Source organism: Gordonia zhenghanii (genome assembly GCF_021738965.1).
GTDB lineage: Bacteria > Actinomycetota > Actinomycetes > Mycobacteriales > Mycobacteriaceae > Gordonia > Gordonia zhenghanii.
Map to the genome: position 1 here is coordinate 113,463 of NZ_JAKKOQ010000014.1, position 57,671 is coordinate 171,133.

A 57,671-nucleotide genomic window follows, 5' to 3' on the forward strand; every position below is an offset into this window, starting at 1 on the left:
CGTTGTCGCTGGTGTTGCCCGGCTCGTGCCAGCACGCCTCGCCGCACTTGTAACGGCAGGTGACGCGTGCACGGGCCGATCGGCCCACACCGTCTCCACCAATGGTGAACAACTGCAACGGAATACGCATGAAATCGCCTTCGGTCTAGAAGTCTCGTCCGCCGTTGGGCTGAGCGGATACGCCGACGACGATATGGAGACTTATCCACGGTTCGTCGTCATCGGAGTGAACGCGAGACGAACAGGCGGCTGCGGGCACAAGTCCCTCCCCGACTGCCGTGTTCGTGCCAAGCTGGCCTGAAGTACGTGGAAGAGAGAGGAACTCGTCGTGAACGGACAGTCCACCGCCGCCGGAGCTCGCTTCGCCACGTGCCCGATCGACGTCGACACGTCAAGCGGTCGGCGCGGTGCGTACAGCTACGACGCCTCCAACTACCGCATTCCGCCCGCTGGCATCGGGTTTCCGCGCACCGCAGACGACGTCAGTGCGACGTTGGCGTGGTGCCACGCCGAGAACGTGATCGTGTCGGTGCGCGGCGGCGGTACGTCGATGGCAGGCAACGCAGTCGGCGACGGACTGGTCCTCGACCTGTCACGACACATGAACGAGATCGTCGACATCGACGCCGACACGCGCACCGCAACGGTGCAGCCCGGCGTCGTCCTCGCGCAGTTGGCCGACGCGGTCGAGCGGCACACCGACGGTGCGATGACCTTCGCCCCCGACCCGTCGTCGAAGTCACGGGCGACGGTCGGCGGATCGGTCGCCAACGACGCGTGCGGCAACCATTCGGTCCGCTACGGCCGGACCACCGACCACGTCGTCGCCCTCGACCTCGTGCTCGCGGACGGCACCCGCGTCACCGCCACCCGATCCGGTGTGCATCCGACCGATCCGTCGGATGCGCCAGCCGTCGCGAGGGCGGCACAGCTGGCGGCCGACCTCGCCGATCTGACGCGCGACCACTTGGCAGGCATCCGCACCGAGCTCGGTCGCATCCCCCGCCAGGTCTCCGGATACCACCTGTCGCATCTGTTGCCGGAGAACGGCTTCGACGTCGCACGGGCGCTCGTCGGCAGTGAGGGGACCTGCGCGGTGGTCGTCGCCGCGACCGTGGGGATCGTCGACGTGCCGCCGTCGGCGCTACTGCTTATCCTCGGATACGACGACGTGGTCGACGCTGCCCGCGACGTCCCCGACATCCTGCAGTGGTCGCCGTCGGCGGTCGAAGGCATCGACGAGCTGATCGTCGACACGATGCGCGCCCGGCGCGGCCCCGGTTCGGTCGCCGCTCTGCCGCCCGGCCACGCCTGGCTGTACGTCGAACTCGACGGCGACAGCGCCGACCAGGTGTCCGCGGCCGCCGGCCGCCTTCTCACCGCGCTGCGCGGCAACGGGCGGGTGCTCGACGGCGTCGTCGTCACCGATCCGGTGGTCCGCAAGGGACTGTGGCGCGTCCGTGAGGACGGTGCGGGACTGTCGTCTCGGCTGCCGTTGTCCGACGGCGGCTCCGTCACGTCGTGGCCCGGCTGGGAGGACTCCGCGGTGGCCCCGGAGAACCTCGCCGACTACCTCGCCGACTTCACTGAACTCCTCGTCGAGCACGATCTGATCGGCGTCATGTACGGGCACTTCGGTGCGGGCTGCATGCACATTCGCATCACGTTCGACCAGGTCACCGCGGAAGGACGCGACGTGATGACCCGGTTCCTCGACGCCGCGGCCCGGCTCGTCGTCCGACACGGCGGAACCCTGTCGGGCGAGCACGGCGACGGCCGCGCCCGCTCGGGTCTGCTGCCCATCATGTACTCGCCGGCGATGATGTCGGCGTTCTCCCGCTTCAAGACGGTGTTCGATCCGGCGGGGCTCCTCAATCCCGGGATCCTGGTGTCCCCCGTCGAACCGGTCGCCGACCTCGCGTTGGCCGGGGTGCCGGTGCTACCGTGGCGGACGAGCTTCGAGTTCGGGTCGCCCGACGCACAACCGGGTCAGGGGTTCGTCGACGCGGTGCAGTCGTGCATCGGAGTCGGACGGTGCCGGTCGCACAGCGGCGGCGTCATGTGCCCGAGCTACCGAGCCACCGGCGACGAGAAGGATTCTACGCGTGGCCGCGCGCGCGTGCTGCAGGAGATGATCCGAGGCGCGGCGACCGTCGACGACGGATGGCGGTCCGACGACGTGCGCGAAGTCCTCGACCTCTGCCTCTCGTGCAAGGCCTGCTCGACGGACTGTCCGACGGGCGTCGACATGGCCACCTACAAGTCGGAGTTCTTCGACCACTACTACCGGGGACGACGCCGTCCGACCGCGCACTATTCGCTCGGTTGGCTGCCGCGCTGGCTGGCCATCACCTCGCGGACCGCGCCGTTGGTGAACGCGGCGTTGAAGTCCCCGCTCCGCACGGCGGCGTTGAAGCTCGGCGGGCTGACCACCGAGCGCGACCTGCCGACGTTCGTGTCGGGCCGCAGGCTGAAGAAAATGCTCGCGCGTCCGACGCCGACCGCCGACGCCGATGTGGTGTTGATGATCGACTCGTTCACCAAGGGATTCCGCCCCGAAGTGGCCACTGCGGCGCGACGCGTCGTCGAAGACGCCGGGCACTGCGCGCACACGCGGACCGACGTGTGCTGCGGCCTCACCTGGATCTCGACCGGACAGCTCGATCAGGCGAAGAAGCGGCTCCGGCGGGCCGCCGAGGCGCTCGACGACGGTACCGACCGGCCGATCGTCGTCACCGAACCGAGCTGTGCGGCCACGATGCGCAAGGATCTGCCCGAACTCGTGCCGACCGACGCGGCCGCACGGGTGTCGAAACGGATCCGAAGTTTTGCCGAACAGGTCGCAGTGCAGGCCGCCGCAGGCTGGCAGCCGACCCGCGAGGTCCCCGACCAGGTCGTCGTGCAGACGCACTGTCACGAGTACTCCGTGTTCGGCGCCGCGACGCAGCAACGTGCCCTCGGAGCCGTCGGCGTCTCACAGATCCATGAGGCCACCGGATGTTGCGGTGTCGCCGGGAATTTCGGGTTCGAGACCGATCACTACGAGACGAGCATGGCGGTGGCCGAGCAAGCACTGGCGCCTGCGCTTCGCGAGCACGACGGCGCCACGGTCCTGACCGACGGCTTCAGCTGCCAGATGCAGGTCCGTCAGCTGACGGGCGACGGGTCGGCGCACCTGGCTCAGATGCTCGACCCGTCACCCGAGTCCGACGGATGACTTCTACGTGCCCAGGAGGTCCTACTTGGCCAGGAATTCGCCGAGCTGCTTGACCATGAGTTCGGCTCCGATGGGGCCGAGGCCGAGGAACCAGACGCCGTCGTCGACGCGGTACGACCGGCCTTCGCGGACGCCGGACAGCTGCTTCCACGCGGGACCGGAGATTACCTCGGACTCTCCGGTGACGGCGGGTTCGCCGTAGCTGGAGTAGAAGATGTAATCGCCGTCCGCCTTGCCGATGTTCTCGCGCGAGATCTCGACGGCGAGCTCGTTGACGTCTTGGATCTTCGGACGTGCCAGGCCTGCGTCCTTGAGGACGACGCCCGCGAACGACTTGTTCGCGTAGAGCCGCAGCTTGGTAGGCATGAAGCGGACGAGCGAGATCGTGGTCGCAGGATCGACCTTCTCCTTGAGCGCCTTCGCGTTGTCGGAGTACCGGTTCAGGACGTCGACGGCTTCCGTCTCCTTGCCGAGGGCGTCTGCGGCGAGGAGGAAGTTCTCCTTCCACGGAAAACCGGGGCGGATCGACAGGACGGTCGGAGCCACCTGGCTGAGCTGGTCGTACAGCTTGTCCACGCGCAGCTGGCTGCCGAGGATCAGGTCGGGTTTGAGCGTCGCGATCTTCTCGATGTTGAGATCCTTGATGGTGCCGACCGTCTCGACGTCCTTCACCTTGTCGGCCAGGTACGACGGCGTCGGATCGGCGCCGTCGGTGGTGACCATGCCGACCGGGGTGACACCGAGCGCGAGGACCTCGTCGAGCTCGCCCGTGTCGAGGACGACGACCCGTGCGGGCGCTTTCTCGAGCTCCGTGGTGCCCGCGGCGTGCTTGATCGTGCGTGGGAACACGCCAGGTTGCGCGTCGGTGCCGAGCTTCGCGGTGTCGGTGTCCGCAGTGCCGAACCGCTCGCCGTCGAGCGCGACGTCGGTGTTTCCGGTGCCGGAATCGGTGTCGTCAGACGAGCAGGCGGGCACGGCCACAGCCAGCCCCGCAATCATCAGGATCGCCAGCAGACGGCGGAGACGTCCGGGATCAGCCATGGGGGAGCTACTTTCTCGGGGCTAACTACTTTGGGAAGCCTCACATTAGCAAGGCTCCGATGACCCGAGAATCCGGTCGTCGTACCGCCGTCTGGAACCGGCGACCGTCGCCTACAGAGTCGCCGTGTCGATGACGAATCGGTAGCGGACGTCGCTGGCGAGGACGCGCTCGTAGGCCTCGTTGATCTTGTCGGCAGAGATGAGTTCGGTCGCCGGCGCGATGCCGTGCTCGGCGCAGAAGTCGAGCATCTCCTGGGTCTCCTTGATGCCGCCGATGCTCGAGCCCGCGAACGACCGCCGGTTCGCGAACAGCGAGAACACGCGCATCGCGACGGGCTCGGGCGGCGCACCGACGTTCACCCACACGCCGTCGAGCCGCAGCGTCTTGACGTAGGCGTCGAAGTCGAGTTCGGCGCTGACCGTGTTGATGACGAGGTCGAACGAGTTGCGCAGCGACTTCAGCGTCTGCGGGTCGCTGGTCGCGTAGTAGTCCTTCGCACCGAACGCGAGACCGTCGTCCTTCTTGGACAGGGTCTGCGACAGCACGGTCACCTCCGCGCCCATCGCGGACGCGATCTTGACGGCCATGTGGCCGAGACCGCCCATGCCGACGACGGCGACGCGCTTGCCGGGCCCCGCATTCCAATGTGCGAGAGGCGAATACGTGGTGATGCCCGCGCAGAGCAGCGGTGCGGCCGCCTCGTACGGGATCGATTCGGGGACGCGCAGGACGAAGTCCTTGTCGACCACGACGTGCGTCGAGTAGCCGCCCTGGGTGATGGTGCCGTCGCGATCGACGGCGGCGTACGTGCCGATGTTCCCCTTCAGGCAGTACTGCTCCATGCCCGCCTTGCAGTTCTCGCATTCGCGGCACGAGTTGACCATGCAGCCGACACCGACTCGGTCGCCGACGGCGAATTCGGTCACGTCGGAGCCGATCTCGGCGACTTCGCCGACGATCTCGTGGCCGACGACCTGCGGGTAGGTGACGGAGGACCACTCTTCACGGACGGTGTGGATGTCCGAGTGGCAGATGCCCGAGTAGCGGATGGCGATCAGGACGTCGGTCGCTCCGACGTCGCGGCGTTCGATGGTGGTCGGGACGAGCGGTTCGGTGGCGGACGTTGCGGCGTAAGCCTTTACGGTCAGCAAATTCTCTCCTGAATCGAACTGATGAGCGTGGAATCTCTGGCGACGTCGGCGTCGAACCCGGTCGGAACCGAGGGATGATCGGCGGAGCGCGCACGAGACCGGAGTCTCGCGACGGTGGCGACGTCCTCCACCGATCGTACTCATGCGTGAGGGCGCATGCTCTGACGCGAACGTCACAGCGCCTGCGGTGGGACAATCGCGGTATGCGCAACGCTGCACTCCCCGTCGTCGACATGTCGCTGCTCGACGGCGACGCCGACGACCTCGCCGAGTTCCGGACGCGACTCCTGGACGCCACGCACCGCGTCGGGTTCTTCTATCTCGTCGGACACGGTGTCGCCGACGACGAGATCGACCGGATGTTCGCGGTGAGCCGGGACTTCTTCGCCCTCGACGACGCAGACAAACGGGACGTCGAGATGACGAAGAGTCCCCATTTCCGCGGCTACACGCGATTCGGCGGCGAGTACACGCAAGGCCAGATCGACTGGCGCGAACAGATCGACGTCGCGGCCGAGTATCCGCCGCTCGATGGCGACGACGACTTCCTGCTCCTCGACGGACCCAACCTCTGGCCTGCGGCACTTCCCGAACTGAAGACCGCCGTCGTCGACTGGCAGGAGCAGTGCGCGTCTATCGGCCTGCGCCTGATGCGCGCGTGGGCGAGCGCTCTCGGAGCACCACACGACGTGTTCGACTCGGGCTTCGCCGATCGCCCGTCCACCCTCCTGAAACTCATCAAGTACCCCGGACGCGACTCGGCCGACAACCAGGGCGTCGGCGCGCACAAGGATCCCGGGGTGCTCACCCTGCTGATGATCGAACCCGGCAAGGACGGGTTGCAGGTCCTGGGCGACACCTGGATCGACGTGCCGCCGCTGCCGGGCGCGTTCGTCGTCAACACCGGCGAGCTCATGGAGTGGGCCACCGACGGATACCTGACGGCGACGATGCACCGCGTGGTTTCGCCGCCGGTCGGGCAGACCCGACTGTCGATCCCGTTCTTCTTCAACCCGGCGCTGTCGTCGTCGATGGCGCATCTGGACCTGCCGGAGGATCTGAGGTCCGCGGCCCGCGGCGTCACCGACGACCCCGACAATCCCATCTCGGCGACCTTCGGCGAGAACATGTTGAAGGCCAGGCTGCGGGCTCACCCGGACGTGGCGCGGATCCACCATCCGCACCTCGTGTGACCTGACGAGCACCTGCCGCGATCACCGGCGGACGTAGGCGTTACATTTCTATGGACGTGTCAAACGTGATGGGCCGGACGAGGAAGAGAAGTGTCGAGTTGACCATGCAGACCGCCGGAAAAGTGTTCGTCGTGACGGGTGCGGGCAACGGGATCGGGCGAGAAGTCGCCTTAGAACTGGTGGCTCAGGGAGCGATCGTCGCCGCGGTCGACATCAACGAGGACGGCCTGCGCCAGACGGCGGACGTGGCAGGCACCCGACGAATCTCGACTCACGTCCTGGACATCTCCGACGACGACGCGGTGGCCGCCTTCCCGCAGACTGTCATCGACGCCCACGGGGCCGTCGACGGTCTGTTCAACATCGCGGGCATCGCGCAGGACTGCGAGAGCACCTCCGACATCACGTCCGGACGCATCGATGCGCTGATGGGCGTCAATTTCCACGGCACCGTCGCCATGACCCGCGCATTCCTTCCGCATCTCGCCGCCCGCCCCGAGGGCGGACGGATCATGCTGACCTCGAGCATGTCGGCGCTGGTTCCCGTCCCGGGCGCAGCCGTCTACGGCGCGTCGAAGGCAGCCGTCGCCTACTTCGGCTACGGGTTGGCGCAGGACCTGCGGCGTCAGTCGCCGTCGGTGAAGGCGACAACCGTGATACCGGGAACGATCTGGACCGATATCGTCCGCAACACCGCGCAGACCATGGGAGTGCCCGTCGCCGCCGCGAAGACGTTCGCCATGCCGGCCCGCAAGGCGGCCAAGAAGATGATCGCCGCGACGATGAAGGGCCGGACGTCCCTCGTCATCGGCAAGGACGCGCACTTCTATCGCGGCCTGACCCGAATCAGCTCACGGCTCGCCGAGCGCGTCTCGTACGTGCAGGTCGGAACGTTCGTCTACCGACAGAATTCTGCTTCCGGCGCGTCTGGGGCCGACTCGACGCCCTGACCCGCCAGTCCCGTCACGCCAGTCCCGTCACGCCGGTGGCGGGACCCAGCCTCCGAGTCGTCGTTCGACTTCTTGAGCAGCGGCGATCGTGACGTGGTCGTTCCCGGGTGTGCCGACGATCTGGGTGCCGAGCGGCAGTCCGCGACGGTCGAGGCCGAGCGGGACCTGGGTGACGGGGAGCCCGAGCAAGTTGAACACCGCTGCCCCGCCGAACAGCCAGGGACGTGCGAGAGTCCCGTTGTGGCGTGGAGCGACCCTCGGGAACGGCGGGTGGAGCAGCACGCCGTCGCCGATCGCCTCGTCGATCTCCGCGGCCAACGCATCGGCCGCGGCGGCGATCTTCCGCTGAGCGACGTCCGGCACCACGCCTGCGATGCGGTCGCCGATGATCGCCAGCTTCAGCTGGGGGCTGTGTGCGCGGACCCACGCCGGTCGACGACCCTCATAGGGCGACTCCGCGAACAGGTTGAACAACTCGCCGACAGGATGGCCTGCGTGCCTCCGCAATTCGAGCAGATAGAACTGCGCTGCCCGACGCAGCGCGGGAAGCTGCACGTGGCGTACCTCGCCGCCTGCGTCGGCGAGAACCTGCGCTGCGCGGTCGCGTGCGGCGACCAGATCCGCCGAGATCGGACGCAGATAGGTGGACTGCTCGGGGATGATGACCGGCCTGCCGTCGAAGGCCACGCTCGTCGGATCGGGAAGGTCGGCGGCATCGGCCATGATGCGCAGCAGCGGCATCAGGTCTTCGGCTCTGCGGGCGAGGGGGCCGATGGTCTCCATGGGATCGGTGTCGGTGTCGGAGTACTCCGTGAGCGACGGGAGCTGCTCGGTGCTTGGCACCAGTCCCGGCGTCGGCTTGTGTCCGAAAACGCCGCAGAAGAAGGCCGGGATCCGGATGGATCCACCCGTGTCGGCGCCTACCCCGAAGGGTGCGCCGCCCGCACCGACCGCCGAGCCCTCGCCGCCCGACGATCCGCCTGCCACGCGCGAGCGGTCGTACGGATTTCCGGTTCGGCCGTAGACCGCGTTGTAACTCTCGATTCCCAGGCAGAGCTCGGCAGTGTTCGTCACGGCGATCACGATCGCCCCGGCGGCGCGCAGCCTCGCGACCGCGACCGCGTCGGCGCTCGACCGGATTCCGCGACGACTCGCCAACCCGCCGGTGTACGGCATGTCGGCGACGGGGATCGACTCCTTGACGGTGAACGGCACGCCGAGCAGCGGCGGCAACGAATCCGTCGCGGACGCAGCGGCGACGACCCGGTCTGCGTCGTCGGCCTCGACGAGCGCCTGCTCGAAGCGATCCTCGGCGACCGCCCCCAGATCGGTACGACGGCGCAACGTCGCGATGTGCTCCTGCACCGCTCGGCGCGAGGTGAGTCGACTCGACCGAATCGCTGCAGCGAGCTCCAGGGCCGACGCCGTCGTGACGGTCTCACTATCAGTCCAGGTCGAGTCGTCATCGTCATCGGAGGTGCGGGGCGATTGCATCGCTAGACCCTAACAGCGCCGCTCACAACGAACGCGCGGAGAACCCGTCACGAGTCGGCTCCGCTTCGGATCGGCGCGAGCGCATCGCGACGCTGGGTGATCCACGAGCGCAGCGTGTTCACCTCCGTCGCGAGCTTCGCGGCCGTCGTCTCCTCACTGACCGGGACCGTTGATGCGAGGTGATCCAACGTGTCCGTGGCGGTCGAGTCCCCGTATGTCTTGTCGTACATCCTCCAGTAGGCATCGTCATAGGTCGACGTGAACTTCTTGGACGCCAGGAAGCGGGTCTTCAGTTCATTACCGCCTCGCATACCGCCGGGCTTCTCATCGCCGCCTGGCCTGTCGCCTGCGGGTTTGTCGCCGCCGGGCGCGCCTGCCGCTGCGCGCGCATCCGCCGGGTCTCCCCCGGCATTGCGCCCGCCGGGGCCACCCATGCCACCGCCCATCGAGATCGTGTCGTGCGGTCCCGCGCTCGCATCGCCCTGCATGGCGAGGTTCAGGTCCCAGGAGATCACCGACAGCTTCGTGGATCGCAGGTCGTACCAGAGGTAGTAGTTCTGCCCCGGCCCCGACATGTCGTCCATGTTCGACAGCAGGTTCTGGGTGGCCAGGTACTCGGCGAACGAGTCGACGTCCACCCAGTCGGCCAGGTGCTCGTCGAACTCGGCGTCGTCGGCCGACTTCATCCACTTCAGGAACTTGATGATGGGTTCGAGGTTCCCGTTGCCGTCCGAGTTGATCTGCTTGAACTGGTCCGAATAGGAGGACTGGTCGTCGTCGACGTACTCGAACCGCGACGATGCGTCCGCCTTGAACAGGTACCCGTCCGAGTCGAACAGCGAGTCGGCGTAACCGGCGTCCGGGTGCTCCAACAGCAGGCGGGTGGTGGTTTGGCTGTCGTTCACCGAGTACACGGTGTACGCGTAACGCTGGGTCGGCTGTCCCGTCTCCTCGGTCAGCGAGAGCGCCATCGCCTCGTTCAGCACCGGCGATCCAGGACGTACCGACAACTGCGTCATGCCCTGATACGCCCGACCCTCAGCGTTCTTGTCGAAGCTGATCAGCAGCGGGAGCGACGCGGGATCGTCAGCAGACAGAGTGGTGAATCCACCTGGGCCGCCGGGTATCTGCATGCCTCGCTGTCCTTCTGCTTGTTGTCCTTCTGCTTGTTGTTCCTGCCCCGGCGCGCCCGGCAGCTGAGCTTGGTTCTGTCCCATCCCGGCCGGCGGCTCGGCGCCCGGTGGCATCCCCATCCCGCCGGGGCCCTTCCGGCCTCCGCTGCGAAGGCTCATCAGCGTCGAGTTGCCCTTCAGCCGTACGCCCACGTCGTCGACGACAGTTCCGTCGATGGTCACGTCGGCGGAGACCCACTTCTTCTCACCGTTCTTCGCGTACTCGTCCATCATGTCGGCGTACTCCGCGTCGGCGATCTTGAGCGAGAACTCGTGATCGACGGAGTCGTCGAACAGGTCGACGGTGCCCACGATGTCGTCAGTCACGTCCGAGCTCGTCACCCGCTCGTCGCCGCTGATCAGCGGCCGGACCGTCATGGTCCCCATCGTCACGATCACGACGACGGCGAAGACCACGAGCGCCGCGGGCCACTTCCAGTGCCGGCGGATCCGAGTGGGGATCCGATGGCGGAGTCGGCGGCGCGGGGTCGACACGTCGCGCGACGCCATCACAGATCTGTCTGGTCGTAACCGGTGAGAACTGTGACGCGTTGCCCGGAGTTGACCTCGTTCAGCGCCGACACCAGATCCCCCGATTTGCGGCCCTTCTTGAGTTGGGCCGTGAAGTACATTTCGTTGAGCGCGCCTGCTCGTACCGATTCGGTGGACACGAGCTCGTGCTCGGAACAGAACTCGATCAGCACGTCCTCGATGCGCGCGGCGTACGCCTGCTCCGGAGGGACCTGAACCTTGACGACCTGCCGCTGGACGTCGAGTTTGTACCAGTTCATCTTGCTCATCACGATGAGCACCAGGCAGATGGTCACCGTCGCCGCGATCGCCAGCACGTAGAAGCGTGTGCCGGTCGTCATGCCGACCGCCATCACCAGGAAGATGAATCCGACGTCGCGGGTCTCCTTGATCGCGTTCCGGAATCGGACCACCGACAGGGCGCCGACGAGCGCGAACGCTCGAGCGATGTTCGAGCCGACCACGAGCATGATGAGGGCGATCACCATTCCGACCAGGACGAGCGTCTGCACGTACGACTGGCTGTACGACACGTTCTTGTGGGTGAAGCGGTAGACCCACCCGATCGTCGCCGAGAGGACGAACGACAGGGCGAGCGCCACGACGATGTCGAGGGTGCTGAACGTGCCGCTCAGATCTTGGAAGTCAAAGTTCACGAATTACCTCTGTGAGTTGTTGATTGTTCTGCGCTGACCGCTAGGAAGCGGGAACGCTGGTGGCGTCCTCGAGGAGCTCTGAAGACACGACGGCGGACTCGCCGTCAGAGGCGATGAGTTCGGGAGGTCCGAGGATTGACCGTGGCGCCAGCCCGAACCCCTCTACGGACTGGCAGTACTTGGACACGCGGACCACCGACATGTTCAGTCGGGCAGTCAGATCGGTCGTCCAGTAGGGCACTCGCTCGTTGGCCTTCAGTTCGACGATCGCCAGGTGCGGCGGAATGATGAACCGGTTCTCCCCGCCCGACGCGAACGCGAAGTCTCGGTCCCTGCCGTGGACCTTGTGATCGATCGTCACTCGCAGACCGACGTCAGCATCCCGACCGATGAACGCTTCCCGCAGATAGCCGGTCGTCACGATCGGACGTAGGTCGAGGTCGCCGATGAGCATCGTGACCTCCTCGGCGAACGCTCGCTGCCGCGGGCTCCAGTCGAGGTCTTCCCCGTCGTGCAGCCACCGACATGCGTCTCCGTACGACAGCGCGATCCGCCTCTTCTGCGTGACCCGATTGACGCGCTGTTTGATCTCCACCTGAACCGGTGTGTCGGCAGTGCACTCGGACGGCGCACCGTACAGACGCATTCGGAGTTTTCGACGGAACTTGAGGCCTTCGATCTTCTCCCAGTAGAAGCGCAGCGATTGCGTGTCGTAGTACAGCGAGGTCACCGGGTAGCCGCCGATCGGCGAGTACGGGTCGATGTCCATCTGTGTGGCGAGAGCCTCGCGCAACGCGGGCACATCCCATTCGTCGATCAAGTACTTGATCTCGTACCTGTTGAACGAGTGGAGTCTGCTGGCCGTAGCGAGGTATCCCGCCGACGCGTGTTCGTCTGCGCCGCCGCTCCCCGTTTCCTCGGGGTCCTTATGCGCGGTTCGCCGGAATCGGAAACGTGACATTGAGTCGCTGTCCTAAACTTGAGCTTACGAATTGCTGAACGGCCCTATGCAATCCGGTGAACCTGCCCGTTGGCGGGGACGAACCTACCAATCTCCTGTGAGTATCGGCCCGGACTTCCGCGTCGAGAAGGTCCCGGATGCCGAGCGTCAGGCGCACTCAGCGGCTGTCCATCAGTGACACACTGGCGATATGGGCACAAACGCTGAACTGAGCACCGTCCTGACCGGCCTCTCCGACATCCGGGAGTGGCAGGAAGACTTCTACCGGAATCTGCACCGCAACCCGGAGCTGTCGCATCAAGAGCACGACACCGCCGAAGCGATCGTGAAACGACTCGGCAACACCTCATTCGACGTGCACGACGGCGTCGGGGGCACCGGTGTCGTCGGCGTGCTGCGCAACGGTGAGGGCCCGACCGTCCTGCTCCGCGCCGACATGGACGCACTGCCCGTCCGCGAGGCCACCGACCTCCCGTACGCGAGCACCGAGTCGGTGATCGGCGACGGCGGCGAGGTCCCGGTGATGCACGCCTGCGGGCACGACGTCCACGTCGCGTGCCTCCTCGGCGCCGCACAACTCCTGTCCGACGGAGTCAGCGGCTGGAGCGGCACCGTCGTCCTGGTGTTCCAAACCGCCGAGGAGACCGGCGACGGTGCGCGCACCATGCTCGACGACCGGCTCGCCGAACTCGTCGGCGACGTCGACGTCGCCTTCGCTCAGCACGTGCTCCCGGCGCCTGCCGGCCACGTCGGGACCAGAGTAGGTCCCGTGTTGTCCGCCGCGGACAGCATGCGGATCACCGTGTACGGCCGCGGCGGGCACGGGTCGATGCCCCAGGCGACGATCGACCCCGTCGTCCTCGCGGCGATGATCGTCATCCGATTGCAGACCGTCGTCTCCCGCGAGATCTCGCCCGCCGAACCCGCCGTCCTGACCGTCGGACGCCTCACGGCGGGAAGCAAGAGCAACATCATTCCCGACGAGGCGGTAATCGAACTGAATGTCCGCACCTATAGTTCCGCCGTCCGCGACACCGTCCTCGACGCGATCACACGGATCGTCGTAGCCGAGTGCCAGGCGTCGGGCTGCCCGAAGGACCCCGACTTCGAGCTGTTCGACCGGTTCCCCGCGACCGTCAATGACGCGGACGTCACGTCGAAGGTCACCGAGGCGTTCGACGCCTACTTCGGCGACAGTGCACGTCCGCTGCCCCTGCAGACTGCGAGCGAGGACTTCAGCGACATCCCGAACGCTCTCGGTGTGCCGTACACCTACTGGGGAATCGGCGGCATCGATCCCGACGTGTACCGAGCGGCCGAGGAGGCGGGACGAGTGTCCGACGACATCCCGGTCAATCACTCGGCGACGTTCGCTCCCGTCGTCCAGCCGACCCTCGACACCGGTACCCAGGCCCTCGTCGTGGCGGCGCTGGCCTGGCTCTGACCCGTTATGTGGTTCAAGAGCCAGGAGCAACCCGACAGCGGAGGAATGAAGGTCGGCGACCTGACGGGCCCACACCTGTCCATGCAGTTCGGAGTCGGCGCGGCTGACCTCGGCGCCATGGTGCAAGCGCCGAACGGCGACATCGTCGCGGTCTTCGGCGACACCTATCGAGACGCTCGTGCCGGATCGCCCGACTGGCGGTCCCCGGTTATCCTCATCGGTGCGCGCGATGAGAACGGACGCATTCAGTGGGATCGTGCGGGCGGGCCGGACCCTGCATATGCTCGCCAACTCTGGCCGTACATCCACGACTCTCCGCCCTGGCGGCACGGCGGCTTCTCCACCGTGATCCCGAGCGACATCCTGCGCGTCGGCGACGATCTCTTCCTGCACGTCATGGTGATCCAGGGTTTCCCCGCCGTGAAATGGACGGAGATCTGGCGGTCGTCAGACAGCGGCGTCACCTGGGGCCACATGGGTCCGGGCGCGACGTTCGCCACCGACCTGCACGGCGGTCTCGCGCAGTCGTGGACCTGGGATTACAACCCTGACGACGGTTGGGTCTACGTGATCTCCACAGCGTTCCAGTCGGGCTCGGGGATGATCCTGCGTGCCGTCCCGCCCGCCGGTATCGGCGACCGCAACGCGTACGTCGGCTGGGGGCTGCGCGACGGTCAGTGGGGCTGGGGCGCCGAGCCCACGGTCATCACACCCGAAGGCGAGTCGTGGCGCGAGACGACGTTCCGTCGACTCGCCGACGGCGCCCGCGTCGGGTGGGTCCTCGGCGGCTACTGCATCTCCGACCGCGGACTCTCCTACCGCGTGCTCGACAGCCCGCTGGACGACCTGCACCAGCGCACCAAGACCACGCCGATCGCCACGATCATGGACTGGTCGAGCGAAGACCACCCGGCGGGCCGAGTGGCGCAGGCATACGGCGGCTACGTCGTTCCCGGCTCACGCCTCGACGTCCCCGACGGCGTCGGACTGTCGGTATCGCAGTGGAACACCAAGACCCACTGGCCCTACCGCGTCATGCAGTTCGCGACGACGCTCAGCTCACCAAGCCGCACAGCGACCGCGGATTCTGTTCTCGCCCAACGTCTCCCACAGTGGATCATTGCGCTGGACGCAGCGGCCGACGGCACCGTGGCTCCACACGAGGTCGCGGAGGCGCGTGCCGCACTCGACCGGTTGCGGCGGGCCCTCGAGGGGTGAGCCGAGGCGTAGATCAGTCCGATGCCTGGAGCGAGCGTTCAGTGGCTGTCAAGGCCGACGCCGACGAAATCTCCGCCTGCTGCGATAGCGAGGTCCGCGCCGAGAGCGGCGGACGGGGTGTGCGCGCCGATTATCCCCTTGCCTGCCGCTAGCTGCAGAGCGGTCTGCGCGGATACGGCGGCGGTGAAGTCCATTGCGTCGTCGGCCCGCAGCCAGCCTTCACGGGCAGCGCCGTCGGACCAAGCGATCACGGCGTGACCCCAGGTGTGAGGGCGAGGGCGAGGCGCCGCTTTCCCTGTCATCTTCGACATCCGTTCGACAACGAAGTTCCGCACGACCGGGATCCGCAAGATCGCTGACAGCAGTGGCAGAGCCGCGCGAACGGCAAGCGAGGCGGGAACGAGGCCGGAGGTCGCCGCCACCGAAGGGGCTCCACTCACCCGGTGCGCGGCGATGAGCTCACCGGAGGGGACTTCGACCGATGCCAGGCGCTCGCCGTCGGGCAAGGTCAGTTGATGCACGTCTCCGCCGAGACGAGTCTTCACCAACCGGCCGTCGTCGAAGCGGCGGCCACCCATCGCGAGGACATCCACGATGCCGGTGACGAGCGAAGCGCCGAACAGCCCTTCGTCGACGGCGGTCGAGGCGACAGCGTCCACACGGACCCGGCTCGGCACGGGACGGTCCTCGCACAGGCGAGCCACGATCGCCTCGGTGCCGACGACGCCGAACCCCGCGCCGGTCACCAGGGTGCTGCCGGCGGAGACCGCCTCGTCGTGCAGGGAAAACAGGCGTTGAAAGGCGATCGGGTCATTGGCCTGGTCGACATAGTGGCCGCCCGGCATGCACGCGCGTGCGAGCAGTACGGAGCTCTCGGCGTAGTTCCCGATTGTGTTGACGACCACGGCAGGCCGTTGCTGGGTGATCTCGACTGCCATGGCTTCGGGACCGGATGCAACGACGGTCTTCGAGTCGGTCGTCAACCCGAGGTCGGCTGCGGCTTTGCGAAGGCGATCGGCGTTGCGCCCCACCAATACTGGAACGTCTCCGGCTGCCACAATCTGTCGAGCGACCGCCTGGCCGACCCGACCGGTGGCGCCCAGAATCCAGATTTCGTTTTGTGTCATGGCTCGTCAACTCCTTGCGATGTCTCACTGTGTCATCACTAAGATAGCACGGTGATGTCTCTATGAGACATCCCTTGGGTAGACTGCTGGCATGGCACGTTGGGACGCTGGAGCTCCGGAACGCCTCCGCACGGCGGCACTGGACCTGTTCGCGGAGCACGGCTACGACGCCGTGACGGTGACGCAGATCGCCGAGCGGGCGGGCCTGACCCGTCGAACTTTCCACCGGTACTTCTCGGACAAGCGGGAGATACTCTTCGCTGGCTCCGAGCGGCTTCCGCCCGCCGTGGCCGAGGCGGTTCTCACCGCTGCTCGCGGACTTCCACCGTTGCAGGCCGCGCTGTCGGCCCTGCGTGAGGTCGGTGCGGAGGTCAGCGAGACTGTCACCGATTCCGGACAGCGCAGAGCGCTCATCGAGTCCAGCTCGGAACTCGCCGAACGCGAACGCAGCAAGTTGGCCGAGGTCACCACCGCGCTGCAGAGTGCCCTAGAACAGCGCGGCGCCGCACCGGCCGAGGCACACTTCGCCGCACGCGTCGCCTCGCTGGTCTCCGAGGAGGCGTTTGGACGTTGGACCCGCGGAGAGGACCCCTTCTACAAGTGTTTCGATGGTGCCGAGGCGGCACTTCACGCGGTTCTGACCACTGCGAACAACTAAACCTTCACACGCAGATCCGTGGTGTCGGGATCCGGCATACCGCAACGTCTCTGGCGATCGCTGCCAGCGCGACCGTGACAGGCTACGAATCACCTTTTCCGCGTGCGACGAACGTGCTCGAGATCTGCGCACAAAACAAGACAGCGCCCACTCGTCAGGGATTCCAGTCCTGCATCCGCACTGACGCGGCCGATGCCGCTGCAGACGGGATCAGGCGCATTCCTATGTCACGGACGGTTGCGGCGGTACCGGATGCTTGCATGACGCGACCTAGAAGTCTGGCCTGCCGCGCGACGGTCTGGCTGCGGGGACGTCGCGCAGCGTCGTAGCGGTGGAGTGCTGCGTCGATCCGGATGCCGCGCGGGTCGGCGATGATCGGACGTAGGCATCGGGCCAGTACCGCCGCATCCTCGAGTCCCTGGTTGGCGCCCTGTCCGAGGTCCGGTGTCATCGCATGTGCGGCGTCGCCGATGAGGACTCTGCGGCCGTCGACGTAGCTGCCCAGGCGGCCGTGCAGGTACTCGATCGGTAAGTACGAGATCGCGTCGTCGTCGGTGGCGTCAAGGAGTTCCGAGATCGGATCGTGCCAGGTGCCGAACTCCATGCGCAATACCTCCAGTCCCGGCCGCGTCGACTCAGGCCCGGTCAGGCAGGCGAACCAGTAGACACGGCCGTCGCGAAGCGGCGCGATACCGAATCGCCGACCCGCGCCGACTGTCTCCCCGCCGTCGTGGATCGGAACCGGTCGCGACGTGATGCCGCGCCAGGCGCCGTATCCCGCGTAGCGCGGGGAGACCGGGTCAGACCATCCCGCCCGCACTCGGCTGCGCAGGCCATCGGCACCGATCACGATGTCGAACCCTCCGAAACGAACGCCGTCAGTCAGGTCCACGCCGGTATCGTCGGCCGACTCGACGCGCATGCCAGTGCAGACCGTCACACCCGAGCACGCCGCCCGTAGCGCCGTGTGGAGTTCGGTTCGGTCGACGATCCGGAGGTGCGCAGTGACTTCGTCGGTGAACACGGTCAGCCACCGTCCGTCATGGCGTCGTGTTCCATTCGTACCGCGCGGCGGATGCGGCGAGGTGATCGCGGCGATGTGCTGATCGAGTCCGAGCGCATCCAATGCGCGGAAGCCGTTGCCGAACAACGACAATCCCGATCCAGCTGCAGTGAACCCGCTGGCCTGTTCCAGGACGGTGACGTCCGCGCCGCCCCGATGCAGAGAACTCGCGAGGGCGAGCCCACTTATGCCGCCACCGACGACAAGCACTGTAAGCGAGTTGCTTCTCCGCATGGAGAAGACGCTAGCACGGTATCTTCACCACGTGGAGAAGACGACGCGCGAACGGTTACTAGACGCCGGGCTCATCCTGCTCGGACGCCAGGGGTTCCGAACATGGTCGACCCGCGCTGCCGAGGACCTTGCCGGTATGCCACACGGCAGCGCTCGTCATCACTTCATCAATCAACGCGGCATGATCGGCGCGATGGTTCAACACCTCGTCGAGCTCGACCTTCCGCGCGAGGGTGAAACGCCGACCGACCAGATCCGGCGGTGGCTCAGCACAGACGCCGAGTGCACCCGCGCTCGTTACGAACTGGTCGCCGCGTCGATGCACGACGACGACCTCGCGGCTGACCTCGTCCTCGGACGAGACCGTTTCGTCGAATCCCTCGTCGGACTGGGCATGGATTCCACGGACGCACGCGAGGTCGTGTCAGCGCTCGACGGTCACGTGCTCGACGCCGTCCTGCGCCGCCGCGACGCCGCAACTGCCGCCGCCGATGTCGACCGCATTATCGGCCGATTCTTCAAGCACTGATCACCCGAGGTGATTGCAGGCCAGGCGCGCCGGGGCGACGCTCCTCACCCGGGTGAGACTGTCCGTGTGACCCCGCATGTTCGCTTAACTGCTGGGGCGGGTCAGTCACTCGCATACGAATGCGGTGAGCCCGCCAGCGCATGTCAGGAGGCGAAGAATCCGTGCTGGTGGGCGGTCTCGATCAGGTCGAGTTTCGATTCGTGCGAAACTCGGTCTCGGCCATGAACGATCGACCGGATTCGATCAACGCGTTGCGGGTGGCGGTGGCGATTGTCGCGACCTCGTACGAGTCCGGTTCGGGTGATTCGGGCCAGCGTGCGCGAGCGATCACGCCTGCGTTGCCGAACACCGATCGGGGAAGCATCGGCTGCACGTGGTGTTCGATGAGCGAGTTTTCACCTGCCCCGTTACATCCGACGATGAGGTCGAGACGTGCGCTCACGCACGGCCCATCACGCTGGTAGTCCCGTCGGGAAAGTACTCGACGATGTTGCCGTCGTCATCGAGCGCGACCGACGACAGTCTGCGGGCAGCACGCTGGGCACCGAAATCGACAGTCGGCAGGCTCTCTGCAATACCGGCCTCGACTTCTGCGCTGAAGACGATAGATTCCTGCTCGGTGAGGTCCTCGGATGCCAGTTCTCCGGAAAGTGCCTGTTCCACCCGGCGACCGCCATTGCTGGTCTGCTCGGAGACTGACTGACCGATTCTCACCCAGTGCTCGAGCTGTTTGCGTGCCGATCGGTTACGGCGCCGACCAGCATCGGCAGCTGCGTCGACGAGCGTTGCGGAGAAGCGAGTCACCTTGTCGTTGGTCGTCATCATCAAACTCCTGTAGCAATCTGCTACAGGCAGACTAGCGCGTTCGGGCGCCGCAGGATCGACGGAGCGCGGGCGGGGCACCGCAGCCTCGCCTACCCCACCGCAACGTCGCGTACTCAATAGCCCTCTCAACGCGTCTTAGCAGCCTGCGCTGAGGCTGCTAAGACACATTGAACGTGCGGCAGGAGAACTGACGCTGCGAGCCGCGAGGAAAGGCTGCGGCAGCACAACAGAAGAGGCCCTCGCGGCGAACCGCTGAGGACTCCGTCAAGTGAATCCAGAGTTGCTGCGCCGGAGAATTCGCATCATATGCATGTCCACTCACCGGCTCGAGATCAATCACGCGCGCATGGATCTTCATCAGCGCTTCCGAATCCGTCACCCCTCACACGGCTAGGCATACCGGTAATCATCGACCGGGAAGCTGTCCATCTCACGCAGCGTCGACAGGGTGGACTGGGGCCGGAGCAGGGTTGCCTCTCCATGCTGGTTGAAGTAGTAGCTCCGCGACCTAGAGCAGTCGCCCGCGTAAAACACTGAGTCGTCGAGCCGAGTGGTAACTCTGTTGAGGAAGTCCTCGTTGGCCTGCTCGGTGACTTCGAATCGTTCGGCCCCGCGGATGCGCATCTCGCCGAACAGGCGTGCCATGTGCCGCATTTGGCCTTCTATCGTCGTGAAGTACGAGAGCCCGCTGTAGGAGTACGGGCTGTTGAGACTCAGGAAGTTCGGGAATTTGGGGATTGTGATCCCTTCGTACGCCTGGAATCGTCCCGTCCGCCACCACTTGCCAAGATCTCGCCCGTCGCGCCCGGTGATCTGAAATGCCGGGAAGTTCACGTCCCACAGGTTGAACCCCGTCGCGAGCACCAATGTGTCGATCTTGACTTCGGTCCCGTCCGCCGCAACGATTCCGTCAGGTTCCACCCGCACGATCGATGACGTCTGCAGATCGACATCGGAGTTATTAAACACTCGGAAGTACTGATTGCTGAAAGTGGGCCGCTTGCACCCGAAGTCGTAGGGCGGGGTGAGTTTCTTCCGCGTCGTCCGGTCGCGGACCTGTGCGCGTAGGTGCGCCTTGGATAGAAGAGCCGCAAGCTGGTTCCCTGGCCGAGCCTGTCGGTAATGGAGAACACCGAACACCATGAGCATCTCGAGGAGCGACGTGTTGATCGCCCGGGCGATCTTCTGCGTGAACGGGATTGAGGCGAAAAGTCTCTGGACGACGCCCGGGATCGCGAAATCGACCTTCGGAACCACCCATATCGGGGTCCGTTGAAAGACGGTCAGATGCCGTGCCAGTTTGGCGATCTCCGGGATCACCTGCACTGCGGTCGCTCCCGTGCCGATAACGGCGACCCGTTGTCCGGCGAAGTCGTGGCCGTCGGGCCACGAGGTGGTGTGGATGATCTGGCCGGCGAACGTGTCGATCCCCGGGAAGTCGGGCGTGTACGGCTGGGATAAGAAGCCCGTCGCAGTCAGCAGGTAGCGGGTGGTCAAGCAGCTGCCATCGCCGGTGTGAACGGTCCAGAACCCGGCGTCCTCGCGCCACTCGGCCCGCTCCACCACCACATTGAATCGCATGTGACGTACCAGGTCGTACTTGCCCGCGACATGCTGCGCGTAGGCCTTGAGCTCACCACCGGGCGCGAAGAGCCTCGACCATCGGGGGTTTGGTTCAAAAGAGTAGGAGTACGTGACCGACGCGATGTCGACTGCCAAACCCGGATAGTGATTGACGTGCCATGTCCCGCCGAGGTCGTCCTCGCGCTCGAGAATCACGATGTCATGGATCCCCTGTCGTTTGAGTTCGATCGCAGCGCCCATGCCGCCGAATCCAGCACCGACGACGATCGCCTCGTGGTCGGGTATCGCATCACTCATGGAAAGCCTCCGGTTTTGTTCGTCGTTGTTTGAAGAAGCGTGGTGATAGTGAAGTCGCCTGGCCGCCACATGACGCGCGGCCGAGTCCGACTAGCGGCAGGGCCCGCGCTGCGAAGTCGAACAATCGCGCAGACTGCTATCGGCGTCGAGTAACTCGTCCCGTTCGAGGCCCCGTCGCGTCGACCCGAGAAGGGCTGCTCGCGATTCGGGCACTGCCAGATAGTCCGCCTGACGCCAGAGCGTCATCGATCCCGGAGCTATCGCAGCGGTCACCGCACCGAGGCGCCCGACCGCCGTCGACACCCGGGGCCGTCCGTATCGGATCGCCCTCTCGACGAGAACCGCGGCGTACTCCGGACTGATCGCAGAGGTCTCCCGATACGCACCGGTGGGCTCGATCATCGGGGTTCGTGTCAGCGGCATCTTCACCGAAGTCACGGTCACACCGCAGGCGGCCACCTCCCCCGCGAGGACCTCGCCGAACGCGTCCATCGCAGCTTTGCTGGCGGTGTAAGCGCTGAATCGTGGCCCGAACACCTCGGTCGCAATGCTCGAGACGTTGACGATCCGCCCTCCGCCCCGCTCTACCATCTGCGGCAGTACCGCGAGCGTGCATGCAACCGCGCCGTGATAGTTCACATCCATGGTGCGTCGGTAGTCGTGGAGACGGTCCGCCGAGTTGATCGCCGACCGCCGGATCGATCGGCCGGCATTGTTCACCAGCACGTCGACCGGCCCGATACTGGCGAAGACCTCGTCCATCACAGCCCGCACGTCGTCGTCGTCGGTGATATCCCACATGCGTGCGTGTACTTCGCCGCATGTGGACAGTTCGATCCGCGCGCGTTCGAGGTCGTCAGCGCCGCGCGCCACGATTATTACCGTGGCCCCGTTTCGAAGCAGACGGTGGGCGGTGGCGTAACCGATCCCGGAGCTTCCGCCGGTGATGAGGACCGTCAGCCCCGCGAGGTCCGTCCCGTTGAGCCGCATGACGCTGACCGCATTCCTGGCGGCGAAGCGCGCCAGCCCCCTGCGGACGTCCCACAAACGGCCAGCCGACACCGCCAGTCCCCTACTCATGGTCTCCCCTTTCGTGGAGTTCATACTAATACTGATACGTCAGTCCTATTAAATCAATAGTAGCCGCCGCCAACGACGATGCCGGACGGCCTGCGCGTCAGCCGCGCAGCGAGTCCACTCCGTTCGGCGAACCGTTGAGGAGTAGATCGACCACGATTTCGGACGTCGTTTCGACGTCATCGAGTTCCCGCCCACTGATGACGACTGGTCCAACCACGGACATGATGTACGAGACCCACACCTGGCCCGCATACTCTATGTCCAACTCCGGATCGGCGACTCCGTCCTCGACCGCGGCAGACATGATTGTCGAAGCGAGCACGCCGGCGCGCCGGAAGTGATCAGTGGCTTCCCGGAGCAACTTGCGGTCGACCCCTGGTGCGTCGATGAGCATGAACGAGAGGGTCATCGGACGATCGTGCGCCACCCTAATGAGTTTCGCCGTCACGATGTTCATCGTCTCCCGCAGGCTCTCGCCTGTGCACGGACGCACCATCGATGCGCCACCATCGTCGAGAACCTTCGTGAATCGCGCGTACTCACGGTCCAGCAGTACCGACAACAGGTGACGCCGACTGTCGAAATAGTTGTAGAGCGTCCCATGGCTGACGCCGACGCGGCTGGTGATCTCGCGAACACCGGTCTCGGCGTATCCGTTCTCGATGAATTCTTCCAACGCCGCATCGAGCAGTTCATCAGCGCGGTTCGATTCACCCGTCACCGCTGGTCTCCTTCGAACAGTCATCCGCCCTGTCCGTGCGTTTCATTATCCCGTGACGCTCTATGCGTACAGCAGCGTTCACATACCGCGCGCGCCTTTCCGGGGTATCGAATTCGCCTCCGGTCAAGACGAGGACGAGCCCGGGAACTCCGAGTGCCGGAAGGGTGCGGGATACCACAACCATCTGTTCGTCGTCCACGGCGAGCCAATCGCGCTCATTGACGTCCTCGATGATGTTCATGATCATCGAGTCGACTGTGCTGTACAGCCCGGTGATCCGGTATCGGAGCTCTTTGTCGACTGCCCCGACCTGAGCGCTCAGAATCTGCAGCAGCCGCGGATCCTCATCGACGAGCCGGTACAACCGATCGCCCAGATCCCGGAACGTGCTCCCGGCGACGTCGGAGTCCGGGCTGCTAATGGACTCCCGAACCTCGTCGATCGCAACGGCAGCCATCAGGCGCTCGATGCACAGGTCCACGACCAGGTCGAGAAGCTCACGTTTGCCGTCGACGTAGCGGTACAACGTACCTTGTCCGACACCCGCGTGCTGGGCGATCATGCTCACCGACGCCTCGTCGTAGCCCTTGTCGGCGAAGACCTCGTACGCGGCTTCGGTCAGCTGCGCGCGGCGCCGATCGCCGAGGCCGACCGATTTCGGCCGACCTCGACGAGAGCGCTTTTCAGTGGCGGGTACTCCGGTGCCTGCGTTGGACATCGGCGATCAGTCTATCCCCCAAATAGATCGAATAGGCTCCAAGGGCGACGGCGCCGACCGGCCGGGTTCGGCGCTCGATTATCGCGAGACCGATAGCGGCCTCCGAAGCCCCGTTGATGGCGACCCATTTTTCGGTGTCATTCGGAAACAGCGATTTTGAGATGGCGACGAACAGTCGCGGGGTGGCGAAATGCGCGGCCCCCGAGAGAGCGATTGCCATTCCCGAAAGGCGAACCAGTTTGTCCGTCAGGCCGAGATAGCGGATCTTCCACTTCGGCCGCTCGGTGTTTCGTGTGATCATGATTTCCTCCTCGTGTGAATTCGGTGTCGGCGCGAGGAATCCCCGCGCGCCGACGTCTGCGCTGAGTGAGTGCACCGGGTGTGGAACCCGGGTTCGTCTCAATCTGCTGAGCTCGCACCATCAGCCGACTCCCCTGCTCCTGGTTCGCCTGATTGCCTTCCGATACGGCCGTCGTACGCGGCGCGGGCGTGCCTGTCGTACGGTTCGAGAGTGCGATCGGCCCCAACGATCCGCCGACCCAGTAGCCATATAGGTTCGGGCACCAGGTGGTAGAGGCGTAGTGCCACAACGGTTCCGAGTGGCGCGCCGACGACAGCCGGTCGCTTCCGGAGTGTCCCCACCGCGCGCCGCGCGACCGTGGCCGGCGTGATGATTCCGAGCCGCTCCCACCAAGAGAATCGGATGCCGTCAACGAGTTCCGTCCGTACAGCGGACGGCATGACCACGCTCAGCGTGACTCCCGTGCCGACGAGCTCTTCCCGTGCGCTGCGGCCGAATCCCGTCGCCGCGTGTTTAGCCGCCACGTACGTTGCCAGGCCTGGCGAATGGATCGCCCCCGCTGCAGAGGTGATGTTGATGAAGTGGCCTCGGCCTCGGGCGGTCATCCGCGGAGCGAGGATTCGGAACGAATCGTAGTGAGCCCAGAAGTTGACCCGCATCGTCGCCTCGGCGATGTCGCGGGATTCGTCGGCCAGTGGCCCCATCGGCATGATTCCTGCGTTGTTGACCATGATGTCGACCGGACCGATTTCGGATTCGACGATGTCGATCAGGGCGGCGAACGCACGCGGGTCTCCGACGTCGAGCCCGTATCCGACCGCCTCTGAGCCCAGGCTTCGCGCCGCAGTCACCGCGGCGTCCTCCTCGAGGTCGGCGATGACGACTCGTGCACCTGCCTCGGCCAGTAGTCGTGCGATGGAGTATCCAATGCCGCGGGCTCCACCGGTGACGAGCGCGTTGGCGTTCGAGGTTGGAAATTCGGCGAACTTCATCGCGGAGCCACCTCCACGAGGGTTTCCGACGACTGCAAGTCGTACACCGGTGAGACCGTCGCACGGACGACGTCGGCCATCATCGCCCACCTCCGCGCGGGAGGAACGTCATCCCGACGAACTGCTCGGACTGCTCCCACAAGATCTCAGCGAGTTGTTGATCTTTGGACAGACGTGAGGAGCGTGCAGCACCGACCGGTCCTCTGGCCTGAAGAATGCCCCTGGCCGGACCCCAGAACACCGTCGGATCGGCCGCTTCCGTGGCCGCGAAGAGCGTCGATTCGGCAGCGTTCTCCGGCGGATGCCCGACGATGGCGGCACCATGAGCGCCCAATCGATCGAAGACCGTCTCTGTCCGTGTGAACAGTTCCGTGCCGGAGACGCCAGGGTGAACGGCATAGGAATCGACGGTGCTGCCACTGGCCTCCAGACGTCGGTGCAATTCGCGCGCGAACATCAGGTTCGACAACTTCGACTGCGCGTATGCGAGGTTGCGCTGGTACGTCCGCCGTTCGTAGTTGAGGTCGTCGATTCGCAGTCGCAGCGTGTGCGCATGAGCGATGCTCGACAGCGTGACGACCCGATCCTGAACGCGGTCGATCAGCAGCCCGGTGAGCAGAAAGTGCCCGAGATGATTGACACCGAACTGCATCTCGAATCCGTCACTCGTGCGCCGCAGCGGGGTGTTCATCAGCCCGGCGTTGTTGATCAGCACGTCGAACTGCCCCTGTTCGTCCGCGAACCGGCGTACCGATGACAGATCGGCGAGATCGAGCGACGCCACTTCGACGTGCCCGCCGGTCATCCTCCGCGCGACCTCGCCGGCCTTCTCCTGGTTCCGGCACGCCAGGACGACGGTGGCACCGTGCTCGCTGAGCACCCGGGCGGTGACGGACCCGAGTCCCCCGTTGCCTCCGGTGATGATGAACCGCTTACCGGACTGATCAGTCATGTTCTCCGGGGACCACCGCATCAGCGTCTCCTTATCTGTCGTCTCGTCATCGCAGATGTTGCGATCATTTGATTCCGGGCACGCCACCGGCGTTCCCGGCCTGGATCTTGGGGTCGGGTGCAAAACTGGTCACCAGCCACTTGCCGTCCCGGTGAACGACGATCACTCGGAGGATGACTGCGCTGGTCGACGGCTCCGGCTGCTGGATGGTGGTCACGGTCTGGGTGGCGACGACGACGAAGTTCCAGGGTGCTCCCTCGGCAGGCAGAGACTCCCGGTCGCCGGCGAACATCGAGTAGGCGATGTCTCCCTCGGACTGCATCTTGAGTTGGCTGATCAATTCCAGGGTGAGTCCGCCGGCTTCGCCCTCACCGAGACCGAACGTCTTGCCGAACTCTTCCGTGGTGCCTTCGGCGAGGGACGTGACATACTCCTTCGCGTTCTGCGATGAGATCATGAGGGTCTTCTCTGCGTACCTCTCTGCCGACGCACGCGCCTGGCTCAAGCGCTCCTGGTTCTCCTGGGTCGAGGTCCGGAGGCCGTCCAGATCTCCTGTAGCGGCGACCGTGCTCCAGGTGAGGCCGCACACGGCTATGAGCAGCACCGCTGCGAGCGCCGCCACGGCAATGGTGAACCGGCGCCACCGGCCGGCTCGCCGACGTTCAATTTCCAGATCACGCCGCAGCCTGTCTTTCTTGGACGGCTTCACACGCGACGGTCCGGTATCGCTTCGACCGTCGTCGCGGACGACGACAGGATCACCTTGTGCCCCATCGCCTTTCGCGGCATCGATCGCCGTGTCGTCGGCCGGTGCGACCCGGCCGTCAGTCATGTCTTCGGGTGCCTCACCGTCGTGGCTCCCTGCATGTTCGTCTGGGACCATCACATAGCCCTCCTCTTCATCATCGAACGGTCACCTGCACCCGCAATGGACCTCCTGGCGGGAACGCCTGCCCCCACAGATCGGTGAAAGCGTTGGCATTCACCCGAATTCCCCGCAACTGTCCGGTCACCGGCAGCAGTGCTGCGGCGATGTGCCCGAACTCGGGCACGATCGTCCCCAGTCGTTCGAGCAGACCGGTCATGAACGGCCCCACTTCGGCCGTCCACACGTCAGTCCGCTCCGACATCTCACCGAATCTGCCGAGCTGCACCAGCAGGGACCCGAGGGCGGGGTTCAATCGCTTCAAGGTCTCATCGACGGGGCGCAGCAAGTCCGGTCCTCGCATGTCCATGAAGCGCTCGTCGAGTTCTTGAGCAAGCCGGAATAGTCCGCGAATGACGGGCGTCTTGTCGTGAATCGTCGATTGCATCAAGTCCACGGTCGTCGCTGCGTCCGCGAGCGCGGCATCATCAGAGGTCACCGTCACCAGGAGGTCGGCCATCTCGCGCACCATCCCGGGGTCGATCAGCTCGCCGAGACGGTCGATCTTCGCCAGCACCGAGCCGACCGCAGGCATGGTCTCGACCTGGTCGGGACCTATGCGTGATCCGTCCCGTAGATACGGTCCGCCGGATCGTTCCGGCCGGAAGTCGAGGTACTGCTCGCCCGCCGCGGACAAGTTCTGCACTATGACGGGCGAGCTCACCGGAATGCGGACCTCGTCGTCGATGGTGAGCGTCACGTCGACACCGTTCCGGTGGGTCTGAATCGACCGCAGGGACCCGACTTCGAATCCGAATCTGGTCACGGCCGCGGTATCCGTCAGTCCCCCGGTCTCGTCCATGGTGATGACGACTTGGTAAGTGCCTTTGCGTGGATCCAGGCCGAGCACGCTGAGCGCGACGTACGTCCCCGCGACGAGCAGTACCGCGATCAGTGCAATACACCCGCGCAGGCCCTGAGCAGTTCTCATCTCACACCATGCCGATCGCACGCAGGAAGTCGACGACTCTGGTCGCCTGTACGTTCCGATGATCGATACGCCGCACGTCGACCTCGCCGCCGTCTCGGACGAACGGGGCGACCTTCCGCACGAGTAGGTCGCGTACCTCCAGCGCATTCTGTCCGAGGGTTCGATCGGATCTCGCGATCTCCATCAGCCACGGATCGACGGTGGCCAGCATGGTCTTGAGGTCGGAATACGTCGTCGTGTTCAAGAGGTTGCTGCCGGGTCTCGTGACGAGCCGCAGATTCGAAATGAGATCGACGAGCGAGAGGAACAGTTCCTGCATCTTTCCGAACCGTTCCGGACCGATGGTCAGCACACGCTCGACCGTCTTCCGGTGTTCGCTGACCGTCCCGATCAGACCTCCGGCGCTGGTCAAAGCGTGATCGATCTGCTGCGTCGAATCTCCGATGTCGATCAACTGCTCGGTGGCCGTCTTGGCGAGTCTCGAGAGCTCCTCAGGCTGATCCGGCAGCGCCTCGTTCAGCTGTGCGATCGCGTCTTGCGATCGTCCGAGAAGCCCGCCGTTGAGGAGTTGGGACACGCGCAGCATCACGGTCTCGACATTGTCCGGGGGCGCTGTCCTGTCCACGGTGATCGTCTCGCCTGCCGACAGGTACGGCCCGGCGGCCCCGGGTGGCGTCGACAGGGCGATGTACATGTCGCCCAGGAGAGTCTCCTGTTCGAGCGCAGCGAACGCGGATTCGGGAATCTCGACGCCGCGATCGATGGCTACCGTTGCTATCGCGACGTCCTTCTCCAAACGGACTGCGCTGAGGTCGCCGACCCGCACACCGTCCAACAGGACGCTGGCACCGGACGGAACGTTGAGCACGCTCTCGAATTCGATGTCGAGGCTGTACGACGAGGCGCTGTCGGTGACGCCGGGCAATGATCCACACCCGGACAGTCCGGCAACCATCGCGATCACGAGGGCGCTGATTCCCAACCTGCGTAGCGCGATCATCGTGCGCCTCCCAAGATCAACTGCACCAGACCGGTTTCTGCCGCGACCGCTCGCGTACACGTCCGCTCGTTCAGTGCCGCGCACAAGGCGGCTTCATCGGATCGGGTGATCGGGAGGGTCGGTGGCGTCCACTGCACGCGGAGGGCACCGGTCTCCGGGTCGAAGATGCGGTCTGTGACGGTAGCCAGTCCCGGCAGCTGGGCGACAGCTTGAGCGATGTGAGTCGCGAAAGGCGCCAGCACCCGTATCCACGGGGTGAACAGGTCGATCAGGCCGAGTACCCGGTCGCCGAACCGGGCGATGTTCCGCCCGACGACCGGTACCCACCTGATGGCGGAGGCGAGCGTCGCAGAGAACTCCTCGGAGAACGCGGTGAACGCCAGTCCCGCGACGTTGATCGTTTCGAGAGTCTCCGCGATGTCCGGCCATTTGCTGGCTGCCTCTCTCAGGAGGATGTCGCTGTTGTCCAGGATCCGCCGGATCATCGCGTCCGCCTGGTTGGGATTGCCTTGGGCGGTGAGGACGTCGCGCATCAGCTGCACAATGTCGTCTCCGCGTCCGCCGAAGTTCTTCGCGAACGTCTCGGTGACCTGGGCGAGGTCATTGGTGCCACCCAGGGCGGGTTGTCGGCTGTCACTGCCCATGACCTCGGTCAGCAGATCGTCGACCGCTTTGAAACCGGCACTCGTCCCGCGCGGCGTAGTGGTCCGCTCGACAGGGATGCACTCGTCGCCGGTGAACTTCGGGCCGCCGGTGTATGGCCGGTCGAACTCCACTCGTCGGTCAGCGACGATCGAACTGTCGATCAGGACTGCTCCGGCATCTGCAGGCAGAACCAGGGTCTGCTCGACAGACGTCGTGACCCGCACGCCGCCCTTGCGTGGCTCAATCGAAGCGACCGTGCCCACCGGCAGTCCCATCAGCTCGACGGCATTGCCTTCGTATAGGCCGGCCGAGTCGGCGAAGTCGATACACACATCTCTGGTGAGCAGGTTCTCGCTGACCCGGGGCCAGACGAAGTACGCGGCCGTACCGGCGACGACTGCTGTCACGAGCAGGAGTGCGATGGCTACCAGCATATGGCGGCGGCGAGTCTGCGATGTCTGTCCGGTCTCAGGTGTGCTCATCGGTCAGCACTCCTTTCCCGGAGACGGAACGCACAGGTCGACGCCGGTGACCGGACGCTTCCCCTGGTCGAGGGTGACACCGCCGGATCCGAGCAGAGTGCGGGCAGTCGACAGCGCGGATTCGACGTCGCCCACCGCCTTGTCGACGGTCTGCGCTTTCGGCTCCAGCCGTTCGAGGAGGTCGGCCAGGTCATTGACCGGACCCTCTATCCGCTGCGCGTATGCCGTGACCGGTCGCTCGAGTAAGACGATGAGGCGCTTGAGGAGGTTGAAGACGCGGCGGACCTGGACGTGACGTACTCCGAGTTCTGATCCGATATCGCTGAGGCTGGCGATCAGCGTGAAGAGGATCTTCCTGTCGGCGGCCGTTGCTGCAACGTACTCGTCGCTCATCTGCAGGGTGGTCTGCATCTGGTCCGCTCGGGTGGCGAGCTGGGATGCCAGGTTCGCCGTGGCGTCGAGAACGTCGCGCCCCAGCCATGGTTCGGCTGTCATCCCTTCATGTACTCGATCGATCACCGTACGGAGTCTCGATCCGTCCAGCGCCTGCATCTTCGGTGTCGCCTGCTCCAGGATCGACGACAGATCGTAGGTTCCGGTCACTTTGACCGCCGGGATGATCCCGTCACCGAGCGGTTCGCCGCCTTTGGGTTTGACTTGCAGGAATCGGCCCCCGACCGGTGTCAGGAGCCTGACGGCGATGGCCGTATCGGATCCGATGTGCTCGCCCTCGCGCACCGTGAAACGCACATGGACGCGGTCACCGTCGATGTCGAGCGACTCCACGCTGCCAACTCGGATGCCGGCGATCCGCACCTGGTCGCCGGCTCGGACACCGGACGCGTTGACGAACTCGGCGCTCAACCGCTGGTACCCCGGGGACACCACGTACAGCACACCGAGCACTGCCGAGATGACTGCTAGGACCGCCACCGCCGACAGCCCGATCCCGATCTGCTGCCGGCGTGCGATACGCGCTCCCCTGGGCGGGCCCGCCCCCAGGAGGTCGACGAATTTGTCTGCGATCGCGGAGCGCTTCATCGGCATACCACCACGTCGCGCCCGCCTACCAGGACTTGGGTGATCATCGGAAGGTCCAGGCGCCCGTTCGTGCATGAGTACGTGGCGGCCGCATTTCTGTCGGCTCCGCGATTCATGCTGTCCAGGAGACCCGGGACGGCCTCGAGTAACTGGAGAAGCTGCGGCGTGAACGGCACCACGCGGTGCATGAAAGCGTCGAGTGGACCGTAATTGGAGTCGTAGCTGCCCTGCATGGTCTCGAGCAGGTCGACGAGCGGAACGAGCACCTTGTCGCCGTACGCCAATGACTCCTTAACCGTCTGGATCCGCGTCGTGAACTTCATGATCGTGGCGTTCAGGTTTTCCACGAGCGTCGCGACTTGTCCCGAACGCCCTTCGATCTGGGCGGCGAGCTCGCTGACGTTGTCCACGAGTCCCACCAGCACGGCATCTCGACGCTTCACCAAGCCTGCGATCTTGCCCACGGCTTCGGCAGCCGGCCCGAGCCCACGGCGGTCGCCCTGCAACAGGAGCGCCACGTTCTCGGCGAAGTCGTTCAGGATCTTCGGGTCGACATCTCCGATCAGGGGCGCGACGCTGTTGAAGAGCGCCGTCACATCGAAGGAAGGAATGGTCCGCGAAGTCGGAATGTCTGCCGATCGCTCCTGCCTAGGGGCTGGGCCCGGCTTGCCGACCACTTCGAGATAGTGCTGACCTACCAAGTTCTGGTATCGGACGGCGATGACCGTATCGCTCTCGAGTCGGTGATCGTCGGCCACCGTGAACCCCACGCGCGCCAGGGGACCGACCAACTCCACGGATTCGACCTTGCCCACCGCGACACCGGAGATGCGGACTGCGTCACCGGTGTACAAGCCGGAGACGTCGGTGAACAGTGCAGAGTAGGCGATCATGTCGCCGGGCACCGGCGAGCGCATAATCCGCACCACTACGAACGATCCGGCACAGATCACGAGAACGAATGCGGTGATCAGGATCAGCGACTGTCGCGGCGTCTTCATCGGCTCCGTCCCTCGCGTTCTTTCGACAGCAGCGGCGTCGCGATCTGCGGAGCTTTGGTCAGGAGCACGTCGACCAGGAGCCGAACGCCTCCGTCGTCACCCCTCTGGAAGGCGTCTCCGGTCCTGCGGACGAGTCCGGTCAGTTTCGAATACGCGTGCGGGATGGTGCCGACCGATGCGACGACGGGTACCGAGAAGTCGAGCGCCACATCGATGAGCGACCGCAGGTACGGCGCGTTCTCGCCGAGGATTCTCCCGAACGGCGCCACGAATCGGTCGCTCACGCCGTCCAGACCTGCGCGCGCGGTATCGAGGCCGCCCGGGTCATCGAGGTACTCGGAAGTTTCGAGGACGTTGTCGATCAGGTCGATCGCCGGAACGACGACCGGCGTCACCGCCTCCAGGACTGTGTTCAGGTCGGCGAGGACTCGGCCGACCGGCATCTTCTGATCGTCTGCGAGCCCCGACAACAGCGGCAGTGCTTCCCGTACGAGCGCGATTCCGGGCTCGCTGTATCGCAGCACCGTGTCGAACGCCTTGAGGACTTCGGGGTCACTGAGGGTGGACGTCAGTGACCCCGCCCGCCCCAGCACGTTCGTGAGTGTTCCCAGTCCGGAGCTTCCACCGGGAACGTCGATCATCTGACCGTCGTGAAGCGGGCGCGGGTCTATACCGGTCGGGACCAGTCCGATACTGGCACCCGCGAAGATATTCGAGGCCGTATAGCTCGGTATCAGGTCTGTGGTCAATCCAGTGGATTGACCGGGTTCGGTGCTCAGTTCGATGCGTTGGCGTCCATGGTCGGTGACGACGATGGACTCGACTTCCCCGATCCGGTACCCGTGGAACTTGACGTCCGAGCCGGCCGCCACACCGTCACCGACGCGGTCGGTGATCAGCACGAAGTGGAACCGGTCGGCGAAGTCGCCATCGGACCACTTCCACAACGCGACACCCGTCACGGCAAGCGCTGCGACGACCATCAGCCCCATGACACGCAGTACCCCGGGTTTCGGTTCCCGTCCAGAGGGGTCGTTCCACAGTGGCACCACATCACCCCGAGATCTGCACGCCGGAGTCGAAACCCCACAGCACGAGGGTGAGGATCATGTCCAGACTCACCACGATCACCAGGCTTGCCCGGATCGCCCGTCCGGCGGCTGTTCCGACTCCTTCCGGCCCGCCCATCGCGTAATAACCCTGATAGCTGTGGATCAGCACGATCGCCACCACGAAGACGATGACTTTGACGATCGAGTACAGGACGTCGGTCGACGACACGAAGGCCGTGAAGTAATGCTGGTAGGTGCCGACTGATTGCTGATGGATCACTGCGACCAGTACTTCGCACGCAAGATAGGACGTCATCAACGTCATCAGGTAGAGGGGCACGATCGACAGCACGCTCGCCACCACGCGCGTGCCCACCACGAACGGCACCGGTCGGATCGCCGAAGCCTCCATCGCATCGACCTCCTCGGAGATCCTCATCGCGCCCACTTCCGCGGTGATGCGGCAGCCGACCTGCGCCGCGAAACCCACTGCCGCGATCAGCGGACCGAGCTCGCGAGTGACCGCGTAGCCCGATACGAACCCCGTCAGCGGCCCCATGTTCACCATGTCGAGGAGTGCGAATCCCTGAATACCGACGGTTCCCCCGACCGCGATACCGAGGACTGCGAGCACCCCAAGCATTCCACCGCCGACGACGACCGACCCGTTTCCGAAAGCGATGGAACCGATGTGCATCAGCACCTGCTTGCGGTAACGGAGCACTGCGATCGGCAACGACCTGACGACCGCCAGGACGAAATAGAACTGATGACCGATCATCGCGCTCCCCGTGAGCGGGCGTTTTGTTGCCGCTCGCGCAACGCGAATGATCGGGCCGACAGTCGGTGGGTAATACGTCGATGCCATCAGAGCACCCTCGGCGGAAAGAACATCGTCGTCACCTGGGTGATCGCCAGATTGAGAGCGAAGGCTGCGACGACGCCGATGACGACGCTGGCATTCACTGAATCGGCGACCGCCTTCGCCCCGTGCTTGGTTTCCATTCCCCGCTGACACGCCACAACCGCGACGACCGCCGCGAACACCATGGACTTGCCGAGAGCGATTGCGATGTCGGTGAAACTCGCGAACGATGCGAACGACATGAGATAGGAGCCCGGGGCGACGCCCTGGACGGTCACTGCCACGACGAAACCCGTAGCCAAGCCCATGATGATGGTGAGCGCGCAGATGAGCGGTCCCACGACGAGCATCGCCGCGACCCGGGGGGCCACGAGGCGGCGGATGGGATCGATTCCCATCGTTCGCAGCGCATCGATCTCCTCACGCAGGATCCGCGCACCCAGATCAGCGGCCACCGCGGCTCCGGCAGCACCCCCGAGAAGGAGCGCGGCCACCATCGGCGCACCTTGTTGTATGACGCCGAGCCCGCCAGCAGCACCGGAGATCGACGTCGCACCTACTTGCTGCGTTAAACTGCCGACCTGCACGGACACGATGACGCCGAAAGGTATCGACACCAGGATCGTCGGCGTCGCTGTCACCGTGATCATGAACCACGTGAGGGATACGAAGTCGCGAACCGGGAACCTCCGCCGGACGATGTCCCTGCCTCCCAGCACGACGGTTGCGACGCTCAACTGGACAGCTCGACCGAACGTCGCAAGCGAACCCATGACCGTCTTCTGGACGTAGGCGTCACCCCGATCGAAAAGCCTGGTCGCAATGCTCATGCAGAGCGTCTTCTCTCATCAGCCACCAGGTGACGCACGATATGGTCGGCCATCCGGTTCAGCGCGACCCGTGCCTCTGGAATGAGATCGGCACCCGCTTGGAAGACGTGTACCTGCCCTGGGTACAGCTCTAGAGCTACGTCGCCCCTGGCGGCCGCGCTGAGCGCGACCAGCGCGTCGGAGTCCGGTCGCAGGATCTCGTCCGATCCGACCTGGATCAGCAGAGGAGGTAACTGGGCGAGTTCGGTCGAACTCGCGGTCGCGATCTCGCGCAACGAACGCAGGTACTCCACATCAGGTTCGGCCACTGAGATTTCGCGCCACATGGTGGTCAGCGCCGTTGGGGGAATCAGCGGGTCGCAGTTCGATTCGGGAGCGCGGAGTTTTCCCGTTGGGTCCAGGTCGATGATCGGGGACATGCAGCCGATGCAAGCAACCCTGCCGGTGCCTCCGCGTTCCGCGGCCCGGGCGACCATGAGTGCCAGGTAGCCTCCGGCTGAGTCCCCCACGATGGCGATCTTGTCCACCGACACACCGGAATCGATGATTCGCTGCAGGGCTTCGAGGCAGTCGCTTATCGATGTGCTCATGGAGTGGTGCGGCAGTTGACGATAGGCGACGGCGAACGCCGAGACACCTGTTGTACGGACGATTCTCGACACCAGCCGACGGTGGCTGCGTATCCCGCCGACCAGGAACGCCCCGCCGTGCAGGTACAGGATCGCGCCATCACGTGGCGACCCTCCGCGATCGGTGCGTTCCATCGCACAGTGGGTGAGCGCTATCCGGCTGCGGCGCACTCCCCGGACCGCGGGAAGCAGCGCGGTCGCAACCTCGAGCGCCCAGTACGGCCAAGGGAATCTGGGGAACTTCGCCCACAACGCGAGCACCGGCCGGGCCGTCGCCCTGATCAAGACCCGTGCGACGCGCGAGGTCACACTGCGCCCCGGATAGGTCCACACCACGGACTCGGCCATCACTTCCCCTTCACCTGGGATCTGGTCGTACGTAACATTAGTTAGACTGACACGCCATTCCCACTAAGTCCAGAGAATCGGCCGAACTCCTTCGTGTCCTTCAGTCCGAACGCAAGCGCCACGCGGCGATCGACTCACCCAAAGGGGTCGCCGGCGCCCGCATCCCCAGAATCTCGCGGCTGATCTCCGACCATGGCGCTGTGGCCTCCAGCCGACCCAGCAGCGCACACGTGGCCAATTCGTTGCGGCGGCCGAACCCGTGACCTTCCACCATCCGCTGGCGCCCCATGCGCCCGACGTATCGACCGCTGGGAGACACGGCTGCTGTGGCGGCTCGTCGTGCGGTAGCTCGGGTGATCGTCTGAGGGCCTGGATGCAGGTGCCAGCCGACGGATGCCAGTGCGTACTCGGCGAACTGCTCGGCATCGAGGCTGTCCGGGTCGACGATGAAGCCAGCGTCGCGCACCAATTGGTACGCGTGGCCGGTGTCGCCGCGGAGCAGCGCGGAGAACACATCCTGCTCGAACTTCAGCTCCCTGGCGTCGAGCGAGACGCACAGACCGAAATCGAGAAAGGCGACTGTTTTATCGGGGAGGATCAGCACGTTCCCCGGATGCGGATCCGCAGAGAAGTCCCCGGTCCCATACATCTCACCGCAATAGAATCGGTAGATGGTCTCACCGATCAGATCCCGGTCGGGTGCGTCCAACTCGCTGGCACCCTTGACGTCCATGCCATCGACGAACTCGCTGACGAGAACCTCGTCGGTACAGAACTCTTCGACCACGCCCGGTATCCGGAACGCCGGGTGCCCTTCGAAGCGCTCCGCGAAGCGCTGCTGATTCGCACACTCGGCGGCGAAGTCGAGTTCGGTTCGAATCTGGCGGACGACCTCGTCGACTATCTCGTCGGGGTTCGCTGCTCGGATATGCGACCCGATCACTCGAGTCAAGAGACTGAGGTTCTTCAGGTCCGCGGCTACCATCCGGTCGATGTCCGGATACTTCACCTTGACCGCAACCTCGCGGCCGTCGCTCAGCCGCGCCCGATACACCTGCCCGATCGACGCGGCCGCGATCGGGCCTTCGAGATGCGCGATCTGTGAGAATCGCGCACCCAAAGACTTTTCCAGGACTCGCTTCATGGCGCGGTCGTTCCACGGCGGTGCCACGGAGAACAACGGTTCCAGCCTCCGCGAGAATTCATCTCGCGTATCTCGGGTCGCCAGGCCCACATCGATCATCGCGATTACCTGACCCAGTTTGTGGGCCGCACCTCGCATCCCGCCGAGCACCGCCACCAGATCGTCGGCAAGCCTGAGCGCCGCTTGATCGCGGGCGGACGCCACTTCCTCCGAAGACTTGAACCGTGCAGTCGCCGACGTGGCCGCCACTCTCACTGCATGCTTGGCTGCGACGCCCCCCAACGAGGTTCCCCGCCGAAGCCGGCTGCGGCTCGACTCGTCATCCGCACTGACATCCTTGTCTGTCACCGTCTCCCCTGCCCCACGATTACGTGACAGCTGTGGTGTCAGGCCGCGAGGTCCACGGCCAGGTTCATGATCGTCTCGTATTCGATGGGGGTCAATCGGCCCTGCCTTCGACGTCGGTGATAGGTCTGCTCGATCCAGGTGATGACCGCAATCCGCGGCTCTTCTCAGGTTTCGCCAGCGCTTCCGATCCAATGCGTTCTTCTGGAGCAGCGCGAAGAACGATTCCATCGCGGCATTATCGCCGGCGGCGCCGACCTGATCCATCGAGCCGACGAGGTGGTGATGGTTTAGTGCGTGCACAATTTCCGTGACCTGAACCGAGATCCTCTGTCCGAATGAACGATGCTGCCCGTGGCATCGCGACGCTGCGATATCGCGTTGTCCAGGGCGTTCACGGTGAGGCCCGATTTCACTCTGTCGTGATCGAGTAGCCCACGGTCCAGCCAGAGAGCACGTCCATGACGGCGCAGAGCTAGCGCTTGCCCTCCTCGGTCCAGTGCTGGATCCAGGCACCGTCGTGAGGGTGAGACGCCAGACCGGTTACCTGCTGTCGATGGTGCCGAGAGGAGCGTCGAGGAGTCGGTCCACTGCTGATTCGCCAAGGCTGTCTCCGCTGATGAGCAACCGGTAGTTAAGGGTGCGCCGTAAATGAGGTCGATGACCACGTCGACGTCAGCCTGGTTCCCGCCCGGGGTCTCAAGTTGGTACTCGGCGATCAGGCGACGGGCGGTTGTGCGCCTGGTGTCGATAAAGCGCTCGCGCAACGCTTGTCCCAGTTCGTGGTCGAGTTGACTCGCGGCGACTAAGGCGACGAAGGGTCTGCGTGCTTCGGGTGCATTCATAAGCCGGGCGACGCGGTGCACTGACACCCAACTCTGGAAGATCTCGTCAACGGTGCCGCGCTCGAACGACTTCGGGTGTCACTCGACTGGGAATCGAACCGCCGATGACCTGGCATCGCAGCCTCGCCTCCCCCACCGCAACGTCGCGTACCCAGTAGCCTTCTCGATGCGTCTTAGCAGCCTGCGCTGAGGCTGCTAAGACACATTGAACGTGCGGCAGGAGAGCTGACGCTGCGAGCCGAGAGGTAAGGCTGCGGCAGCACAACAGAAGAGGCCCTCGCGGCGAACCGCTGAGGACCTCTTCCGATCTATCTTTCTTCTATCTCTTGTGGAGCCTAGGAGATTCGAACTCCTGACATCCGCCTTGCAAAGGCGGCGCTCTACCAACTGAGCTAAGGCCCCGGGTTCCCGACGAGTCGGGAGGGTGGTCGTGGTGGGCCTAGGAGGACTTGAACCTCCGACCTCTTCGTTATCAGCGAAGCGCTCTAACCGCCTGAGCTATAGGCCCGTGAACCGAGATGGAACGTTACCCGACCAGATGCAAACAAACAAAACGGGTGGTCAGCGGGGGTCTCGACTCCGCTCGACCGGCGGTCGTTGGGAGGTCTCGACCGGCGGTCCCTGCGAGGTCTCGACCGGGGTGCGGTACGTGGGTCTCGACTCCGCTCGACCGGCGGTGAGCTCGACCAGCGTAGAGCTCGACCGGCGTCAGGTGCCGTCAGTCGAGATCGGCGAGAGTCACCTCGAAGCCACCGACCATGTCCGCGCACACGTTGTAGATGTACGCGGAGATGGTCGCGATTCCCGTGATGAGGATCGCGCCGATGATGCCGAACACCGCCGAGAAGCCGAACACCATGCCGGTGCCGATCAGATCGCCCGTGCTCTGGCCCTCACCTTCGACGAGAGTGCCGAACGAGCTGTTGATCTGGTCCCACACACCCATGCCACCGAGAACGCCGTACAGGACGGCCACGGCGATCATCCAGATGAAAAAGCCCACGATTGCCAGGACGCCGACCACCTTGAACACCGACCACGGGTCCACGCGACGGATCTGGACGGCGGCCCGCAACGGCACACCGACCCCCGACCGTGACGGAATCGTCAGACTCTGGGCCCGCGCCGCGGCCTTCGCCTCCCGTGATGCCTCCACGTGGTGGATCGCATCGAGATCGGGAAGCTCGTCCTTCTTGGCCAGGTCGTTCCGCGGGATGTTCCGCGTATCCGACTCGACGAACGGCTTCGACTCCGTCGGACCGCCCGGCTGAGCACCTGGCTGCGGGGGACTCGGCTGCTGGGGCCCGCCTGCGGATCCCGCGGCAGCGGCCAGCGCCGCGCTGCTCGACTGCGGACGGTTGCTGGCGGGTACCGATCCCTGATTACTCGGCCGCGCCGGACCCGGTTGGGGGCCCGGCTGATTCGGACTCGGCTGACTCGGACCTGGCTTGTTCGGGCCTGGCTTGCTCTGGCTCGGCTGGTTCTTACCGGGCTCACCTTGAGCGGGCTGACTCTGACTCACCGGATTCGGACCTGACGAGCCGGCTCCGGAACCCCCAGCGCCCTGCCCAGCCGAGCCCGGCCCAGCCGAACCCTGCCCAGCCGAGGGCGGGGCCGGCGGCGCAGATGGCGTCGGTGCAGACGACGACGCCGGACCGTTGTTGGCCGACGCAGACGGTGTACTCGATACGACTCCGCGAGGCGCCGGACCGGCAGCAGGCCTGCTGCCGGTGTCGACGCCTGCAGCCTTGGCGATCTCGCCTGCCGTCTTACCGGTCGACGAAGTCTTCTCGCCGCGCTTCCACGGCGGAACGACCTGGCCGCGTTCGACGTTCTGGTCGTCAGGTGTGCTCACAAGCAAATCCTCACTGGACGGGTGATGACACCCACCCTAAACGCTGTCGGCCGTCATTCTTCGTCTGCCGCGCCCTCTTCGGGCTCATCGGCGTTGCGTGCGATCGCCAACAGGCTGTCTCCGTCCGACAGGTTCATCAGGCGAACACCCTTCGTCTGACGTCCCGCCTTGCGGACCTGCTTGGCGAGCGTGCGGATAACACCGCCGCTCGACGTGATCGCGTACACCTCGGAGTCCAGATCGACGATGATCGCACCGACCAGGTCGCCGCGCTTCGGATCGTGCTGAATGGTCAGCACGCCCTTGCCGCCGCGGCCCTGTGCCGTGTACTCGTCGATCTCCGTGCGCTTGGCGTAGCCGCCCGACGTGGCGACGAGCAGGAACGTGTCCGGCTGGACGACGCTGAGGGAGAGCAGTTGGTCCTCGTTGTTGAACCGCATGCCCTGCACACCCGACGTCTGCCTGCCCATCGGACGCAACGTCTCGTCGTCAGCGGTGAAGCGGATCGACTGCCCCTTCTTGGACACGAGAAGCAGATCGTCGTCACCGCTGCACAGCTGTGCACCGACCAGTTCGTCCTCGCCGCGCAGGTTGATCGCTGCGATGCCGCCAGAGCGGTTCGAGTCGAACGCGTCCAGACGCGACTTCTTGACCAGACCGTTGCGGGTGGCGAGCACTAGGTACGACGCGTCGTTGTACCCGGAGATCCGGATGACCTGTGCGATCTTCTCCTCCGGCTGGAACGCCATCAGGTTCGCGACGTGCTGTCCGCGCGCGGTCCGGTTCGCCTCGGGCAGCTCGTAAGCCTTCGCACGGTAGACGCGGCCCTTGGTCGTGAAGAACAACAGCCAGTCGTGCGTGCTGGACACGAAGAAGTGCGCGACGATGTCGTCCTGCTTGAGACCGGCGCCCTGCACGCCCTTGCCGCCGCGCTTCTGGCTGCGGTAGAGGTCGGTGCGGGTCCGCTTGGCGTAGCCGGTCTCGGTGATCGTCACGACGACGTCTTCGCGGGCGATCAGATCCTCGTCCGCCACGTCGCCTTCGGCCGCGATGATCTTGGTGCGGCGATCGTCGCCGTACTTCTCGACGACCTCCTTGAGCTCGTCCCGGACGATCGCGCGCTGACGTTCCGGACGCTCCAGAATGTCCTTCAGGTCCGCGATCTCGCGCTCGATCTCTTCGAGTTCGTCGACGATCTTCTGACGTTCCAGCGCCGACAGACGACGCAGCTGCATCGCCAGGATCGCGTCGGCCTGCAATTCGTCGATGTCGAGCAGATCCATCAACCCGGTGCGGGCGGCGTCGGTGTTGGCCGACGCGCGAATCAATGCGATCACCTCGTCGAGGGCGTCGAGCGCCTTGACCAGGCCGCGCAGGATGTGAGCGCGCTCCTCCGCCTTACGCAGCCGGTACCGGGTACGACGCACGATGACGTCGATCTGGTGGGCGACGTAGTAGCGGATCATCTGATCCAGGCGCAGCGTGCGGGGCACGCCGTCGACGATCGACAGCATGTTGACGCCGAAGTTTGTCTGCAACTGGCTGTGCTTGTACAGGTTGTTCAGCACCACCTTCGCGACCGCGTCACGACGGAGGGTGACGACGATGCGCAGACCGGCGCGGTCGGACGACTCGTCGTCGATCTTGCTGATGCCCTTGAGCCGACCGTCGTTGACCTGCTCGGCGATCGAGCCGATCAGGTTGTCCGGGTTCACCTGGAACGGGAGCTGGGTCACCACCAGGGTGGTGGTCCCCTTGTTCTCCTCGATGTCGACGACGCTGCGCATGCGGATGCTTCCGCGGCCCGTCGTGTAGGCGTCCTTGATGCCCTGGGTGCCGACGATGAGCGAGGCCGTCGGAAAGTCGGGTCCCTTGACGCACTCCATGCACGCGTCGAGCAACTGCTCCTCGTCCGCTTCCGGGTGCTCGAGCGCCCAGAACACCGCGTCGGCCACTTCGCGCAGGTTGTGCGGCGGAATGTTCGTGGCCATACCGACCGCGATACCGCCCGAACCGTTGATCAGCAGGTTCGGGACACGCGACGGAAGAACCGTCGGCTCCGAGGTCTTGCCGTCGTAGTTCGGAATGAAGTCGACGGTCTCCTCGGTGATGTCGCGGAGCATCTCCATCGCCAGCGGCGTGAGTCGAGCCTCCGTGTAACGCATCGCGGCCGCGCCGTCGTTGCCTCGAGAACCGAAGTTGCCCTGACCGTCGATCAGCGGGTAGCGCATCGACCACGGCTGCGCGAGGCGGACCAGCGCGTCGTAGATCGAGCTGTCGCCGTGCGGGTGGTAATTACCCATCGTCTCCGAGACGGGGCGCGCCGACTTCACGTATCCGCGCTCCGGCCGGAAGCCTGCGTCGAACGACGCGTACAGAAGACGACGGTGCACTGGCTTCAGTCCGTCGCGCACCTCTGGGAGGGCACGGCCGACGATGACGCTCATGGCGTAGTCGATGTAGGAGTTCTGCATCTCCTGGCCGAGGTCGACCGGATCGATGCGGTCACCGGTGCCGTCGCTGTTCAGCGGTGACAGGTCGGATTCGTCGCTCATTGCATCACTTTCTTATAGGGTCTCGACTCCGCTCGACCACCAACACAGGGCTCGACCAACTACCAGGTCTCGACCAACTACCAGGTCTCGACGAGCACTGGGCTCGACCGGTTGTGACGTCTCGACCAGCACGTCGGCTCGACCAGTATGAGGCGGTCAGGGTCTGTCGGAGAGTTCAGTCGGTCGGCTCAGACGTCGAGGAAACGGACGTCCTTGGCGTTACGCGCGATGAAGCTACGACGTGCCGCGACGTCCTCACCCATGAGGATCGAGAACAGTTCGTCGGCAGCTGCGGCGTCGTCGAGCGTCACACGCTTGAGGACGCGGACGTCCGGGTCCATCGTGGTCTCCCACAACTCGCTGGCGTTCATCTCGCCGAGACCCTTGTAGCGCTGGATGCCGTCGGCCATGTTGATCTTCTTGTTCGACTCGAGGCCGGCCTTCAGCAGGGCATCGCGTTCCCGATCGCTGTACGCGAAGTCCGGTGCGGCGCCCTTCTGCCACTTCAGCTTGTAGAGCGGCGGCTGCGCCAAGAACACGTGACCCTGCTCGATGAGCGGACGCATGAAGCGGAACAGCAGCGTCAACAGCAGCGTCGCGATGTGCTGACCGTCGACGTCGGCGTCGGCCATCAGGACGATCTTGTGATAGCGCAGCTTGGAGATGTCGAACTCGTCGTGGATGCCGGTGCCGAACGCCGTGATGATCGACTGCACTTCGGCGTTCTTGAGGACGCGGTCGATGCGAGCCTTCTCGACGTTGATGATCTTGCCTCGCAGCGGCAGGATCGCCTGGTACATCGAGTCACGACCGGATTTGGCTGAGCCGCCTGCCGAGTCGCCCTCCACGATGTAGACCTCGCACTTCTCGGGGTCCTTGCTACGGCAGTCGGCGAGCTTGCCGGGGAGACCGCCGATGTCGGTCGCCGTCTTACGACGGACCAGGTCCTTGGCGCGGCGGGCAGCCATGCGGGCCTGCTGCGAATCCGACGCCTTACGGATGATCGTCTTCGCTTCGGCCGGGTTGGCCTCGAACCAGTGCGAGAGGTGCTCATTGCACGCCTTCTGCACAAAGCTGCGGACCTCGGTGTTGCCGAGCTTGGTCTTGGTCTGACCCTCGAACTGCGGATCGGCGACCTTCACGGAGATCACGGCGGCGAGACCCTCACGGATGTCGGAGCCCTCGAGCTTGCCGTCCTTCTCCTTGATCAACTTCTTGTCGGCCGCATACCGGTTCACCGTGCTCGTCAACGCCGAGCGGAAACCCTCTTCGTGGGTGCCGCCCTCGTGCGTGTTGATGGTGTTCGCGAACGTGTGAACGGACTCGGAATAGCCTTCGTTCCACTGCATCGCGATCTCGATCTCATGACCGGTGCCCTTCGCAGTGAATCCGATGACCGTCCGGTGGATCGGCGACTTGCTGCGCTTGTTCAGGTGCCGGACGTAATCGATGATTCCGTCCGCGTAGTGGTAGGTCCGAGTCTTGATCTTGGCGATCTTCTCGGCCTTCTCCTCGGCCGACTTGGTCGCGTCGGGGAGCTCGGCGGTATCGCTGTCCGCCTCGACTTCGGCTTCCGCTTCGGCTTCGGTGATTCGCTCGTCCGTGAGCGTGATGGTCAGTCCCTTGTTCAGGAAGGCCATCTCCTGCAGCCGGCGTGCGACGGTCTCCGCGTCGAACTTCGTGGACTCGAAGATCTCGTCATCGGGCCAGAACGTGACGCTGGTGCCGGTGCCGGAGGTCTTGGCGCCCTCGACGAGCGGACCGGGCTTCGCGTACGTGTACGTCTGGTTCCAGTACGAACCGAGATTCTGAATCTCCAGGTCGACTCGCGTCGACAGCGCGTTCACGACCGAGATGCCGACGCCGTGCAGACCACCGGAGACGGCGTACGAGTCGGAGTCGAACTTGCCGCCCGCGTGCAGCTGCGTCATGACGACCTCAACGGTCGGAACACCGGTCGCGTGCAGTCCGACGGGGATACCGCGACCGTCGTCGACGACCGTCACGCCGCCGTCTTCGCGAAGAGTCACGTCGACGCGGGACGCATGCCCGGCCATCGCCTCGTCCACCGAGTTGTCGACGACTTCCCAGATCAGATGGTGCAGACCCCGTTCACCGGTGGAACCGATGTACATGCCGGGACGCTTGCGGACGGCTTCCAGGCCCTCCAGAATGGAGATGGAGTCGGCATCGTATTCGCCAGATTTCTTCTTCGGCGCCTTGCTACTGCTTTCGGCCACGGAGTGTCCGCTCCTGTTCATCTAGAGGGCAGGTGCCTCCAGTGTACTGCCTCAACCGAACTAGACGACGGCACGCCACGGCCTAACGTCCCCACAGCGCGATTTTTTTGGATTCTCTCGTCTCCGTTGGTCTTGACGACCGATTAATCGCGCTCACGCGCAAAATGACGCCGAGACGCCTGCACGTCCGGCGGGGCTTACCCGTAGGTGTCGCGCGGACCGCGGCCAGACACGTGCCGGGGACCCTTGCGCCACGACGGAGCCTGCGGACCGAAGATGCGCATACTGGTCACCACGTTGTGGCCGACCGCCTTGGCGATCTTCCCCAGAATCTGTCCCTGCATGTAGCGCAGTTGGGTGGCCCACGCCGTCGATTCGGCCCGAATGTAGAGGACGCCCTCGTTGAGCTTCTCCGGTTCGGCGTGTGCCGCGATGTCGTCCCCGACTATCGACGGCCACAGCGCGAACAACGCCCCCTCGGAGATCTTCGGCTCCCAGCCGTGATCCTTGGCCAGTCGACCCGTCAACTTTCCCAACGGCTGCGGGTCTCGCGGATCGGGTCCAGCGCCTGACCAGGAACGACGCGACCGATCGCCACCGCGACGACGCGACCGAATGGGTGCGGACCGGCCCATCCCGACCGACTTCCCCGCCGCTCGCGCTTCGGCCCGTGCCTGCTCCAGAGCCTTACGCGCCATCTCGTACCCGCTGCGCCCGGCAAGCGGATCCGGTGTCTCGTCAGTCATCGCTCTCATCCCCCATCGGCTGGTCGAGCGCACTTTCCCGTTGGTCGAGCCCACTTTCCCGTTGGTCGAACGGGGTCGAGACCCCGGAGACCGCCTCGTCCCCCACCACCAGCGATCGCCGCGGACCGTCGTCCTCGGCCACACCGATCGAGATACGACGTCCGCCGACGCAGGCCGGGATGTCGTCGGCGACGGCGGCCGTCACCAACAGTTGCTCGGCGCCTTCGGTGAACGCGGCGAGCTTCTCCCGACGTCGTACGTCGAGTTCAGCGAAGACGTCGTCGAGCATGATCACCGGATCGACGCCGTCGGCGCGCAGGAGGTCCACGCTGGCCAGGCGCAGAGACAGCGCGAACGACCACGACTCCCCGTGACTGGCGAATCCTTTCGCCGGCTCGTCGCCGAGGACGAGTTCGAGGTCGTCGCGGTGTGGGCCGACGAGGCTCACACCCCGATCGATCTCCTTGTCACGTAGTTCGACGAGCCGCGCAGCGAGGACGCCGCGGATGTCGTCGATCGATGCGTCGCCGCCCTCGGATACGTCCACGTCCGGACCGGCCGCCGAACGGTAGGCGATAGTCGCCAGCCTCGAATGCGGTGCGATCGACGCGTACGCCACGCTGACCAGCGGCGCGAGTTGTCGGACGATCGCCAGGCGTGCGGCTGTGACCTGGGCGCCGAAGTCAGCGAGTTGAGAGTCCCAGACATCCAGTGTGTTGATGACGGAATCGGTCTCACCTCGTCGCATCGCGGCGCCCGCCGTCTTGAGGAGCGCCGACCGCTGCCGCAGAACACGGTCGTAATCGGCTTTCGCGCCTGCTGCCATCGGCCGCGTCTGAGCGACGAGTTCGTCGACGAACCGTCGACGTTCGCTCGGGTCCCCGCGAACCAACGCGAGGTCCTCCGGAGCGAACAGGACGGCCCGAAGAATGCCGAGTACTTCACGGGTACGCCGCACCGGTCGGGTGTTGATCGCCGCCTTGTTCGCCCCCGACGCCGCTATCGCCAGATCGACGGTAAGCTCGCGACCGTCGTTCTCCACTGTGGCCGAGACTTTCGCGACGTCGGCCCCCGACCGCACGAGAGGTGCGTCCGTCGACACGCGATGTGAGCGCAGCGTCGCGACGTAGAACAACGACTCGAGCAGATTCGTCTTACCGAAGCCGTTGCGGCCCACGAAGATCGTCGTCTCCGGAGCCAGCGTGAACTCTGCGCTCGGCCAGGAGCGGTAGTCGCGCAGCGTCAGATCTCGAACGAACACTTCTCGTCGCTGATCAGCCCGGCAGACGCACAGGCATCAGCAGGTAGCTGAACTCACTGTCGGGAGCGGGGTACAGGCCTGCCTCGTCGGCTGCGGGCTCGTTGCCGGACGCCGGCCGAAGCACCGCGGGACGGATCGCGGCACGCCGCTGACCGCTGCCGTCGGGCTCAGGGTTCGTGAATCCGAATTCGACTGTCTCAGAACCGATTGCAGCCAGACCGTCGAGGAGGTAGGTCGGGTTGAACGCGATGATGATCGGCTCACCGTAGAAGGCGACCGAAAGCTCTTCCTCGGCCTTACCGGCCTCGTCGCCGCCTGCGGTGAGCATCACCGAGTCGCGACTGAAGTCGAGTCGGACCTGGGCGCCGCGCTCGGCCACGAGGGCGACACGCTTGATCGCCTCGATCAGCGGAGCACTGTCGATCGACGCCACCGACGTGTGTCCGGCAGGAAACAGCTGACGGAACTTCGGGAACTCGGCGTCGAGCAGTCGCGTGGTGGTCTTCTTCGCGTTGTTCGTGATGCCGAGGATGCCGTCCGAACCGATGGCGTGCGCCGATCCGAATGCCAGGTCGACGCTGCCGGTGCCGTCTGAGCCAGCCGACTTCGCGGCTTCGGACAACGTCTTGGCCGGCACGAGGGCGGCGCCCGAAGTGCCTGCCTCGGACGGATTCCACTGCAGTTCACGCACGGCGAGACGGAAACGGTCGGTGGCCGCGAGGACCACTTTGTCGCCTTCGATCTCGACGCGGACGCCAGTCAGCATGGGCAGGGTGTCGTCGCGGCCCGCGGCGACAGCGACCTGCGAGACCGCCTGGGAGAAAAGATCTGCGGGGACACTGCCGGTGGTCTGCGGGACGTCCGGCAGGTCCGGGTAGTCCTCGACCGGCATCGTGGGCAGCGAGAACCGTGAGCTGCCGCAGGCGATCGCGATCCGGCTGCCGTCGATGCTCACATCGACGGGCTTGTGCGGAAGTGCCTTGGTGATGTCAGCGAGCAGACGGCCCGAGACCAGCACTGTTCCGTCCTCGGAGACCTCGGCGGAGATCGTCTGCGTCGCCGAGACCTCGTAGTCGAAACCGGAGACCTGGAGACCGTGGTCCCCCGCGGTCAGTACGACACATCCGAGCACGGGTACCGGCGGACGCGACGGCAGGCTCCTGGCAACCCATGCGACGGCATCGGCGAACTCGTCACGCACGACACGGAACTTCATCTGCGGTGATTGCCCTTCTGCTGGCTGTCGGCCGTGCGCTACAACGCGCTCGACTCCGGCGACACGGCCGTGCCACCGAGTTCCACTCTAGAGCGAGGACCGTGGTGTATCGCAACAGCATGCGAGATTCGACGGCTCGACCGAGCCGCGTCTGCGGCTCCGGGGCTGTGTATGCACAGACCTGCTTTTAAAAGAACATCTCTTTAGAGAAATATTCAATAGAAGTAGGCGCTGTGGAATCTGTGGACTACACCGATAAGTCCAGGTCAGATCGAACGCAGTCCTGGGGACCGACGGCGGACGGAGCCTGTGGATAACTTTGGTCGGTTGTGGACCGACATAGTTATCCACAGTGTGTACAACTCCTGTGCACAGTTCGAGGCCGATTGGTCACCAAGTTGTCCACAGGGCGCGGTGCACACGCACCTGGGCTTTTGCCGGTGCGACACGCCGGGAGCGAAACGACAGAAGTGACTTCGTGTCGCGCGGAACTCATCGTGATGGGTTGCGGTGCCGATGGGACGCGAGGCGAGTCAGCGGTTGGCCCGCTGCTTTATACGCGCCGTCAACTCCTGCACATGGTCGTAGATCTTGCGGCGTTCGGGCATCTCCTTGTTGATCTTCTTGACCGCGTACATGACCGTCGTGTGATCGCGGTCGAACGCCTCACCGATCTTCGGCAGCGACAGGTCAGTGAGTTCGCGGCACAGGTACATGGAGATCTGACGCGCCTGCGTCACCGGTCGCATCTTGCTCGGGCCGCGCAGATCCTCGATCGAGATGTCGAAGTACTCGGCGGTGATTGCAAGAATGCTCGCCGCGCTGATCTCGATCGCGCTGTCGTCCGGGATGAGCGCCTTGAGCACCACCTCGGCGAGTGATCGGTCGAGCTCGGCGTTCTGCAAGGACGCGAATGCGGTCACGCGGATCAGCGCACCCTCGAGCTCGCGGATGTTGCGTTCGATCTTCGACGCGATGAGTTCGAGGACGTCGTCCGGCGCGGCCAGCTTGTCCATCTGGGCCTTCTTCCGAAGAATCGCGATGCGCGTCTCCAGGTCGGGCGGTTGGACGTCGGTGATCAGGCCCCACTCGAAGCGCGTACGCAGGCGATCTTCGAGAGTCGCGAGTTGTTTCGGTGGGCGGTCGGACGAGACGACGATCTGCTTGTTCGCGTTGTGGAGCGTGTTGAAGGTGTGGAAGAACTCTTCCTGGATGCCTTCCTTGCCCTCCAAGAACTGGATGTCGTCGATCAACAGCATGTCGATGTCGCGGTATCGGCGTTTGAACGCGACCCGGCGGTCGTCACGCAGCGAGTTGATGAAGTCGTTGGTGAACTCTTCGGTCGAGACGTACTTGACGCGCATCCCCGGGTAGAGCCGCTGGGCGTAGTGGCCGGCAGCATGCAGCAGGTGGGTCTTGCCGAGACCGGACTCGCCCCAGATGAACAGCGGGTTGTAGGCCCGCGCCGGATTCTCGGCGACGGCGACGGCCGACGCGTGCGCGAAGCGGTTCGACGCGCCGATGACGAACGAGTCAAACGTGTACCGCGGGTGCAGCGACGTCGTGCTGGCATCGGCGGGGGTCGTCACGTCGCGCTCGTCGAAGTACTTCGTCCACTCGCGCGGCCCGGGTTGCGGACCCTGCGGCGTCTCCGAATAGTTCAGCGCTGAGAACTCGTTCGACGCTGCAGCAGCTGCCTGCCCAGGTGTGACGTCGGGGGCAGTCCGGGCCGACGTCGGGGTCAGAGCGGACTCGGCGGGCGCGCCTGCGATCTCTTCGGGCTCGGCGACCCGGACCGCGATGTCGACGGTCTGCTCGAGGTTCGCGCTGAGCGCCGTCCGGATCACCTCGCGGAGATTCCGCTCGATCTGCTCCTGGACCAGCGGCGTCGGCACTGCGAGCAAGGCGAAACCCTCGATCAGGGTCAACGGCTGGACCAGGGACAGCCACGCCTTCTGCTGCCTCGAGAGGGGTTGCCCACTCGGCGTAGCGGATTCGCCGGTGAGTTCAGTGACGACCTGCTTCCAGACGTCGCTGAACGACTCGCGATCGCTCGCCATTCCGGTGCCCCCTTCTACCAACAATCCACAACCTTGCGTCCTAGAGGTTGCCACGAAATGCCTCGCCAGCGCGAGTTGTCCACACACTTATCCACATCTGTGGAGAAAGCTGTGAACAAATTTCACGGATGTAATTCACCGGTCGGTGATCTGGGCAGGTCGCAGCGGGTTTGATCGTGCCGCGGTGGTCCAGTACTGTCGAAAGGTCGCCTAAGCGTGAGTGCAGGTCATCTCGTCATGAGATGAGACCGGTACGCATCGTCGGGCAAGAAGACCACCTGCAGTATCGACTCAAGGAGCACCCAGTGGCTAAGGGGAAGCGTACTTTCCAGCCGAACAACCGTCGTCGTGCCCGCGTGCACGGCTTCCGTCTGCGCATGCGTACCCGCGCCGGCCGCGCAATTGTGAACGGTCGCCGTTCCAAGGGCCGCGCCAAGCTGACCGCCTGAGCCGGCGCGTATCCGATCGCAGCGATCGGTGACCGCCGCCTCCAGGCGGATCTCGCGAAGATCCGACTTCACCCGCACACTGTCCAAAGGTGTGCGGGTTTCGGCGCGTGATCTAGTGATTCACCTGGCGCCGGTGGGCGCCACCTGGCCCGATCAGTCCGGCGTCCGCGCCGACGTCGCTTCTGTCGGCGGCCCGTGGCTCGGGCTCATCGTGTCGAAGAAGGTAGGAGACGCCGTCACCCGTCACCGGGTCGCACGGCGATTGCGGCATGCGTTCGCCGACGTCCGCGACGAGTTGCCGGTCGCTGAGACGTTCGTCGTGCTGCGTGCCTACCCGTCTATCGCGCAGCGCTCGGCAGACGAGTTGGCCGCCCAGCTGCGGGAGGGCTTCGCGCACCGGAAAGCGCAGACGGCGTTCGCGCGCGCGAGAACTGATCACACGCGATCGCTTCGACTCGTCGACGAGGTGCTCCGATGAGCGTGCGTCGTCGCATCTATCTGTTTCCTCGTCAGGTCCTCGTCTTCGTGATCGAGTTGTATCGGACGTGGATCTCGCCGACTCGCATGCCGACCTGTCGGTTCGAGCCGACGTGCAGTGCATACGCGGTCGAAGCACTGAGCAGACACGGATTCCTGTGGGGTTCGGTGCTGTCGGTGTGGCGACTTCTCAAATGTGGACCCTGGCACCGACCCGGATACGATCCGGTGCCCGAGAACGGTCCTCGACAATGGCTCGCCGCGACCGTCGGTAAGCAGCAGACTTTGGAAAGCGGCGCCAGCGCGCCAACTTCAGATAGGGGTCATTGAGCCGTGCTCAACTTCATCTACTACCCGGTGTCCTGGATCATGTGGGTCTGGCACTGGCTGTTCGACAAGGTCCTGCCGGACTCCCCGGGTGGCTCGGGCGTCGCATGGGCACTGTCCGTGGTGTTCCTCGTGTTCACGTTGCGCGCGATCCTGTACAAGCCGTTCGTCAAGCAGATCCGCACGACGAAGCAGATGCAGGAAATCAATCCGCAGATGCAGGCGATCCGTAAGAAGTACGCCAACGACCGGGTCAAGATGACCGAGGAGATGCAGAAGCTCCAGAAGGAGCACGGCTTCAACCCGCTCCTCGGCTGCCTCCCGATGTTCATGCAGATCCCTGTGTTCATCGGTCTGTTCCACGTGCTGCGCTCGTTCAACCGGATGGGCACCGGCACGGCCATGCCGATCGGCGGCACCGCTGAGACGATGACCGCCGAGCAGACGCGATCGATCGGCAACTACGCGTTCAGCCCGGAACAGGTGCAGAACTTCTTGGATGCGCGCCTGTTCGGCGTGCCGCTGTCGTCGTTCATCACTGAGCCGGTCGAGCAGTTCAAGGCATTCGTGGAGCCGGGGCAGGCAATCGACTTCACCCGCTGGCAGATCGGCTTCGTCGTCGTTCCGCTGATGATCATCGCCTCGATCGCCACGCATATGAACTCGCGCGCCTCAGTCGGACGCCAGACCGCGGCAGCGATGGACAACCCCCAGACGCGCATCATGAACAAGCTCGCCTTGTACGTGTTCCCCCTCGGCATCCTCGTGACCGGTCCGTTCTTCCCCGTCGCCATCCTCCTGTACTGGGTGAGTAACAACCTCTGGACCTACGGCCAGCAGCACCTGGTGTTCGGTCGGATCGCCAAGGAAGAAGAAGCGGCCAAGGCGGAGAAGGAAGAGCGACTCAGAGCCAACGCTCCCAAGCCCGGAGCTAAGCCGGGAAGCACGAAGCGCGGTGCGACCGCCGTCGTTGACGCTGACACCGAAGTCGCCGACGACGAGTCGGATGACGCTCCCAAGACCTCCCTGAAGAAGGGTGCCGCAGCGAAGGGTGATGCGGACGCCAAGGCCGCGACACCGGCGGCCACCGAGCAGTCGGCCGCCGCGCCGAAGAAACCAGCTCCAGGGCAACGACCGAACAGACCCGGTGGCGCCCGACAGTCGGGAAACAAGCGGAACAAGAAGAACAGGCAAGGCCGTAAGCGCTGACGCCGTTCCCCCGACGCAACGACCATTTCGCAGAAGATACAAGAGGTACGAATCATGACAGGTGACGCTGTGCAGACCTCCGTCGAGGCCGACGAGGTTGTGACCGCAGATGTGGCCGAGGAGAACACTCCGGAGCCTGAGGTCGTGGACGAAGACGACCATTTGATCGAAGAGGGCGAGATCGCGGGCGACTACCTCGAGCAGTTGCTCGACGTGCTCGACTTCGACGGCGACATCGATCTCGATGTCGACGGAGATCGCGCGATCGTGAGTATCGATGGCGGCAAGGATCTGACCAAGCTCGTCGGCCGAGACGGCGAAGTTCTCGATGCTCTCCAGGAACTGACGCGGCTCGCTGTGCAGCAGGCGACTGGCGACCGGAGCCGGTTGATGCTCGACGTCAGCCGTTGGCGAGCGGACCGCCGCGACCGGCTGGCCCGTCTGGGTACCGAGGTGTCCGAGCGCGTCCGGGACAGCGGAGAACGGGAATCGCTGGATCCGATGACGCCCTTCGAGCGCAAGATCGTCCACGACGCCGTGGCCGCCGTCGCAGGCGTGTACAGCGAGAGTGAGGGCGCCGAGCCTAAGCGTCGCGTCGTGGTCATCAAGGAGTGACCGCTCCCCTGCCCTATCGAGAGTGACGAAGTCCCGGCCAGTTGGGCCGGGACTTCTCTCGTCTCGGGGTAGATAATCACAGCAGTGTAATTCGAGATGTTTCACGTGGAACGCAGAGTCGTCCTCGACTGACGCCACGCGAAACTCGATGGACGGATGACGGTAGATGACTGAGCAAGAACAAGGTGTCGAACGCGAGCCGACCCCGGCGACTGCGGAAGCGGTGTTCGGCGGGCGGCTCGACCTAGCGATCGCGTATGCCGAGTTGTTAGCGGACCAAGGGGTCCTCCGCGGGCTCATCGGGCCGAGTGAAGTTCCTCGACTGTGGACGCGTCACATTCTCAACTGTGGGGTTCTCAGCGAAGTGATCGACGACGGTGCCACGGTCGTCGATATCGGCAGCGGTGCGGGGTTCCCGGGCATTCCCCTCGCCATCGCGAAGCCCGAGGCCTCGATCACCCTGATCGAGCCGCTTCTGAGGCGATCGACCTTCCTGGAAGAGGCCATATCCGAACTGGGGCTGCAAAACGTCACAGTGACCCGAGGCCGCGCAGAAGAGAAGGCGGTGCTCTCGGCGGTGGGGACCGCGGATGTCGTGACGTCGCGAGCGGTCGCGCCGCTCGAGCGACTCGCCGGATGGTCCGCTCCCCTGATCCGCATCGGCGGTCGCTTCGTCGCGCTGAAGGGACGATCGGTCGCAGAAGAGATAGAACGTGACCGTGCGGCGGTGAAGAAGGTCGGGATCGTCGATCTGACTGTCGGCCAGTGCGGAGTCGATATTCTTGACGAGCCGACAACTCTCCTGATCGGATCGAGAGTCGGCACGGACAAGGATGCGGCCGCTGCACGTCGAGCCGCACGTCGAGCCAAGAGAGGTCGATAGAGATTGGTGTCATTTCGGCGTAGGGCGCACAATGGACGCAACGACGTAAGGAGCTCCGGGGTGCCCGAGAACGAGTATGCAGTTTCACGTGAAACGCCACCCGATCGACCCTACGGAGACACTCCGATCGCAGCCGCAGCCGAGCGAGCCAGCCAGGTACTGACTCCAGGAGGTACCGGTACCCTCCCCCGCCCTCGCCGCCCTCGGATCATGACGGTTGCGAATCAGAAGGGTGGCGTGGGTAAGACGACCTCCGCCGTCAACCTCGCGGCCGGCCTCGCGATCCACGGACTCGGTGTTCTCGTGATCGACCTCGATCCACAGGGCAACGCGAGTACCGCATTGGGGATCGATCATCGGCAACCGGGTATCGCGTCGGTGTACGAGATGCTTCTCGATGAGGTCCCGCTGAGACAGGCGATCCAGAAGTCGCCGTTCAGCGATCGTCTGTACTGTGTTCCGTCGACGCTCGACCTGGCCGGCGCCGAGATCGAACTGGTCTCGCTGGTGGCTCGCGAGAGTCGTCTGCGGAACGCGCTCGACGAGGATCTGCTCGTCGAGTACGGCATCGATTACGTACTCATCGACTGCCCGCCGTCGCTCGGCCTCCTCACGGTCAATGCGATGGTCGCGGCACAGGAAGTCCTCATCCCGATCCAGTGCGAGTACTACGCACTAGAAGGTGTCGGCCAGCTCCTGCGGAACATAGAACTCGTGCAGGCGCACTTGAATAAGGAGCTGCACGTCTCCACGATCCTTCTCACGATGTATGACGGTCGAACCAAACTCGCCGATCAAGTAGCCGCGGAGGTCCGCAATCACTTCGGCGAGATCGTGCTGTCAGCGATCATCCCCCGCAGCGTGAAGGTGTCAGAAGCCCCGGGCTTCGGTATGACGATCATCGAATACGATCCCGGTTCACGTGGATCCATGAGCTATCTCGACGCTGCGCGCGAACTCGCACAGCGCGCAGCGGTGGAAGGCGGTCTGGCGTAATGGCGCAGCAACGGGACACCCAGCGACGCGGTGGTCTCGGTCGAGGATTGGCAGCGCTGATCCCGACCGGACCCACCGAGGAAGACCAGGGAACGAACACTCGCCGGATGGGATCGGCTGCGGCCGACGTCGTCATCGGCGGAGGTTCTCAGCCTCCGGCTGGGACAGGAGTATCGGTCGACACTGAGCTCATTCCGTCGCGTCCGGCGGACACAGCCAACGATGTTTCACGTGAATCAACGGGGTCGAGCACCACTTCCGACGAGTCGGACGACGGTACAGACGCCGTAAGCGAGATCGATCGAGACGAGGTCGGCGCGGTCTATCGGGAGATCCCACCGTCGCAGATCGAGCCCAATCCGCACCAGCCGCGAACAGTCTTCGACGAAGAAGCGCTCGCCGAGCTCGAGCACTCCATCCGCGAGTTCGGATTGATGCAGCCGATCGTGGTTCGGGAACTCCCCTCCCCCACAGCCGACGGGATCCGCTATCAGCTGATCATGGGTGAGCGTCGCTGGCGTGCGGGCACCAATGTCGGTGTCGATGCGCTGCCCGCTATCGTGCGCGAGACACCCGACGGTGCCATGCTGCGCGACGCCTTGCTGGAGAACATCCACCGTGCCCAGCTGAACCCACTCGAAGAAGCAGCGGCGTACCAACAGCTTCTCGAAGAGTTCGACGTGACACACGAGGAGCTCGCTAATCGTCTGGGACGGTCGCGGCCCGTCATCTCCAACATGATCAGACTGCTGCGCCTCCCCATCCCGGTGCAGCGTCGGGTAGCTGCCGGCGTCCTGTCCGCGGGACATGCGCGGGCACTTCTCGCCCTGGAGACCGGGACCCAGGCACAGGAAGAGCTCGCCGCTCGTATCGTCGCCGAGGGTCTGTCCGTCCGAGCCACCGAAGAGGCCGTGACGCTCGCTAACCGCGACGATGACGGCACTCCTACTGCCGCACCGCGTCGTCGCCAGCAGATGCAGATGCCCGGTCTGCAAGACGTCGCAGACCGGCTCTCCGATCGTCTCGACACGAAGGTCACGGTCAGCCTGAGCAAGCGGAAGGGCAAAGTGGTGATCGAATTCGGTTCCGTTGATGATCTCGAGCGAATCGTGACTGTCATCGCGGAGCAGACGGACAACGCGAAGTAGTCCGAAATAACCGGTTTACCGACGGTGACCCAGGGCTACGTCCCTGAAACGTCACAGTGACTGATTGTCCTCATCAGCCCATTGAGGACCCAACGCGGGAGCAAGAATGAGTGTGAGGGTAGTGCCGCTGGAGCTCGAGAAGTTCCAGACTCTGCCATCACACACCCGTCGCTGCGTGTTCTGGGAGATGGATCGCGCCGACGACTCTGCTTCGGATGGAACCGGACCGTACGAGACTGACCTAACCGATCCGCGACGGACGACGGCCGATCACGAGAGTGAGTTCGATAAGGAAGCCTGGATCTCCGGACTGCTCCTCGAGTGGGGAACATGCGGACAGATCGCGATCGAATCGACGACGGGCCGCGTCGTTGGCACCGCCCTGTACGCTCCCCCGGTTCGCGTGCCCCGGGCTCGACGCTTCCCAACGGCACCAGTCGGAGCCGACGCCGTCCTTCTCTCCACCATCACAACCCAGCCTGGATTCGAACAGGCCGCTGTGCTCCTCATGGACGCAGTGATCGCCGACGTCGTTCACCGCGGCGTCCGAGCGATCGAGGCATTCGGTTTCAGTGGTTCACGTGAACCGCTCGAGCGCGATCTCGTCGGCCTCATGCTCGGCAACGGCATGGACACCGACGCGTGTCTCGACTGCCTTATGCCTACGCAGTTCCTGATCGATTCTGGATTCGAGACGGTCGCCCACGATCTCTATCTGCCGCGCCTGCGGCTCGAACTCGACGAAGGGCTCGGATGGAAGTCGGCCGTCGAGCGGGCGTTGGAGAAGTTGGTCGTCGAAGCTGCCGTCGATCTGTCGGGGACGCCTGCGCCTGTCGGGTGAGTTCGGTTGCGGGCTGTCTTGGTGTCGTGAGGTTGCGTATTGCGGCGCGTGGGCCGGCGGCGATTTCCTGTACGTCTCCTCCGTAGCGCTTTTGCTTTGCATGTTTCACGGGAAACATTGTCCTGCGGTCGCAGCTGTGTCAGCGCCTATCGGCGGTGTGAGCGACTCAAGGAGTGCGGTCCCCTATCGCAGATACGAGAGCGGCCCGGCAGGAAGCCGGGCCGTTCGATGTTTCACGGGAAACAACACTGATGTGATTTACGGAGTGATGCGCTCCGCGGCGAGAAGATCGGCGAACGTGTATGTGCCGGTCGGGCGGTCGTTCTCACCGAGAAGGTAGAGACGCTTCACCGCCACGAGGACGGCTTCGGCGATCGTGTCGCGCTGCCGGGCGTCGTCCAGGATCGCGGCGTCGTGCGGGTTCGTGATGTACCCGGTCTCGATCACGACCACGGGCATGCGGGTGGTCCGGAGAATGCCCCACGTGCGCTCGTGAGTACGGCAGTCAAGGAAGTCGGTGCGGGCGACGAGCTCGCGCTGAATGAAGCTGGCGAGGTTGCGACCGATCGTCGAGAAGGACCCGTGCGTGTTGCCGAAGTA

Annotated in this window: 53 protein-coding genes, 2 tRNA genes and 2 pseudogenes (2 of these 57 cut by a window edge); 16 read left to right on the forward strand and 41 right to left on the reverse strand. The window is 64.7% G+C overall.

The features are described 5' to 3' along the window. A protein-coding gene (locus L5G32_RS15425; protein WP_237011956.1) for a PhoX family protein crosses the window boundary here: on the reverse strand, positions 1 to 130 show its start. 1,922 nt of this gene lie to the left of the window's left edge; 130 of the gene's 2,052 nt are visible here — the first part of the coding sequence; the start codon lies at positions 128 to 130; its stop codon lies beyond the left edge, outside the window. A gap of 198 nt (positions 131 to 328) precedes the next feature. On the opposite strand from L5G32_RS15425, the gene L5G32_RS15430 reads away from it, so the two are divergent. Next, on the forward strand, positions 329 to 3,217 hold the full coding sequence (locus L5G32_RS15430) for an FAD-binding and (Fe-S)-binding domain-containing protein (RefSeq protein ID WP_237011957.1): 2,889 nt from the start codon (positions 329 to 331) through the stop codon (positions 3,215 to 3,217). A gap of 21 nt (positions 3,218 to 3,238) precedes the next feature. Here L5G32_RS15430 and L5G32_RS15435 read toward each other — a convergent pair whose 3' ends face one another. Further along, a complete protein-coding gene (locus L5G32_RS15435) occupies positions 3,239 to 4,258 on the reverse strand; it encodes an ABC transporter substrate-binding protein (protein WP_237011958.1) in 1,020 nt (339 codons plus the stop codon). A 111-nt stretch (positions 4,259 to 4,369) separates the two neighbouring features. Then, positions 4,370 to 5,410, reverse strand: coding sequence for an NAD(P)-dependent alcohol dehydrogenase (locus L5G32_RS15440; protein ID WP_237011959.1), 1,041 nt, complete (start codon positions 5,408 to 5,410; stop codon positions 4,370 to 4,372). A 203-nt stretch (positions 5,411 to 5,613) separates the two neighbouring features. On the opposite strand from L5G32_RS15440, the gene L5G32_RS15445 reads away from it, so the two are divergent. Together L5G32_RS15445 and L5G32_RS15450 are read left to right on the forward strand one after the other, a co-directional pair. Next, complete coding sequence (locus L5G32_RS15445; RefSeq protein WP_237011960.1) at positions 5,614 to 6,603, forward strand: isopenicillin N synthase family dioxygenase; 990 nt, start codon at positions 5,614 to 5,616, stop codon at positions 6,601 to 6,603. A gap of 104 nt (positions 6,604 to 6,707) precedes the next feature. After that, on the forward strand, positions 6,708 to 7,553 hold the full coding sequence (locus L5G32_RS15450) for an SDR family NAD(P)-dependent oxidoreductase (protein WP_237011961.1): 846 nt from the start codon (positions 6,708 to 6,710) through the stop codon (positions 7,551 to 7,553). Positions 7,554 to 7,580: 27 nt separating this feature from the next. Here the strand turns inward: L5G32_RS15450 and L5G32_RS15455 are convergent, their stop codons facing one another. The 4 genes from L5G32_RS15455 to L5G32_RS15470 are packed head-to-tail and all read right to left on the reverse strand — an operon-like array spanning position 7,581 to position 12,367. Next, positions 7,581 to 9,047: an amidase gene (locus L5G32_RS15455; protein ID WP_237011962.1), complete on the reverse strand. Its 1,467-nt coding sequence runs from the start codon at positions 9,045 to 9,047 to the stop codon at positions 7,581 to 7,583. Between the two features lie 47 nt (positions 9,048 to 9,094). Further along, on the reverse strand, positions 9,095 to 10,729 hold the full coding sequence (locus L5G32_RS15460) for a CotH kinase family protein (RefSeq protein WP_237011963.1): 1,635 nt from the start codon (positions 10,727 to 10,729) through the stop codon (positions 9,095 to 9,097). Further along, positions 10,729 to 11,406: a DUF4956 domain-containing protein gene (locus L5G32_RS15465; protein WP_237011964.1), complete on the reverse strand. Its 678-nt coding sequence runs from the start codon at positions 11,404 to 11,406 to the stop codon at positions 10,729 to 10,731. The genes L5G32_RS15460 and L5G32_RS15465 overlap by 1 nt, the downstream gene beginning before the upstream one ends. A gap of 40 nt (positions 11,407 to 11,446) precedes the next feature. Then, on the reverse strand, positions 11,447 to 12,367 hold the full coding sequence (locus L5G32_RS15470) for a polyphosphate polymerase domain-containing protein (protein WP_237011965.1): 921 nt from the start codon (positions 12,365 to 12,367) through the stop codon (positions 11,447 to 11,449). A 190-nt stretch (positions 12,368 to 12,557) separates the two neighbouring features. Between L5G32_RS15470 and L5G32_RS15475 the strand changes: the two genes are divergently transcribed. Both L5G32_RS15475 and L5G32_RS15480 read left to right on the forward strand, forming a co-directional pair. Next, positions 12,558 to 13,811: an amidohydrolase gene (locus L5G32_RS15475; RefSeq protein WP_237011966.1), complete on the forward strand. Its 1,254-nt coding sequence runs from the start codon at positions 12,558 to 12,560 to the stop codon at positions 13,809 to 13,811. 6 nt (positions 13,812 to 13,817) lie between these two features. Next, a complete protein-coding gene (locus tag L5G32_RS15480) occupies positions 13,818 to 15,029 on the forward strand; it encodes a DUF4185 domain-containing protein (RefSeq protein WP_237011967.1) in 1,212 nt (403 codons plus the stop codon). Positions 15,030 to 15,067: 38 nt separating this feature from the next. Here the strand turns inward: L5G32_RS15480 and L5G32_RS15485 are convergent, their stop codons facing one another. After that, positions 15,068 to 16,156: a saccharopine dehydrogenase NADP-binding domain-containing protein gene (locus L5G32_RS15485; protein WP_237011968.1), complete on the reverse strand. Its 1,089-nt coding sequence runs from the start codon at positions 16,154 to 16,156 to the stop codon at positions 15,068 to 15,070. Between the two features lie 91 nt (positions 16,157 to 16,247). On the opposite strand from L5G32_RS15485, the gene L5G32_RS15490 reads away from it, so the two are divergent. Further along, complete coding sequence (locus L5G32_RS15490; protein WP_237011969.1) at positions 16,248 to 16,814, forward strand: TetR/AcrR family transcriptional regulator; 567 nt, start codon at positions 16,248 to 16,250, stop codon at positions 16,812 to 16,814. 154 nt (positions 16,815 to 16,968) lie between these two features. Here L5G32_RS15490 and L5G32_RS15495 read toward each other — a convergent pair whose 3' ends face one another. Next, entirely contained in the window at positions 16,969 to 18,111 is a 1,143-nt protein-coding gene (locus L5G32_RS15495; RefSeq protein ID WP_237011970.1) for an FAD-dependent monooxygenase, read from the reverse strand. A 31-nt stretch (positions 18,112 to 18,142) separates the two neighbouring features. On the opposite strand from L5G32_RS15495, the gene L5G32_RS15500 reads away from it, so the two are divergent. Continuing rightward, on the forward strand, positions 18,143 to 18,640 hold the full coding sequence (locus L5G32_RS15500; protein ID WP_237011971.1) for a TetR/AcrR family transcriptional regulator: 498 nt from the start codon (positions 18,143 to 18,145) through the stop codon (positions 18,638 to 18,640). 181 nt (positions 18,641 to 18,821) lie between these two features. Here L5G32_RS15500 and L5G32_RS15505 read toward each other — a convergent pair whose 3' ends face one another. The 31 genes and pseudogenes from L5G32_RS15505 to dnaA form a co-directional block, all read right to left on the reverse strand. Further along, a complete protein-coding gene (locus tag L5G32_RS15505) occupies positions 18,822 to 19,082 on the reverse strand; it encodes a hypothetical protein (protein ID WP_237011972.1) in 261 nt (86 codons plus the stop codon). Next, complete coding sequence (locus tag L5G32_RS15510) at positions 19,079 to 19,465, reverse strand: TA system antitoxin ParD family protein (RefSeq protein WP_237012030.1); 387 nt, start codon at positions 19,463 to 19,465, stop codon at positions 19,079 to 19,081. The genes L5G32_RS15505 and L5G32_RS15510 overlap by 4 nt, the downstream gene beginning before the upstream one ends. Before the next feature lie 390 nt (positions 19,466 to 19,855). Continuing rightward, the gene (locus L5G32_RS15515) at positions 19,856 to 21,346 is read right to left on the reverse strand and encodes a flavin-containing monooxygenase (protein WP_237011973.1); all 1,491 of its coding nucleotides are present in this window, start codon (positions 21,344 to 21,346) and stop codon (positions 19,856 to 19,858) included. Between the two features lie 90 nt (positions 21,347 to 21,436). Next, positions 21,437 to 22,426, reverse strand: coding sequence for an SDR family NAD(P)-dependent oxidoreductase (locus L5G32_RS15520; RefSeq protein ID WP_237011974.1), 990 nt, complete (start codon positions 22,424 to 22,426; stop codon positions 21,437 to 21,439). A gap of 97 nt (positions 22,427 to 22,523) precedes the next feature. Next, the gene (locus tag L5G32_RS15525) at positions 22,524 to 23,147 is read right to left on the reverse strand and encodes a TetR/AcrR family transcriptional regulator (RefSeq protein ID WP_237011975.1); all 624 of its coding nucleotides are present in this window, start codon (positions 23,145 to 23,147) and stop codon (positions 22,524 to 22,526) included. Beyond that, positions 23,137 to 23,865, reverse strand: a complete 729-nt coding sequence (locus L5G32_RS15530) for a TetR/AcrR family transcriptional regulator (protein WP_237011976.1) — start codon at positions 23,863 to 23,865, stop codon at positions 23,137 to 23,139. The genes L5G32_RS15525 and L5G32_RS15530 overlap by 11 nt, the downstream gene beginning before the upstream one ends. Then, positions 23,831 to 24,166 carry a DoxX-related protein gene (locus L5G32_RS15535; protein ID WP_237011977.1) on the reverse strand — a complete coding sequence of 112 codons (336 nt, stop codon included), beginning with the start codon at positions 24,164 to 24,166 and terminating at the stop codon, positions 23,831 to 23,833. The genes L5G32_RS15530 and L5G32_RS15535 overlap by 35 nt, the downstream gene beginning before the upstream one ends. 98 nt (positions 24,167 to 24,264) lie before the next feature. Next, a complete protein-coding gene (locus L5G32_RS15540; RefSeq protein ID WP_237011978.1) occupies positions 24,265 to 25,158 on the reverse strand; it encodes an SDR family NAD(P)-dependent oxidoreductase in 894 nt (297 codons plus the stop codon). A 79-nt stretch (positions 25,159 to 25,237) separates the two neighbouring features. Continuing rightward, positions 25,238 to 26,131: an oxidoreductase gene (locus tag L5G32_RS15545; RefSeq protein ID WP_237011979.1), complete on the reverse strand. Its 894-nt coding sequence runs from the start codon at positions 26,129 to 26,131 to the stop codon at positions 25,238 to 25,240. A 43-nt stretch (positions 26,132 to 26,174) separates the two neighbouring features. After that, a complete protein-coding gene (locus L5G32_RS15550; protein WP_237011980.1) occupies positions 26,175 to 26,942 on the reverse strand; it encodes a hypothetical protein in 768 nt (255 codons plus the stop codon). A gap of 70 nt (positions 26,943 to 27,012) precedes the next feature. Further along, on the reverse strand, positions 27,013 to 27,966 hold the full coding sequence (locus L5G32_RS15555) for an MlaD family protein (protein WP_237011981.1): 954 nt from the start codon (positions 27,964 to 27,966) through the stop codon (positions 27,013 to 27,015). A 1-nt stretch (position 27,967) separates the two neighbouring features. Beyond that, positions 27,968 to 28,966, reverse strand: coding sequence for an MlaD family protein (locus tag L5G32_RS15560; protein ID WP_237011982.1), 999 nt, complete (start codon positions 28,964 to 28,966; stop codon positions 27,968 to 27,970). After that, positions 28,963 to 30,093 carry an MlaD family protein gene (locus L5G32_RS15565; RefSeq protein WP_237011983.1) on the reverse strand — a complete coding sequence of 377 codons (1,131 nt, stop codon included), beginning with the start codon at positions 30,091 to 30,093 and terminating at the stop codon, positions 28,963 to 28,965. The genes L5G32_RS15560 and L5G32_RS15565 overlap by 4 nt, the downstream gene beginning before the upstream one ends. Positions 30,094 to 30,096: 3 nt before the next feature. Next, positions 30,097 to 31,134, reverse strand: a complete 1,038-nt coding sequence (locus L5G32_RS15570) for an MlaD family protein (RefSeq protein ID WP_237011984.1) — start codon at positions 31,132 to 31,134, stop codon at positions 30,097 to 30,099. Next, positions 31,131 to 32,135 carry an MlaD family protein gene (locus tag L5G32_RS15575; protein WP_237011985.1) on the reverse strand — a complete coding sequence of 335 codons (1,005 nt, stop codon included), beginning with the start codon at positions 32,133 to 32,135 and terminating at the stop codon, positions 31,131 to 31,133. Before L5G32_RS15575 ends, L5G32_RS15570 begins: the two co-directional genes overlap by 4 nt. Continuing rightward, positions 32,132 to 33,127, reverse strand: coding sequence for an MlaD family protein (locus L5G32_RS15580; protein WP_237011986.1), 996 nt, complete (start codon positions 33,125 to 33,127; stop codon positions 32,132 to 32,134). The genes L5G32_RS15575 and L5G32_RS15580 overlap by 4 nt, the downstream gene beginning before the upstream one ends. A gap of 61 nt (positions 33,128 to 33,188) precedes the next feature. Further along, positions 33,189 to 34,055: an ABC transporter permease gene (locus tag L5G32_RS15585; protein WP_237011987.1), complete on the reverse strand. Its 867-nt coding sequence runs from the start codon at positions 34,053 to 34,055 to the stop codon at positions 33,189 to 33,191. Beyond that, positions 34,055 to 34,882: an MlaE family ABC transporter permease gene (locus L5G32_RS15590; RefSeq protein WP_237011988.1), complete on the reverse strand. Its 828-nt coding sequence runs from the start codon at positions 34,880 to 34,882 to the stop codon at positions 34,055 to 34,057. The genes L5G32_RS15585 and L5G32_RS15590 overlap by 1 nt, the downstream gene beginning before the upstream one ends. Beyond that, complete coding sequence (locus tag L5G32_RS15595; RefSeq protein WP_237011989.1) at positions 34,879 to 35,859, reverse strand: alpha/beta hydrolase; 981 nt, start codon at positions 35,857 to 35,859, stop codon at positions 34,879 to 34,881. Before L5G32_RS15595 ends, L5G32_RS15590 begins: the two co-directional genes overlap by 4 nt. Positions 35,860 to 35,959: 100 nt before the next feature. After that, entirely contained in the window at positions 35,960 to 37,351 is a 1,392-nt protein-coding gene (locus tag L5G32_RS15600) for an ABC1 kinase family protein (RefSeq protein ID WP_237011990.1), read from the reverse strand. A gap of 38 nt (positions 37,352 to 37,389) precedes the next feature. After that, positions 37,390 to 37,850, reverse strand: a pseudogene (locus L5G32_RS15605) (DDE-type integrase/transposase/recombinase); the annotation flags it as partial. A gap of 151 nt (positions 37,851 to 38,001) precedes the next feature. Beyond that, positions 38,002 to 38,220, reverse strand: a pseudogene (locus tag L5G32_RS19470) (TetR/AcrR family transcriptional regulator C-terminal ligand-binding domain-containing protein); the annotation flags it as partial. A 302-nt stretch (positions 38,221 to 38,522) separates the two neighbouring features. After that, positions 38,523 to 38,595, reverse strand: a tRNA-Ala gene (locus L5G32_RS15610). Between the two features lie 29 nt (positions 38,596 to 38,624). Continuing rightward, positions 38,625 to 38,701 (reverse strand) — tRNA-Ile (locus tag L5G32_RS15615). Positions 38,702 to 38,911: 210 nt separating this feature from the next. After that, complete coding sequence (locus tag L5G32_RS19415; protein WP_237011991.1) at positions 38,912 to 40,048, reverse strand: DUF3566 domain-containing protein; 1,137 nt, start codon at positions 40,046 to 40,048, stop codon at positions 38,912 to 38,914. Between the two features lie 53 nt (positions 40,049 to 40,101). Further along, a complete protein-coding gene (gene gyrA, locus L5G32_RS15625; RefSeq protein WP_237011992.1) occupies positions 40,102 to 42,603 on the reverse strand; it encodes a DNA gyrase subunit A in 2,502 nt (833 codons plus the stop codon). A gap of 188 nt (positions 42,604 to 42,791) precedes the next feature. Then, complete coding sequence (gyrB, locus tag L5G32_RS15630) at positions 42,792 to 44,843, reverse strand: DNA topoisomerase (ATP-hydrolyzing) subunit B (protein ID WP_237011993.1); 2,052 nt, start codon at positions 44,841 to 44,843, stop codon at positions 42,792 to 42,794. A gap of 197 nt (positions 44,844 to 45,040) precedes the next feature. Next, positions 45,041 to 45,589 (reverse strand): DUF721 family protein, encoded by a 549-nt coding sequence (locus L5G32_RS15635; RefSeq protein WP_237011994.1) that lies wholly within the window; start codon positions 45,587 to 45,589, stop codon positions 45,041 to 45,043. Then, positions 45,582 to 46,850 (reverse strand): DNA replication/repair protein RecF, encoded by a 1,269-nt coding sequence (recF, locus tag L5G32_RS15640; RefSeq protein ID WP_237011995.1) that lies wholly within the window; start codon positions 46,848 to 46,850, stop codon positions 45,582 to 45,584. The genes L5G32_RS15635 and recF overlap by 8 nt, the downstream gene beginning before the upstream one ends. A gap of 13 nt (positions 46,851 to 46,863) precedes the next feature. Next, positions 46,864 to 48,066, reverse strand: coding sequence for a DNA polymerase III subunit beta (dnaN, locus tag L5G32_RS15645; RefSeq protein ID WP_237011996.1), 1,203 nt, complete (start codon positions 48,064 to 48,066; stop codon positions 46,864 to 46,866). Between the two features lie 533 nt (positions 48,067 to 48,599). Beyond that, positions 48,600 to 50,126 (reverse strand): chromosomal replication initiator protein DnaA, encoded by a 1,527-nt coding sequence (gene dnaA / locus L5G32_RS15650; protein WP_237011997.1) that lies wholly within the window; start codon positions 50,124 to 50,126, stop codon positions 48,600 to 48,602. A gap of 305 nt (positions 50,127 to 50,431) precedes the next feature. On the opposite strand from dnaA, the gene rpmH reads away from it, so the two are divergent. From rpmH to L5G32_RS15695, 9 genes are all read left to right on the forward strand, one after another. Continuing rightward, a complete protein-coding gene (gene rpmH, locus L5G32_RS15655) occupies positions 50,432 to 50,575 on the forward strand; it encodes a 50S ribosomal protein L34 (protein WP_006337454.1) in 144 nt (47 codons plus the stop codon). Between the two features lie 28 nt (positions 50,576 to 50,603). After that, positions 50,604 to 51,053: a ribonuclease P protein component gene (gene rnpA, locus L5G32_RS15660; protein WP_237011998.1), complete on the forward strand. Its 450-nt coding sequence runs from the start codon at positions 50,604 to 50,606 to the stop codon at positions 51,051 to 51,053. After that, positions 51,050 to 51,382: a membrane protein insertion efficiency factor YidD gene (gene yidD, locus L5G32_RS15665; RefSeq protein ID WP_237011999.1), complete on the forward strand. Its 333-nt coding sequence runs from the start codon at positions 51,050 to 51,052 to the stop codon at positions 51,380 to 51,382. The genes rnpA and yidD overlap by 4 nt, the downstream gene beginning before the upstream one ends. A 3-nt stretch (positions 51,383 to 51,385) precedes the next feature. Next, a complete protein-coding gene (gene yidC / locus L5G32_RS15670) occupies positions 51,386 to 52,588 on the forward strand; it encodes a membrane protein insertase YidC (RefSeq protein WP_237012000.1) in 1,203 nt (400 codons plus the stop codon). A gap of 54 nt (positions 52,589 to 52,642) precedes the next feature. Continuing rightward, positions 52,643 to 53,203: a Jag family protein gene (locus tag L5G32_RS15675; protein ID WP_237012001.1), complete on the forward strand. Its 561-nt coding sequence runs from the start codon at positions 52,643 to 52,645 to the stop codon at positions 53,201 to 53,203. A 166-nt stretch (positions 53,204 to 53,369) separates the two neighbouring features. Continuing rightward, complete coding sequence (gene rsmG, locus L5G32_RS15680; protein ID WP_237012002.1) at positions 53,370 to 54,086, forward strand: 16S rRNA (guanine(527)-N(7))-methyltransferase RsmG; 717 nt, start codon at positions 53,370 to 53,372, stop codon at positions 54,084 to 54,086. Between the two features lie 60 nt (positions 54,087 to 54,146). Then, positions 54,147 to 55,082 (forward strand): ParA family protein, encoded by a 936-nt coding sequence (locus tag L5G32_RS15685; RefSeq protein ID WP_237012003.1) that lies wholly within the window; start codon positions 54,147 to 54,149, stop codon positions 55,080 to 55,082. Continuing rightward, the gene (locus tag L5G32_RS15690) at positions 55,082 to 56,230 is read left to right on the forward strand and encodes a ParB/RepB/Spo0J family partition protein (RefSeq protein ID WP_237012004.1); all 1,149 of its coding nucleotides are present in this window, start codon (positions 55,082 to 55,084) and stop codon (positions 56,228 to 56,230) included. The genes L5G32_RS15685 and L5G32_RS15690 overlap by 1 nt, the downstream gene beginning before the upstream one ends. A gap of 106 nt (positions 56,231 to 56,336) precedes the next feature. Continuing rightward, positions 56,337 to 57,071: a hypothetical protein gene (locus L5G32_RS15695; RefSeq protein ID WP_237012005.1), complete on the forward strand. Its 735-nt coding sequence runs from the start codon at positions 56,337 to 56,339 to the stop codon at positions 57,069 to 57,071. Positions 57,072 to 57,329: 258 nt separating this feature from the next. Here the strand turns inward: L5G32_RS15695 and L5G32_RS15700 are convergent, their stop codons facing one another. Next, on the reverse strand, positions 57,330 to 57,671 hold the final stretch of the coding sequence (locus tag L5G32_RS15700; RefSeq protein ID WP_237012006.1) for an N-acetylmuramoyl-L-alanine amidase. It continues 804 nt past the right edge of the window; 342 of the gene's 1,146 nt are visible here — the last part of the coding sequence; its start codon lies beyond the right edge, outside the window — the gene reads right to left on this strand; it ends in the stop codon at positions 57,330 to 57,332.

Bases quoted from the DNA above. Each gene is read 5' to 3' on its own strand.
- L5G32_RS15585 (WP_237011987.1), bottom strand. From the start codon at position 34,055: ATGGCATCGACGTATTACCCACCGACTGTCGGCCCGATCATTCGCGTT.
- L5G32_RS15510 (WP_237012030.1), bottom strand. From the start codon at position 19,465: ATGATGACGACCAACGACAAGGTGACTCGCTTCTCCGCAACGCTCGTC.
- L5G32_RS15550 (WP_237011980.1), bottom strand. From the start codon at position 26,942: ATGACTGACGGCCGGGTCGCACCGGCCGACGACACGGCGATCGATGCC.
- L5G32_RS15530 (WP_237011976.1), bottom strand. From the start codon at position 23,865: ATGTCCAACGCAGGCACCGGAGTACCCGCCACTGAAAAGCGCTCTCGT.
- L5G32_RS15455 (WP_237011962.1), bottom strand. From the start codon at position 9,047: ATGCAATCGCCCCGCACCTCCGATGACGATGACGACTCGACCTGGACT.
- L5G32_RS15635 (WP_237011994.1), bottom strand. From the start codon at position 45,589: ATGACTGACGAGACACCGGATCCGCTTGCCGGGCGCAGCGGGTACGAG.
- yidD (WP_237011999.1), top strand. From the start codon at position 51,050: ATGAGCGTGCGTCGTCGCATCTATCTGTTTCCTCGTCAGGTCCTCGTC.
- L5G32_RS15575 (WP_237011985.1), bottom strand. From the start codon at position 32,135: ATGAAGACGCCGCGACAGTCGCTGATCCTGATCACCGCATTCGTTCTC.
- rsmG (WP_237012002.1), top strand. From the start codon at position 53,370: ATGACTGAGCAAGAACAAGGTGTCGAACGCGAGCCGACCCCGGCGACT.
- L5G32_RS15470 (WP_237011965.1), bottom strand. From the start codon at position 12,367: ATGTCACGTTTCCGATTCCGGCGAACCGCGCATAAGGACCCCGAGGAA.
- L5G32_RS15690 (WP_237012004.1), top strand. From the start codon at position 55,082: ATGGCGCAGCAACGGGACACCCAGCGACGCGGTGGTCTCGGTCGAGGA.
- L5G32_RS15675 (WP_237012001.1), top strand. From the start codon at position 52,643: ATGACAGGTGACGCTGTGCAGACCTCCGTCGAGGCCGACGAGGTTGTG.
- L5G32_RS15450 (WP_237011961.1), top strand. From the start codon at position 6,708: ATGCAGACCGCCGGAAAAGTGTTCGTCGTGACGGGTGCGGGCAACGGG.
- L5G32_RS15485 (WP_237011968.1), bottom strand. From the start codon at position 16,156: ATGACACAAAACGAAATCTGGATTCTGGGCGCCACCGGTCGGGTCGGC.
- L5G32_RS15595 (WP_237011989.1), bottom strand. From the start codon at position 35,859: ATGGCCGAGTCCGTGGTGTGGACCTATCCGGGGCGCAGTGTGACCTCG.
- L5G32_RS15540 (WP_237011978.1), bottom strand. From the start codon at position 25,158: ATGAAGTTCGCCGAATTTCCAACCTCGAACGCCAACGCGCTCGTCACC.
- L5G32_RS15565 (WP_237011983.1), bottom strand. From the start codon at position 30,093: ATGAGCACACCTGAGACCGGACAGACATCGCAGACTCGCCGCCGCCAT.
- L5G32_RS15570 (WP_237011984.1), bottom strand. From the start codon at position 31,134: ATGAAGCGCTCCGCGATCGCAGACAAATTCGTCGACCTCCTGGGGGCG.
- L5G32_RS15535 (WP_237011977.1), bottom strand. From the start codon at position 24,166: ATGATCACACGAAACACCGAGCGGCCGAAGTGGAAGATCCGCTATCTC.
- L5G32_RS15490 (WP_237011969.1), top strand. From the start codon at position 16,248: ATGGCACGTTGGGACGCTGGAGCTCCGGAACGCCTCCGCACGGCGGCA.
- L5G32_RS15580 (WP_237011986.1), bottom strand. From the start codon at position 33,127: ATGGGGCTGATGGTCGTCGCAGCGCTTGCCGTGACGGGTGTCGCGTTG.
- L5G32_RS15590 (WP_237011988.1), bottom strand. From the start codon at position 34,882: ATGAGCATTGCGACCAGGCTTTTCGATCGGGGTGACGCCTACGTCCAG.
- L5G32_RS15495 (WP_237011970.1), bottom strand. From the start codon at position 18,111: ATGCGGAGAAGCAACTCGCTTACAGTGCTTGTCGTCGGTGGCGGCATA.
- L5G32_RS15520 (WP_237011974.1), bottom strand. From the start codon at position 22,426: ATGAGTAGGGGACTGGCGGTGTCGGCTGGCCGTTTGTGGGACGTCCGC.
- L5G32_RS15445 (WP_237011960.1), top strand. From the start codon at position 5,614: ATGCGCAACGCTGCACTCCCCGTCGTCGACATGTCGCTGCTCGACGGC.
- L5G32_RS15460 (WP_237011963.1), bottom strand. From the start codon at position 10,729: ATGGCGTCGCGCGACGTGTCGACCCCGCGCCGCCGACTCCGCCATCGG.
- dnaA (WP_237011997.1), bottom strand. From the start codon at position 50,126: ATGGCGAGCGATCGCGAGTCGTTCAGCGACGTCTGGAAGCAGGTCGTC.
- L5G32_RS15555 (WP_237011981.1), bottom strand. From the start codon at position 27,966: ATGAGAACTGCTCAGGGCCTGCGCGGGTGTATTGCACTGATCGCGGTA.
- L5G32_RS15560 (WP_237011982.1), bottom strand. From the start codon at position 28,966: ATGATCGCGCTACGCAGGTTGGGAATCAGCGCCCTCGTGATCGCGATG.
- L5G32_RS15515 (WP_237011973.1), bottom strand. From the start codon at position 21,346: ATGAGTGATGCGATACCCGACCACGAGGCGATCGTCGTCGGTGCTGGA.
- L5G32_RS15480 (WP_237011967.1), top strand. From the start codon at position 13,818: ATGTGGTTCAAGAGCCAGGAGCAACCCGACAGCGGAGGAATGAAGGTC.
- dnaN (WP_237011996.1), bottom strand. From the start codon at position 48,066: ATGAAGTTCCGTGTCGTGCGTGACGAGTTCGCCGATGCCGTCGCATGG.
- L5G32_RS15475 (WP_237011966.1), top strand. From the start codon at position 12,558: ATGGGCACAAACGCTGAACTGAGCACCGTCCTGACCGGCCTCTCCGAC.
- gyrA (WP_237011992.1), bottom strand. From the start codon at position 42,603: ATGAGCGACGAATCCGACCTGTCACCGCTGAACAGCGACGGCACCGGT.
- L5G32_RS15695 (WP_237012005.1), top strand. From the start codon at position 56,337: ATGAGTGTGAGGGTAGTGCCGCTGGAGCTCGAGAAGTTCCAGACTCTG.
- L5G32_RS15545 (WP_237011979.1), bottom strand. From the start codon at position 26,131: ATGCGGTGGTCCCCGGAGAACATGACTGATCAGTCCGGTAAGCGGTTC.
- L5G32_RS15435 (WP_237011958.1), bottom strand. From the start codon at position 4,258: ATGGCTGATCCCGGACGTCTCCGCCGTCTGCTGGCGATCCTGATGATT.